This window comes from Fuerstiella sp. (assembly GCA_022447225.1).
In the GTDB taxonomy this organism is placed as follows: Bacteria; Planctomycetota; Planctomycetia; order Planctomycetales; family Planctomycetaceae; genus S139-18.
Genome location: JAKVAZ010000006.1, coordinates 57,672 through 115,342, shown reverse-complemented (window position 1 = coordinate 115,342; position 57,671 = coordinate 57,672). Strand labels below are relative to the sequence as shown.

The following is a 57,671-nucleotide window of genomic DNA, read 5'->3' as shown; positions in this document are numbered from 1 at the left end:
AATCCGATATCGGCAGCGGCCCGGACCATTGATGTGAGACCACCAAGCATCAGTGAGAATCCGGTGCCCGCCAGATTGGGGAGCCAGGGCAGCAGAATTCCGGCAATGATTGAGGCGAATCCCAGCCACAGAGTCACCATTGTCCACGCAATCAGAAGAACATTGACGAGGAGGCCGATCGGAGAAATTACGTGAAACTCCCACGCTGTCAGTGGAATCGTGGCGGCCATGATCCACAGCAGAGGACGGTAGCGCGACGACAGCCAGTGACGGATCCGCATTACGACATCCCGAAGACGTTCCCGTGGCGTCAGGGGGGCAGCTGGTTCAGCCGAGAAAGTTCCGATTTTACTCCTCAGGACCTCCAGCGGAACAATTCGGGAAGCCCATGTCAGACCTGTGACCGAAAGAAATGAAAGCCAGGCACCGGTATCGAAGACAAGATACGGATGCCACAGCAGCATCAGACAGGCTGTCTGACCGATGACACAGGAGACGGGAACTTGACGCAGAGTGATCTGAGACATTGTGAACAGGGCTGAGAACACGGTAGCCCGTACTACCGACGGGCGCAGGTCGGTGATCAGTGCATAAACAACGCAGAAGACAGCAATCAGTATCAGGCGCTGGTTCCACGGGATAAGGAGCCAGTGACCCATTCGAATCAGCAGCAGACAGAAGATGCCGATGTGCAGTCCGGAAATAGCCAGCAGGTGCATCGTCCCGCTTCCGATAAAGATCTCATTCGTTTCTGCCCGAATCTCAGCACGGCTGCCCAGCAGTAGTGCTGAAGCAATCTCCCGGTGTTCGGGATCAACGGCGTCATGGAGTGCGGATTCCGCGGCACGCCGCAGCCATGTCAGCCAGTACCCCGCAGATGCCGGACCGACTTTGTGCAGGGTGCGCACACAGTCCGGATGAGCCGCAAAGAATATTCCTGCGTAACGGCGTCGACTCAGAAACGTAGCAAAATCAAATTCACCCGGATTGCCGGGGGGCGCCGGCCATGACAAACGTCCCGTCATTCGCACGGTTTCACCGCGGCGGAATCTCCTGGCCGCACCGCCGGAAATGTACACGCGCAGTGTTCCGTCCGCTGGGATCCGTTCCTCAGCCGTGTGAATGGTCACACATTCCGCGATAAATCCGGTCTGCCGACGGCCGGTTTCACGCTGTGAAGCCAGTTTTGATAAAGGACGTTCGTACTCGACAGGGACTGATGTGATGACGACGTCCATGACCAGGCTCAGATTGTCCTGTTGTGCCAGTCTGTGCACCGGACACGCCGAATTTTCCTGCAGGACCAGCGTCCACCGCACTGCTGACAGAGTTGCGACTGTCAGCACCAGCGACAGCAGTCGCAGTTGCCGGCGCTGCCGGAATGAAATCCATCGCATGCGTCCGGAAATCATGCCGGCGAAAAACAGTCCCCAGGCTATCAGCAGGCAGACAGTCGGCGACATTTCCAGAAATTCGGCTGACACCGTTCCCAGTGACAAAGCGAGTACCGTGGCAGCGATCCGGTGGACTGGTTGGCTGCCAAAGTTCATACGCTGGCCTAGTCCATCGAGGACCTGTTTCGATCGTCCAGGATCGGCTGAAGTTCATCGACGAAGTCATTGACGTCTTTGAACTCCCGATACACGGACGCAAATCTGACAAAAGCGACTTTGTCGAGATCCCGCAGCGCGTTGAACACCATTTCTCCGATCTGGCGCGAAGGAACTTCGCGTAGACCGTCTTCGTAGATCGTTGCTTCTACGTCCGCGACAACCTGATCGATCTGATGGTCACTTACCGGACGTTTGTAACAGGCTTTCTCGATGCCAAACCGGATTTTGCCCCGATCGAATGCAATTCGCGAACCGTCTTTTTTTACGACTTTAACAGAGGATTCTTCAATGCGTTCATATGTTGTGAAGCGACGTTCGCAGCTGAGACACTGCCGACGTCTTCGAATCGAGAAATCCTGACTCGTGCGCGAGTCAATGACCTTAGTTTCGTCATGCTGGCAAAACGGACAGCGCATGGTTTGCAACTCAATCAGGAATTGCTCGCAGGTCGTTGAGTGATCGGCCCGTCCTGCGATGACACCCGAATTGTAACAGGGGGATACGGCAAAACAATCGCTGAGTGCAACAGACGCCCGTGCAGGCTGTTCGTTACCGATAACCGGTCCGCGGCACTCTGCGCTGGATCCATTCGCTGAATGTGGCTGGTGTTCCGGGCCGCAGGCCGGCAGTGACGGGCCGGTCTGAACCGCAACTCGGCCGGTGATTTGGGAAGATATTCGGTTTGAGACCGGTGGTTTCGAGTCCTGAATTCACTGTTGCCCGGAGAATCGTGCCGCAACGTCCGTGGTTTGGCTTTACCTGTTGCCAGGTGTGGATCAGAATTGTCTGACGGACGATTCAATGAATCTGTGTCCGAATGATGTATCAGGAATGCACCCGTTTCTTTGTTTAACTACAGAATCTGTGTTCATGCGCCCTCTGTTTATTCTGATTCTGGCGATCTCGGGAGTTCGCGCTGCGGAGCCGGTTGATTTTTCCCGGGAGATTTTGCCAATCCTGTCCAACAAATGTTTCGTGTGTCACGGGCCGGATATCAATGCCGACACCGATCTGCGACTTGACAGTCCGGATGATGCAACTCGTGACCGGGGAGGGTACCGTGTCGTCAACGAGGCGGACCCTGCGTCCAGTGCCCTTATAAAAAGGATTCATGATGCCGAAGACCCGATGCCGCCGGCAGAAGCTGATCGACAGCTGACAGTGGCTGAAAAGAAACTCCTGTCGCAGTGGATTCAGGAGGGCGGGAATTTTGCGAAACATTGGGCATTTGTGGCACCACGAAAACAGCCACGATCGGATGATACCGTCAATCCTGTCGACTATTTCATTCAGAAACGGCTGAAGTCAGAGAATCTTTCCCTGGCGAAGCCGGCCCGTCGTTCAACGCTGGTTCGCCGGGTCGCCCTGACGCTTACCGGACTTCCTCCGGAACCGGAACAGCTTCGGCGATTCCTGGCTGATGAGACGGCAGAATCCTGGGACAGCCTGGTGTCAGAGTTACTGAACAGTCCGCGATATGGTGAACATCAGGCTCGGTACTGGCTGGACGCTGTACGCTATGGTGACACTCACGGACTGCATCTGGATAACCGTCGGGGGATCTATCCCTATCGTGACTGGGTTGTTCGTGCCATGAATGACAACCTGCCGCTGGACCAGTTCATTACGTGGCAGCTGGCCGGGGATCTGTTTCCGGATCCGTCAATGGCACAACTGATTGCCACCGGCTATGTCAGAATGAATCCAACGACAGCCGAAGGAGGTGCCCTTCCGGAGGAGTTCCAGGCGAAGAACAATTTCGACCGGACTGAGAACCTGGGGACCGTGTTTCTGGGAATGTCGCTGATCTGTGCCCGCTGTCATACTCACAAATACGATCCGATTCCTCAGCGGGAGTACTACCAGCTGCTGGCCTTTTTCAACAGTACCGCCGAACCACCCATGGACAGTAATGCGTACGAATTCGGACCGACACTCAGAGTCCCGGGTGACCAGCAGGCCTGGAGGGACTGGCAGCAGCTGATGAGGGTTCGTCATCAGCTTATTGAAAAAGTGGAATCACTGGTTTCCGACGGGGAACTGACTGAGGATCAGGCCGGTCAGTGGGCTGAGTCTGACGAGGAGGCCCGGTTGAATCTGCTGGCGGCGGATGACGGTCCGTTTGGTTCACTGGCTGTGGCCATGGAGTCCCGCAACCTGACGCAGAAGATCATGGCGGCTGAGGAAGGATTTACCACAACACTTGTGGCCGACGACCTGGAGCAGCCGCGGGCAACCCGGTTACTTCAACGGGGTGAATATCATCTCCCCACCGGGGAAGAACTGCAGCCGGGAGTCCTGAGCGTGATGGGTGAGCTGCCGTCCGGCGCACCGTCAAATCGACTGGGACTGGCTCGCTGGCTGACTTCCAGAGAACATCCGCTTGTTTCCCGTGTGATGATCAATCGTATCTGGCAAAGGACGTTTGGACACGGACTGGTGAGGACACCTGAAGACTTTGGACTCCAGGGACAGCAGGCGACTCATCCGGAACTCCTGGACTGGCTGGCGGTGGAACTTCAGGACAGCGGCTGGGATCTCAGGCATATGCTGCGTCTGATGGTCAGCAGCCGGACATTTCGGCAGTCATCAGCGATGCGTTCGGAGATCAGTGATCCTGAAAATCGGTTGTGGTCACGTGGTCCGGGCTACCGTCTGGATGCTGAAGTCCTGCGCGACATCGGACTGTGGTCCGGCAATCTGCTGGATCCGCACATGGGAGGCGAAGGAGTTAAACCATTTCAGCCCACGGGAATGTGGAAAGCGATGGCGCATCCCGGCAGCAACACGAAACAGTACGTTCCCGACAAACAGCCGCAGGTCAACCGCCGCAGCCTTTACGTTTACTGGAAACGTACAAGCCCTCATCCGATGATGACTTTGTTTGACGCTCCCGATCGTGAGTCCAGTTGTGTTCGTCGGGGACGAACGAGCACCCCGCTGCAGTCACTTGGTCTGTTAAACGAAATCCAGCGTGTGGCCATGGGGCGGGCGCTGGCCGGTCGGCTGGTTGATTTCAGCGATGAAGACGAGGTGCGACTTCGGCAGCTGTTCATTTTACTGTCCAGTCGGAATCCGTCGGATCAGGAGTACGCTGCCTGCATTCGGCTGGTTCAGAACATGCGCCGGCGGTACCAGTCGGCTCCCGATGATGCCGCTGCTCTTTTGGCCGAGGGCGGCACACTGCCCTCGGATCCGGCTGTGCAGGCTGAGTTAGCAGCATGGACACAACTGTCAATAACCGCACTGGCCAGCGACCTGGCGATTATGATGTACTGATTTGCAGACGCTTTCTCCTGTGTCCCCAGCGGGACATTTCAGCCGAAAAACTGACAGGATGAGCAGCAGGAATTCGAAAATGTACGTGAACCCTGTCCGTGAACATGAATTACTGACGACCCGCCGGCAGCTGTTCGGCCGCAGTGCACTTGGTATTGGCACTGCGGCGGTGGCACAGCTGCTGGGGAATGACATCACGTCTTCTGAAGCCGGAAGGGTCCAGGCCGCAAACACCGGTTTCGGTATGCATCATCTGCCTGCGGCCAGACGAGTGATCTATTTGTTTATGAGCGGTGGTCCCAGTCACCATGATTTGTGGGACTACAAGCCGAAACTTAGCAGCATGTTTGGGAAACAGTTGCCGGATGAAGTCCGACAGGGCCAGCGTCTGACAGGAATGACGGCAAATCAGAAGACCGGATTTCCGGTCTGTCCCAGCAGGTATCGTTTCACAAAGATGGACAACAACGATCAGGGGGTGTGGGTGAGTGAACTGCTGCCGCACACGGCAGGCGTTGTCGACGAACTGTGCGTTATCCACAGCACCTACACTGAAGCGATCAATCATGATCCGGCTATCACCTACATTCAGACCGGAAGCCAGATTCCCGGACGACCCAGCCTGGGGGCATGGTTAAGCTACGGTCTGGGATCTTTCAACGAAAACCTTCCGCACTATGTTGTGATGCACGCGCGAACGAACTTTGCCGAACAAAGTTTGTTCAATCGGCTGTGGGGACCCGGATTTCTGTCTTCAGACCATCAGGGCATACTGCTGCGAAGTCAGGGAGATCCGGTGCTGTATCTGAGTAATCCGGCAGGAGTGAACCCTCGTGATCGACGCAGCCAGCTGGATGCTTTGTCGGCGCTCAACCAGGCCCAGTACGATCGATTCGGAGATCCGGAAGTTCTGTCCCGCATTCGTCAGCATGAAATGGCTTATCGGATGCAAATGTCGGTGCCGGAACTGATGGACATGTCTGATGAAGGTCAGGGAACGTTCGAACTGTACGGAGAAGACGCAAAGACACCTGGTACGTTTGCCGCCTGTTGTCTCACCGCCAGACGTATGGCGGAACGCGGCGTGCGTAACATTCAGATTTTCCACCGTGGCTGGGACGCTCACGATAATCTTCCGGGGGAACATGGATCGCAGTGTCGAGACGTCGATCAGGCATCAGCGGCACTGATTCGTGACCTGCGCCAGCGGGGAATGCTGGATGATACACTGGTGATCTGGGGCGGTGAATTTGGCAGGACGGTCTACTGTCAGGGAGGATTGACTCGTGAAAAGTACGGTCGTGATCATCATCCCCGATGTTTTACAGTCTGGATGGCAGGGGGCGGGATTAAACCGGGTGTGACGTACGGACACACAGACGATTACGCCTACAACATTGCCGATTCAGACGGGGTGCCGCTGTTTCCTCAGCCGACCAAAGACAAATGGCAGCCGGGAACCATGCACATCCATGATTTGAATGCCACGGTCCTGCATCTGCTGGGGATCGACCATCGCCGTCTCACCTACCGTTATCAGGGACGCGATTTTCGTTTGACGGATGTTCACGGGCACGTGGTGAAGGACATTCTTGCCTGATCGTCTTCCGTTGCCGGTTCTGCGTGTCCGATGCAGTAGCGCCTGGAGTCGCGGATTCCTCGCGACCTGCCAGGGAATTCTCTTTGATTCTGCTGTCTGCTGAAATCAGGGATCTTGGGTGGTTTCAGGCGTGCGAATCAGAATCCGCCGAAAGTGCACCACCGATCCTTCACTCTGGAGTGCAATTCGACCGCGTGCCGGTTTGCAGTCGCTGACTTCTCCGGATTTCTTTCCATTCACGTGAACGACGATGCTTCTGTTTCTGCTGATAATCCGGCATTTATTCCACCGGCCCACGGGATTCGCAAGATCCTCTTTTCTGACGGTGGAGCCGCTGACGGCTTCACCGCCCGGAAAAATACTACCGGCTTCCGGCTGGTGAAGCTGAACCTGCATGGAGGTGGGCCACAACCGCTGATCGTCCTGTGTGAACACCAGGACGCCGCTGTTTCCGTTGGCATCCGACACAAAACGCCACTCAAAGGTCAAATCGAAGTCGCCAAATTCGTCGTTGGTATAAAGGTAACCGCGGGGGTCTCCTGAGCACACCAGTTCGACCAATTTTGAATTTTCTTCGACCGTGCGTTTCCAGACACTGGCCAGTGGAGTTTCATCAACGCAGGAAAAATGTTTCCAGCATGACTGAAATTCTCCGCTGAGCAGATCACGCGGTTTACTCCACGATTGATCTGATACGGCAGCATCCGGTGTCTCGAGTTCCGTTTGAGCCTCAATTGCCGGCATTACAAACAGAAAGGCAGCAGGAACGTTAAGCAGATATCGTACCACGGTTGCAGCAAAGAAACGTTTGCACGTACTGCAGCTTGACGGTGGCAGGGGCATAGAGACGTGGTTGCTGAATACAGTGAATCTGTCCGAACCGACACAGTCGGCTACGAATGACCGGCCACATCCCTCAACCGGTGTATGTTCTGTATTTTAGAAAGGCCTTAGCCTGCGTTCAATGTTTTGAGAGGCAGAACCCAGTAGACAAACGGAACAAATTTGTAGTCAAAACCGGTTTAAACTGCACTTCACAGGACCAGTGGGGCGATCTGGTGGTCGCTATAGCTGGAGTGCCCCGTCGTTTTGGTCCGGAAAATCCATCGGCGATGTTGGGCAGGAAATGCCGGTCTCCAGGGGACGTTTACATTTATTTTTTAACTCGCTCATCCGTTCTGCCATTGGCATGGACGGCAGCCGACCCGGTTTGCTAAATTTAATTGTTGTGAAAATGAGTTCAGGAAGACATCTGTCAACTGTGGCAGCTGATTCCCCCTTCAAGTCGCGTCGGCACGGAGGCCGTCATGGTATTGAAGCGCAAGCAAAACGTTTCCGGTCAGAGTGACAGTAACCCTGCATCTGATTTACTGATTCGATGGCTGATTCGTCGTGACATGGAGGAAGTCCTTGACATCGAACGAGGCAGTTTTGAATACCCCTGGACTGAGGAAGAATTTCTTTGCTGTCTGCGGCAGAGAAACTGCATCGGCACAGTGGCTGAGCTGGACCACAAAATTGTGGGGTTCATGATCTACGAGCTGCACCAGTCGATGCTGAAAATTCTCAATTTTGCTGTATCCCCGTATCATCGCAGAGACGGTGTGGGACGCCAGATGGTCCAGCGGTTGATCGATAAACTGTCACAACAGCGTCGACGCGAAATTGTTCTGGAGGTTAGGGAAACGAACCTGGCGGCACAGATGTTCTTTGGTTCCTGTAATTTCCGTGCCTTGTCCGTTCTGCGAAATCACTACGATGATACGCTGGAAGATGCGTACTATATGCGGTATTCGCTTAAGGAAAGTGTGGAGTCCTACAAGCCGTCGAACCGACTGCGTGACTACGGGACCGACGCAGCCTGACCTAACAAAAACAGGTTCCGGCTAATCATTAATTTTCAGACGCCGATGCCGTTGATCGGCGTTTTTTTGTGCGCCCGGATGATTGGTTTCTTCAGGGATCAGCCAATGATCCTGAAAAAAACCGCCGATCTGACTCGGTTCCCGGGAAAGTCTCGCAGTAATATGCATCCAGCCAGCTGGACTCTTCAGGAAATCAGACGATGTCGGCGTACACGATTTATCATAATCCTCGTTGCAGTAAGAGTCGCCGGACATTGCAGCTGCTCCAGGAGAACGGCATTGATCCGGAGATTGTGGAGTATCTCGACGATCCTCCCACACGGACCGAGTTGCGAAAGATTGTACGGGCTCTCGGGATTCCTGCTCGGGCTCTGATTCGTCGAAAAGAAAAGCTGTTTACTGAGGTTGGTGACCCCGATACTCGATATTCTGACAGCGCTGCCGTTAATCTTCTGGTGGCATATCCGCGACTGATGGAACGTCCGATTGTAGTTCGAGGTGACAAAGCTGTGATCGGACGACCTCCGGAAAATACTCTGGAGCTAATCGAATGTGAATAACTGCCTCTGTTTGGTGGCTATCCGCGGGTGGAACACGAAATGGCTGCGAAAGTGACGATTCTGAAGCACGCCGTGGTGGATCATCACTTGGCGTATGTCCGCGACAGAAATACTCGTCCGGAAGATTTTCGTCGAAGGATCAGGGTACTGGGGAGTTTGCTGATCGCCGAAGCGACTCGAGAGATGACGCAGGTTTCGGTCAGAGTTACCACGCCGATGGAGACCACGGACTGTCAGGTTCTTGCCGGAAGAATCGTGGCTGTACCGGTTCTTCGGGCTGGCCTGTGCCTTGTCGATCCGCTACTCGATTTCATTCCCGAAGCAGAAGTTCAACACCTTGGTATATACCGCGATGAGGCTACTGCTCAGCCGGTCCATTATTACAACCGGCTTCCGTCTGCAGATCCGCCGGACACCGGACTTGTCCTTGATCCGATGCTGGCCACGGGGGGCTCCGCTGTGGGAGCCGTTCGTTTGCTTGAGGAATGGGGCGTTGTCGATATTCGTATGCTGGCAGTGATTGCTGCACCGGAAGGGCTTGAACGTCTGAGGCGTGACTGTCCGGACGTTCAGATATTTTGCTGTGCGTGTGACCGTGAACTCAACGACCGGAAATTCATCGTGCCGGGACTTGGAGATGCGGGCGACCGGGTATTCGGGACCTGAGTCGGAACTCAGGACTGTGGACTTCAGAATTATCGACTGTTCGCAGACCTCGTGACTACGAGTCATCGTATTCCGGTTTGTCTGACAGACCGGCAAATAAGCGGACTGTCTCAGCCCCTGAACAGTCGATAGAATTAGCGGCTGTGTCGTTCAACAAGTCCCTGTTCCAAGCCTGTTCGGGGTCAGTCGGAATGGATAATGCTGCTTCTTCCCGGTTGAAGACAACGGAACTGCCGTCTGCTGTGGAAGTGACAGCTCTGGTTGTGATGAGACTGGCGCTGGGGTTCTGGATCGGTGCTGCTGTTTTGTTTATTATCACCAGCATCGCGGAACAAAAGTTTCCGGCGTTTGATTCTATGCTGCGGGATCAACTGGCGACGATTCGTTTTCCTTTTTACTACGCGTTCGGTATTTCCTGCTGTACGGCAGCTATTGCTGCCGGAGTCATCTGCCGAAATCTCAGCCGGCATTTGCAGATTGCCATGCTGCTGACTACGTTGGCCGCCGTGGTGTTTGCTCTGGATTACTGGTTTGTGTATCGCCTGCTTCAGGAGTTGATTATTCCTGCGGGCAGTCCGCGGACGGAACAGTTTGAAAAGCTTCATACCTGGTCACGCAATGTGAATTCCGTGCATCTGCTGCTCGTACTGATTGCTGCGGTGCAGGCTGGACTTCCGGTATTGCCAGTAAAACACCATTCTGGGTGAGACTTGCCGCGGAATGTCGGTTTGGATGTTGACGACGGAAATGCGGAATGTTGTCCGGTTCCGGGTCGATGCGAATGCGGGACGCGGTCTGTTTTAGTTTTGCCCCGGGATGTCCGCTTCCAGACGTGTTTTGAGCTGCTGAAGCTGCTGAAGATCAATGCCGTCAGGCTGTGTGGTGTAAAACCAGTCAACATCTTCCAGAGCCATGGTTGGATGCCCCGTTCTGACCCTGATTTCCAGACGCTTGGCCCGAAATTCCGGGTTGTCCCCGGAAATTGTGACAAGCAGTTCAAGATACCGCAGTACGCGCTGATCACTGCGATCATGTTCTGCCAGCCCAAGCAGGTTGCGCAGCATTCGTTCGATAATCCGGGTCGCACTTTGTGGTTCCAGATATTCGGGTTCCATCGTCAGGCCACGATCCTGAAGATGATCATTCAGATCATCATCGGTAAGCCGCTTTCCGCGATTGAACACATCGATCCATTCCGGTTCGTGTTCAGAATCGGCTGGTTCGAATTTCACGATATAGTGTCCCGGCAATCCGATTCCCGACATGTTCAGATTAAGTCGTTGTCCCAGTTCCATGTACAGCACACTCAAGGCGATCGGCAGGCCCTCCCGATCATCAATCACCTCGTTCATGTAGCTGTTCGAACGTGCGTAATACTGCTGACGGCTGCCGCGAAAACCGTTTTCTTCAAACAACCATTGGTCCAGTGCCTGCAGACGCTGTTGTTCATCAGCATCGTCACTGAATCCTGACCGGATTTCGTTTGCCATGGAATCGACTCGGGTAACGTAGTCCCTTCCCCGGATTTCGTCGTTGTCGAGTTCTGCCAGTAACAGTGCGGCTGTCAGCAGGTCCGGTTGTGATTCGTCTGAAGATTTTCCGGTGAGTATACTGCTGAGCTGCTGGGCGATCTGAGCGGTGTGTACGTCATCTGCCAGTTGCCGTACCAGAACGGCACGGGCGTCGATTTCCGCGGCCTTGCGCGCCAGCAGTCCGCCGACTCCCTGTCCCAGCGGTGTTAATTCACTGATCAGTTGCCGTGACAGAGGCTGATCCGGCTGCATCTGATTCAGCAGGTCCGTTACTTTTTGCTGTTGTTCGACAGACGGAAGGCGTGACGGAATACTGGGTGCGATACTGAGATTACGAAACGTGGCTTCCGTGCCTCGGAATGCTGCAAATCCCAAGCTGCCGTGAGGAATGACCTTGTCCTGTGTTTCGAAGACCGGATTTCCGTTCAGCTGACAACTGATTGTATCCGCCTGGATTCGAACTTTAAGAGTATTCCAGTCGTTGGGTCGATAGCTGGAGTGAGGTTCGTTGTGAAGGATGGTCCAGTGGTTCACGCTGGGGCCATCGAACCGGGTGAAACGGATGTTTCCGGCACTTGGATAGAATCCGTAGTGGCGGTCTCCACCGTCGGAGTGCATCATGAGACCGGCTGCTCCGCGTTCGTTTCCAAGTTTGACGTCTACTTCGATTTCAATCGGGATTTCGTGGACCTGCTTCAGCATGCACAATGTTCGGCCACCGAATCCCGTTCCCCAGCCCTCAACTTTGATGCGTCCTGCACGTTGTTTCCAGCCGGTGCCTCCAATCGGTTTCCAACGCTGACTGTCAAGGGCACCGATGGTGACCCAGCGGTCCATTTCTATTGGATTCGGGGACTCGCGGAGGCCATGCAGATGAGAGATCGGAATAGCGAAGCCGATGTTGTCGGTGGCGGTCGACTTCAGTGTGACCATTCCCACCACCATCCCCTCATAATCGACGACCGGGCCGCCGCTGTTGCCTGGTTCGATCGCCATAGCCAGCTGAATCATGGAGATCCCGTCGATATCGCGCCGACCGGAAACCACTCCATTGACGACGCTGTTGCGGAGCCCGTGCGGATGTCCCAGAGCCACGACCGGTCGCCCCACAGGTGCTTCCTGGTCGCTGAGTGTCAGTGGAGGCAGACCATGTGATTCGGTCTTCAGAATCACCATGTCCAGATGGGCTGTCTGAGAATACACCTGAAGCACGGGGACATGGCGGCCGTCAGGAAGAACAATCGACACACGACGACCTTCACCGATGACATGACGGGCCGTGGCGATCAGGTCGTCGGCGATGGCAAATCCCGACCCTTCCCCTCTCCGATCTCCGGAGCGTCCGGTTCCTTCGATGACAACCAGAGATTTCTGCACCGACGATGCAAGCTGCTCGATATCTGATTCCGGTGAAACGGAAACATTAACCGGTGCTTCATCGGCAGACACTGATGACACCGCAATCACGACAGACAGCAGCACCGGAAGACAGTGGATGATCCTTGCATTGTCGATGATCATGAAATGATTCGCTTGTCGGGGCGGCGAATGGTCCGGGAAGTGGTCAGCTTTCTTCTATTTATATCCGCACCTGACCGCTGTGTCCTGTCCGTTGTCGCCAGATCCGGAATCGTGTCAAAAACACCCGTCGTGCAGACCTGTATCGAACCCGAAAAAACTGCACAGCCGCAACGCACGACTGGTTGATGCCGTGTCACGGGAATGACCAGTTTATGCAGCCACGTTTCCCGTGTGCGATTTGATCGACCACACAAAACGCCGATTACCAAATTCCTGCTGAACCGAATGCAGAGACGTTGCGTTTGGCAGCCGATAGTGGGAGGACCCATTGCATGCGGTCAACGCGGGCAGCAGCAAGTCGCTGCGATGACACCCGAGGAATTCATGCAACAGGTGTTACCACCACGGAAAATTCCTCGTTCGTATTAGCTCAGACAGTACCGTTGCCATACGGCGGTCAGTTTGGTGCCGCGCGACACGTAGAGCAGTACCAGGATGAAATCAGTCTGTCAGGGATATAAACGCGGGGGTTCAATTTTTTTCTAAACGACGCAACTCAACCGTCCCAGGATTTTCCATCCCACTGGATAACTCGCTGCATTAGCCGCACCACACCGCCGGAGAACAATTCCAGCAGTTGTTCGCCTTTTTCGGATGTGGCCGCGTTCGGTGCGCCGATATGTCCGGTGGATGATCGATCGCCGGTAATCCAGGCACGCTGAGCCGGCAGGAACGGATTACCCTGATCAATGTTTTCGGTGTTCTGATAATCCTTCACCAGTTCCGGATATAAACGCAGAATCATTGATGTTTCCCACTCGCAGGCATGCTGCATCGAGTCCTGTGTCAGACCGGGGATACTCGACGGAGGATCTGCCAGACTCCAGTACGTTGCGTACAACAACAGTAAATCCGGTCGAGTGCGGTATTTCTGTCGCAGCTCAAATGTCACCTGTCGTCCCGGTACATCGTTGCCGCCATGACCGTTGAAAACCACGATGCGTCGAAACCCGTGGGTGATGAAATTTTCAACCAGTCCGCTGAGCAGGTCCAGCCAGACTCGGGGTTCAGCGGATACGGTGCCGGGGAAATCCATGTGATGATGAGAATTGCCGAGCCACATCAGAGGTACCAGTAACGTCTGCTGTTCCAGTTGCTGGTGGGCTCGACGCATAATTTCCCCCAGCAGCATGCTGTCGGTAAACACGGGCATGTGGTGACCATGCTGTTCGAGGGCCGCTACAGGAATGATGACCGGTGTATTTCGATCCAGTGCATCGACATCCGGCCAGGTCAGATTGGAAAGTTCCATGGGATTGCCATTTAAATAAGATAAAAGTGTTCAGATGTTGCGATTGTCTGTCTCAGACGATCAGTTGGGATTCCCGCTGCCGGTCACTGCCGAGGCAACTTTTAACGGCTGCGAACATCTGTGTCGAACGATTGTTCAACCTCCGACCTGGCACAGCATCATACCCAGAATGCCGGCCGCGACTGCATAATAAGCGAAGACCAGCAGGGTACGTCGGATGACGAGTCCTTCACGGCCCACCATTCCGGCCACGGCCAGTGCCGCTACCACGTTGTGTACGCAGATCGTATTTCCGGCGGCACCGCCCACAGCCTGCAGGGCAACCACCCAGAACGGGTCTGTTCCGATTTGCTGTCCGACCTCGAATTGCATCGGTGACAGCATCATGTTACTGAGTGTATTGCTGCCTGCAATGAACGCGCCCAGACCACCGACCGCCGGAGCCACTGCCGGCCAGAATGATCCCATCACTTCTGAAAACGATGTGGCCAGGACCTGGGGCATCCCGTCATACCCGTGGATCCCCCCCGTGGAACCTGTGAACACTTTTACCATGGGCACGGCAAAGATGAGTGCAACAGAAGCCTTGAGTGTGGTGAATAAGGATTCACGGAAGGCACTGCGGACCTGCCCCAGGGACATGTGATGAATCCACCAGGTCAGCAGGCACACCAGGATCAACGTGCTGCCAGGAGATGCCAGCAGAGGGTGATTGATGTCCACATCTGTGCCGAACACATTTTGAAACCCTATGCTCACTGACGGAGAACGCAGCCACTGTGCAACAGGCAGCAGAGGCATTCGCGAAATCAGCAGTGCTGCCGCCAGAAAGACATACGGCAGACAGGAATGCAGCAGGCTCCGATTTACACCAGATACGTCAGGCTGTCTGCCGCGACTCGTCAGTTCCGGTGACCAGTCGTCCAGCCAGTCCTGTTGCTTTGGAAACCGCCAAATTTCGTCCGAGGGAAGAAACCAGCCACGACGTGATGCCGAAATGACAATGATCAATCCGACCACGCTGCCGAGTAGCGACGGGAACTCCGGTCCCAGAACACGTGCGGCCAGAACGTAGGGGATTGTCATAGAGACGGCAGAAAATAACGCGAATCGCCACGCCGCCAGACCTCGCGCGATCGAGCGTTCCGTTCCGAACAATCGCGTCAGCAGACAGACCAGTATCAGCGGAATCAGCGTTCCGATGATTCCATGAAGCATGGCCACTCGAAAACCAATCTGTGCCAGAACAGTGTCTGCGTCACCGGTCAGTCCGTGTGCGGCAGCTGCGACGGCGACATCGGAGCCTTCAGTGAATCCTGCGGAGGTCAGGTTAAGTCCCGTGCGGACACCAACCAGAATGGGAGTCCCCAGGGCCCCAAACGAAACAGGTGTGCTCTGAATCGTCATACCACACAGGACGGCGGCCAGTGGCGGAAATCCAAGAGTCACCAGCAACGGAACTGCTACCGCCGCCGGAGTTCCAAAACCGGCGGAGCCTTCAATGAACGATCCGAACAGCCAGGCCACAATGATGGCCTGCACACGCTGGTCTTCTGAAATATCCCGGAAACCATTTCGAATGCAGTCCACCGCTCCGCTGTAACGCAGGCAGTTCAGCAAAAATATGGCGCCAAAGATGATATACAGAAGATTGGCGGCCGTTCCCGTACCCTGAAGGCACAGGGCTGCAATCTGCAAAGGACTGATACCCCAGGCGAAGTACGAAACAAGAATCGTGGTGACCAGTGACAGCAACATTGCCCGACTGGCAGGCACCCGCAGTAGTACGATCAAAATCGCGGTTACCAGTAACGGCAGGGCGGCCAGAAATGACAGCATCAGGACTCTTTTCGATTACCGGGAAAACGTCAGTGCGGGAAGTACGAATCCGATGCCGGTGGATTGATCTGTGCCGCGTCGGTCGGGGAGACACCGGTCAGTCCGAACCACATCCATCGCCATCCGGTCTTACGGACCTGGTCGGCTTCAGTCCAGATTCCTGATGCGGATATCACGATACTCAGCGAACATTGGTTTTCCTTCATGCAGCTGAAGTGCCAGGACCCCGTCCAGCAGGGCTCGATCTTTGCTGTCGGTAAAATCCAGTATCAGTCGGCCGTTCATAAAATGCCGGATATGAGTTCCTTTGGCGCGAATGATGACATCGTTCCAGTCATTCAGTCGGAACAATTGCTTGAACTCACCATCCGTAATCAGCACTTCGTCCGACAGTTGCAGACGGTCTCCTGTCCAGGTGCCCTTCTGGCCTACCAGTATCATTCGGCCGCGACCGCCTGTGGCAGCTCCTTCGTCATAAATAAAACCCGAGACACTCGGCAGATCGACCTGATTGCGAATTTCGTGCTGGTAGCCTTTCACGACCCATTTGTTCTTTGCCGATCCGTCGGTGATGTGTTTTGAACGGTACTGAATTCCGGAGTTATTGGTGGCGTTGCAGCGGAACGACAGTCGGAGTTCGAAATCGGACGTACGACCGTTCTGCCAGATCAAAAACGTATTCCCGTCTGCCACGTTTTCTGTGGTAGTTTCACCATGAATGACTCCGTCTTTAACGCTCCAAAGACGAGGATCACCCTCCCAACCGCTGAGATCTTTGCCATTGAAGATCCATGTCATACCGGATTCCGGTGGTGCAGCGTGGCTCGCAGCGGCACACAGCATAACAGCGAATATCGATAAACGTTCAGTCATGGACTTCAGCTTTGTGATGAGATTGCTGCTGTCACGGGAGGAAGAGGACGGTTTCCGACAGCCTTATCTGTTGATGGTCATCTAGCGACCATCACGAATTCTGTCACCCAGAAAATTGTCCAGATCCGGAATGTCGTAGATCTTTTTCGACGTCGTGTCCACGTCGTATTCCACTCGGTGGAATTTCAGCTGACTACCGTCAACAGTGACGTACGAGGAACGTGGATCATTGTCTCGAGGCTGACCGACCGAACCCACGTTGACCATGACTTTGCCAGATCCCAGTTCGTAGGTGTAGTCCAGTTCTTCGGGAGAGTGGAATTCATGCTCCTCGGTAAACACGCCGGGAATATGAGTGTGTCCCTGAAAACAGTACTGAGGAATCAATGCGAATATTTTTTCCATCTTGACCTGGTTGAAGACGTCGTCGGGAAACACATATTCATTCAGCGGATTGCGAGCCGATCCGTGAACATAAATCGTTTTCCCGTCTTCGGATTCTACCCGCCGGTTGAGTTCACCCAGGAACTCCCATCGTTGTTGCCCTTCCGGCCCTGGAGCTCGTTCCAGAATCGAACGCGTCCAGAAAATTGCGCGTTCTGCACCGGCGTTAAAGCCTTCCGGATCGAACAATGCCGCCTGGTCGTGGTTACCCAGCAGGCAAACATTCAGACCGATCACGCGATCCACACACTCACAGGGATTGGGACCGTATCCTACGATGTCTCCCAAGCAGTAAATCTCATCGACATCCTTCGCGGCAATATCGGCGAGCACCGCCTCAAGTGCTTCGAGGTTGCTGTGAATGTCACTGATGATTGCTCGCAAGCAACTTGTCCTTCCGGCACTCGTTGATCATTCCGTGTTTATGTTTCTTAACAAAATCAGGTTGGGGAGTTTAGGTCTGCAGTGGCCTCCGGGCAAGCTCAGGCGCATCAACCCCGGTTCAGTCTCCGAATTGGAACATCATGCGATATGGACGGGGTACGAAGATGATTTGTTGGTTGAATCGGGGAGGCGTGTGCTCCAGCCGAATTGCGAAAAGACTGTCGCGGACGATTTCGGTATTTGCAATTTTTTCAATATGTGTGTTTGGTCGCTGATGGCACTTCGAACCAGCCCTTATGTTCAGCTTTCACTGAAGCGGACGGCATCGGTGACCTGAATTCGGACAGGAAGACCGTTACCGGAGATAAACGCCCGGTTCACAACAACTTGAGTCAAATATCAAAACTTTCAGGATTTCACTGAAGTTCTGCAGGCTCTGTACCGATTAACAGGAACAGGGTGACTTTTTCACTCTGTCTGCACTCGCAGGTTCCCTCTGAGCGACCGCTCACTCCTCGATTCGAACTTTGTTTTTTAACCACGCGTTCAGTTCGAATTCCCGCCGCCTCGGTATCCAATCAGGATGACTTCTCATGATTCGCAAGCTGACTCTTCGATTTTGTGTTCTGACACTTCTGGCTGTCACCAGCTCCACGGTAAACGCCTGCTGTTTGCTTCCGTTTCTTAATCCGTTTGCGTGGACCTGCGGGCACGGCTGTGGAAGCGGTTTTGGATATGGATATCGTGGTGCAGGATATGGAATCTCGAGTCCGTGGTGTGCCCCGGCCTGTGGTGGTGGATACTATGGCGCTCATCGTGGCTATCACGGGTGGTCCCGCAGCGGTTACACGCCGGCCTATCCCGTATTGACACAGTCAACCGGTTGCGACTGCACGTCCGGACCGGCTATACCGAGTTCCGATGTCACCAACACCGGCTTTCCGAATGCGGGCATGGCAACTCAAACATCTGCCTTAGGCTTCCCGACTCTGTTGACACCGTCGGCAACAGCGTTTCAACCTCAGTTCCCCGTCTACTCCGCTCCGGCACCACGAACGGCCATGTCGACGGCTCCGATTTACGGACCCGCCTGGCAGGTCCCGTCACCAACACCTCATGTGAGCGGCGATATTCGCGGCGACCATCAACTTCCTGTCATTCCCAACGGGTTCAGTCCGTCAACGCCAGCTGTGGTTCATCCGGCAGCCTATCATCCGGTACGGCGGTCAGCCTATAGGTCGTATGATCCGCGAAGCGTGTTGGCGCGACCATGGTCCATGCGATAAAATGTTATGACGTACCGGAGCTGGTTTTTCGGTTCGCTCGGCAATTCGATTTCCAGCCAGCCTGCAACTGCAGGCTGGCTGTTTTGTTGCGCTTCTGTTTCAATCCAGTATGTTCATGACTAACCGATCGTGAACCTCAGGCCGGTACCGTGATCAAACGTGGATTTGTTGCGGGTGTTCGGCAGCCAAATATTGTTTGATTAAATTCCTTCCCACCCTGGACGCAACAATGCCGGATGAAGTTCTGATCGTGATTGGTGATGCCACAGAGTGTCTGGATACGCTGTATCCGTATTACCGTTTGATTGAATCGGGATTCCGTCCTGTGATCGCGGCTCCGGAAAAACGCCGGTATCAAATGGTTCTGCATGAAAACCGACCCGGATGGACGATCACCAAAGAATGGGAAGGTTATACGCTTGAGGCGGACATCGCTTTTTGCGACATCGTTCCCGAGAACTATACCGGCATTTTGTTTTCAGGCGGACGGGCTCCCGAATACATTCGCTACGACAAAGACCTCGTACGTATCACCCGCTGGTTCTTTGAAGCCAAACGACCGATTGCCAGCGTTTGTCACGGAGTGGAAATTCCCGCCTATGCCGACTGTGTTCGAGGTCGACGTATGGCAACGGTCCCCAAATGTCAGTTTGATCTGGAAGTCTGTGGAGGGATCTTTGTGGATGAACCGTGCGTGATTGACGGCAACCTGGTCAGTGGACGTACGTTTCATGACAACGGGGAGTATGTGGGACCATGGATCAAGCTGCTGGAAGCCGCACGATCCTCTGATGGCTAACACGGGGCCGACGGCTGGGCAATTCCTTTTGGCCGACGGACGTCTTCCTGCCACCGACGACATGATCACGCACCTGGCCGAGGGGAGAGTGTGTCCTGTACGCGGGATTCCGCGTCAGATCGTGTTCTGAATACCGCAGAGTTTGCGGGCGTGTCGGTACAGCGATGAAAAACCGGCAGAAACTCTGATTTTGATCAGGGATATTCCACGTGCCGATCATCTCTGGTACACAACTATCTCTGCTACGCAACCAATACGGTCACACAACTGGACCGTGCCATTGTTGTCCACGAGTGTCGAGTCCGCAGGGGACGAACCCTGACAGGGTCGAGGTGTGAAAATGTTCCGGTGTTCTCCTTGATCTTTATTGGCTGCTGAATTCAGCAGCCAACAATATCACCTGCGAGCGAAAGTGCTGCGAGGTTGATGAGTCAACGGATTCAGCCGCACAGCGTTGGACAGTTTCCATACTTTGGATTCGTGAACCCAGGTCGTTTCCCACAATTCAGCCACCCGATGTGTTATTGAGTGCGTGCGTGTCGTAATCTTTCCATTAGCCCGAATCTGCACCACAACTCCCGCGTCCGACTCTGATTTCAGAATCACGGACTGGATATGAAAGTCCGGTTCCAGCCGGACCTGTTTCAGACCCTGCCTGGCCGTCTCACCAAGACCGGGGCTGTTTTCGGAAATCCATCGGTCAACTGCAGTCAGATTTTCAGAATGAAGTCCCTTCAGGATCTGATTCGCAGACATTTCTACCTGTTCGCGATTTGAGACGACCAGTTGCGAGATCACATACACAAGTGCGCCGCAACCAACAAACACGGGGGCAAGTTTGGCCAAAGTGGAATGGCCGGTAAGCAGTGCCGCAACCGCGCAACTGCCCAGCACAATCATGGCCGGCCACGGATTATCTGTCAGGTAGTGCATGGGCAGAATGTATGTCAAATCTCAGCTGAAGCTGACAAACCGGCAGAGGAGTATCCGGTGAGTCTGCAGGGCCGTTACGGATCAGTTTGAGATCCTGGCAGATATCCTTTGTTCTTCGGTGTTCCACTGTCAGCCCCTCAGGCAACGGTTCTGCATGAACCGGAAAAACGGACAGTTCACCAGGGGCATGCAATCAACAAGTTGTTGCGCTGCAGGAATTGAGTGATTTCATTCTGTAATTTGTCTGCTCAAGCCAAAATAAAACGGGCAGATCAATAAATAAAACAGCAGAACCGTCGCGGCTGTGAACGGCCCGACTCGATGTTTGCACAGCCTGTACCTTGTGTGCAGGCCGTCGCAAAATCAAAGGTTTGATTACAAAGAAGTGGGTCAAGGTAGTGCGAGTGCCCGATCCACCGGGGACATGAAGTGTGAGTGCATCCAGAATCAGCCGGCTGTCCGGGGCAGTTGACGGACGCAGCTTCAATGAGCGGATCTGCTGAGCGATATGATAACGCACGACCGTCTGACGCATGACAGTGTTCAGGTTTTCAGTCCCAATTCCTGCTCAACCTGTTGCATGGGTTCCAGGTTTCTTCGGGCGCCGTCTTCCAGAAGAGGATAGTCGTGCATGTCGCATGTCAAACTGCCATCAAAGCTGATCTGTTTGAGTGCCGCGGTCACAGACGGCAGATCCAGGCAGCCGTCACCAATTGGCAGGTGCAGCGCATAGGTCGTGCAGTCGCCGTCGGAGAAATGAACGTGTCGAATTCGTTGACCCAGATTTTCGATGGCCTGAACATAGGAATTCGGTTGTCCGACACCGTAATGGCAGGTGTCATACAGGATGCCCACAGTTCCTTGGGCATGACCTTCGGCAACCGCATCAATAAAGTCGATGCACCACGAATCTTCCATACTCAGTGTGTCCGGATGTGGTTCGAAGACGAGTTTCAGGTTCGCACCGGCGGTCATCTCTGCGACCTGACGGAACAGACCCACATTGGTCGACAGAACCTCGGACGGTGTTCGGTCGGCGTTGGTATGTCCCCAGGTGTCGTGGCTGATGATCAGCCCCAGATCCAGGCCCGCAGCAAAATCCACCGCACGACGAAACTCTTCCAGGGTTTCGTCTAAGGCATCAAATGGTTCCACCTCAACCCAGCAGTCGAATCCGTACAGGTTCAGGTCAATTGACTCGCACCAGCGCAGAAACGCGGCTCGTGTTTCCGGAGTTTTTAGCTTCTCGTAAAACGGCGGTCGCGATACTTCCAGCGAATCAAATCCCGCGTCGCGAACGATTCGGCAAATCGTTTCGATGACCTTATATTCGCGAAAGCTGACGGCGTTGACCGAAGGCATAGAATGTCCTGTTCTGATTCAATGTGGACGTCGCTGAACTCGCCGGTGACCTGAACCGATCAATAGCTTATCGTCAATCCGCGATTGTGGCCACGCTGAGCGTTGCCAGGCGGGCCACTTACAGATCGTGGACTATCACGTGATCTGATCAACCGCGATTCCGGCCGCGACGTGCCAATTCGTAAATCGGTTGATGCACTTCGATGGAACTGAAGAAGATCCAGTTTGAGTAGGCAGTATGGTGTGGATTGGTACGTACATGCAGACTGAATCCGTATCCGGGAACCTGCTTTGCTCAGTCGGTCGGCGGAATCATGATTTCGACTGTCCCGCTTCAGCCGTGCTGTCTCGTGAGCCGGCATAACGTCTATCGTCATTCGACACACCCTCTGAGTCTCCGTTGCAGAAGTTGAGTCTCAGTTGCAGAAGATCGGGATCAGTCCGGACAGGCTGCGAACGGAAGTGACTCTGGCGTCCTGGTCATGAATGCCGTGTGGATCGAAGGCGAAGACCTGCATGCCGGCCGCCAGGCCGGCGTCGATGCCGAATCGACTGTCTTCAACAACCGCGCATCGCTCCGGAGCAACACCCAGTGATTGTGCGGCCATCAGGAACAGATCGGGAGCCGGTTTCCAGGTTTGAATCTGGTAGGCGCTGAAGATTCGGGATTTGGCAAAGTGGCGATCAAGTCCGGTGGCTTCCAGACAGACCTGGATCTTGTGCAGAGGCGCGTTGGAAGCGACACAGGCAGGAAGCGTCATGGCGTCCAGCAGTTCCGCGGCACCATCGATCGCCTGCAACTGTTCTTTGAGTACCGGGATCTGCCGGCGGCGAAATTGCTGCTCAAAATCCTGCGGAAGCGAGCTTCCCAGCTTTTGTTCGATGCCCCGCAGCACCTCAGCCAGTTCGCTGCCGGAAAACTCGTGGAGAGCCTCTTCAAAATCCAGCTGCAGTCCGAACTCCGACACAAAATTCACCAGCACCCTGATACTGGGTGACTCACTGTCAACGAGTGTACCGTCGCAGTCAAAAAGAACGGCTTCCAGTGGATCTGTATTCATGGTGTTTCAGGTCGAGCGTTTTTCAGGTCCAGGATTTTTTCAATACTGCAACGTTATCAGGTTCAGGGCGGTCTGAATCCTGACGGAAGTCTACGGCAGGCCCGTTCAGGGTGCGGGATTCAGCAGGCTGAAAACCCAAGGTCCGCATTATTCCGGCAGGTCAAACGGATACAGTTTTCGATTCAGGCGTTTGAACGGAAGATTGCCCAGGTCGTGAACACAGGGTTCGGAGACAACGTGAACAGCTCCGGCCCAGGATTCGAAACCGGCGCGGAAATGCGCGGCCGATTTGACTCCGATGTACCGCATTTCCTGGGGATCCAGTTTCAACGATTTGGCAAAAGCTGTGTCGAAAGGCTGTTCACGCAATGTGGTCAGCAGCACGTGGATTCCATCCTGCTCAATGTGTGCGGAAGGTCCCAGGTTGCTTTCAAGGCCGGAGTACATCTGACCATTGTAGCGAAAGGTTCCGTCTGAAACGGCGATGATACGAGCCGTCATTCGCACGGGGGCGCCCTGAAGCGGTGAAGATTTTCCGCCAACATCCAGAGTCAATGTTGCTCCGGTGCCCGCGGCATGACACTGCTGCACGGCTTCCGGGTCGGCGATATTCAGAACACAGGCGTCCTGAATGCCGGCATCAATGAATGTTCGCAGCATCCCGGTGCTGTCGCCAGGAGATCCGCCGCCCGTGTTGTCCCGCATGTCGGCAAAGACCACCGGGAAGTCACCGGCAGCCTGGGCCTGAGCCAGAGCCTCACGCGTGGTGGGGATTTCGAAATGCCAGTCCGCTCGACGTTCGTAGCACCATTCTCCCAGCTGGTCTGCGTACTGCTGTGCTGCGGGAAGATCGTTGTCGGTCACCACATACACCGAACATCCCATATCGGGCACATCTGCCAGGAAGTAGCAGGTGGCGATGGATCCGCAAACCACACCTGACTGAGCTTCGATGCGATGCAGTTCGCTGATGGCTTCTTTCATCGGTGAGTGAGCAGTGACCTGATTCATGCCCCACACCATCGGGATCTGGTGCAGCGCCATGGTGGGTCGTAATCCTTCGTTCCAGATGCGTGCCAACATATCAGCACAGTCCCGTGCTCGTTCTGCCATATCAACTTCCGGATAAGACCGACGGCCAAGCAGCACGTCCGCCTGATCGATCATTAGCGGGGTGACGTTGGAATGGATATCCAGTTCGGCAAGGATCGGGACATCCGGTCCAACAATACCACGGACCTCCTTCAGAATATGGCCTTCGGCGTCGGGAACACCTTCGGGTTCATCCAGATTGCCGGCACACATGGAACCGTGCAGTTCCAGCAACACACCGTCGACCTGACCGGCCTGCCGAATTTCCGTCAGCAGTTCATTGACGAGTTCGTCGAACAGTGGCCGTGGCGTGGGGGCGCTGGTATGTGATTCTGCCAGAAACGTGGGAATCGGTTCAAAGGCGTGCTTTTCTGCACCGTCGATGTAGCCGCCGACCGTGGTGTTGGTTCCCCGCAGAGTGTCCAGTATCTCCTGGCCACGCATAATCCGTCGTTCAAGATAGCTCTGTCGGGTGGTCGGGACGGGGGTAAAGGTACTGGTTTCGTGACTGATGCCTCCAACAACGACACGCTTCATCATGACCTCACTTTTTCGTCACCGGCGGATTCAGATCTTCGGACGGATCCGGCGAACAGACTGGAAATTTGAACCGTCAAACAATTGCTTCGTGGCAAACGTCTGCCGCGATTTAATGGAACCCCGGGCATTTGCCGCAGCAACATTGTCGCCGGGAGGCTGTTACTCCGCATACGTTTGTACCACGGAGCAACAACATGCGGGAGTTCCGTTCAGATCAGTGCTGATACCGGATTACCTTCGGAAAGCCACATGGGTCGATTGCTGGCATCCAGTACCTCGGTCCGTGGATTCAAACCAAGGCAGTGATAGATGGTCGCCGTCAGGTCGGCCGGGCTGACGGGATCCGATGCGGGATACCCGGCGTGACGGTCGGAGCTTCCATACACCTGACCGGGACGAATTCCGCCGCCGAACAGCATCACAGAAAAACAGTGAGGCCAGTGTTCGCGACCTCCTGTGGTCAGCGTGATGCGTGGAGTCCGTCCAAATTCTCCGGCAACCACCACCAGGGTTTCATCCAGCTGACCGGTTTGTTCAAGGTCGGTGATCAGTGCGTGCAGGGCCACGTCGAACGGTGGAATCAGATCTTCTCGCAGTGATTCACAATTTTGCCAGTGGCTGTCCCAGGCGTATCCTTTTTTCCCCTGTGTGCGCAACCAGCTGACCTGAACCAGACGCGTTCCGGCATTCAGCAGGCGTCGACCAAGGAATACCGACTGGCCAAACTGGTTTCGGCCGTATTTTTCTCGATCCAGCGGGTCAGCGGTCGACAGATCCACCGCACTGCGAACGGCGTCGGACGCCATCACGTCCACAGCCTTTTGCTGATTTTCTCTCAAGGATCCCGCGAGGGCTGTTTGTTCCAGATACTCCACCTGCTGGTTGACCTGAGACAGCAGTTTGCGCCGACGCTGGATAACTTCAGCCGGACGATTAGCCAGTAGCGGCAGATGATCCAGGCGATAATTTTCTTCGTTGGGGTTACCTCCGGTCTGCAGCGGATCGAATCGTCCGCCGAGTCGTCCGCCCCACTGTCCCGGGCGGCGTCCGCTTCCAGCATCAAGACGACGCGGCACAATGATGAACGGCACCATCGGTCCACGACCCGGACTGACTTTAGCGACGGCCGCTCCGATATGCGGGTGATCTTCGCGACTCATAAAGTTGGCCTGGGAACCGGTACCTTCGTATTGGTATCCCGTGAACATATGGTAGCCACCAACCGCATGACCGCCGGAAGTATGTGTCATCGATCGAATTAGTGAACCACGGCTCAGCAGTTGACTGGTCAGTGGCATGTATTCGGTAAATCGAACCCCGGGCAGCGCGGTATCGATTGTGCTGAATTCGCCACGAATTTCTGAAGGCGCATCGGGCTTGGGATCGTACATATCGATTTGCGAAGCGCCGCCGGACTGAAACAGTACGATACAGTTTTTCGCCTGGCCGAAACTGGCCATGCTGCGGCCCGCATAACTTTCTTCAGACGCCCGCGCGTCTTGATCCAAAAGCCATGGCAGTGAGGCACCCGACAGGCCAAGCCCGCCAACACGCAGCATCTCGCGACGATCGATTCCGTCACATAATTTGGTGGCCGGGCCGTTGATACGAAGCATTGCCTGCACCTCAAAATCACGCATTTTCTGCAATGTTACTGCTAATTTAGATTATCCTAACCGATCACGCCCCGCAAGCCGTTTCCGGGGTTGGTCAGCATGCGGTCAGCCCGTCACGGAATATGGTCAGCCTGTTCCGGACAACCGTCAGAGTGAAGTTGTCAATTGTTGACCGGTTTTTGTGCCTGACACGAATCACGGCACCGGGCATGCATTCAACTGCGGGGAGGCACCGGTGGTTCTGCGAAATCTGATGCAATGTCGTATCGTGCCTGCTATCATCAGAATGAATAATCCGACCTCTCCGCTAATGTTCCGCGAGACAATGGAAATCCGACGATGTGCTGTTGGTGGCCAGGGTTAACGAATTTGTGGCGAATGTGGAATTCCCGCTCTCCCGTGTGGTCCGTGCCTCTGTTGACGGTCGTGGTGTTGTCTTTGCCGGTAGAGTATCTGGCGGCGGAGATCTTTGTTGAGCGGGTGTTTCCTCCCTGTGTCCGGCGAGGCCACACCGTTCGCGTCACATTTACCGGAAGTGAACTTGGTGGCGCATCGGCGTTGTGGTCGTCTGCAGATTTCGTAAATGCAAAACTGATTGCTGCCGACAGTGACCGGGTGACATTTGACATCCGGACACCGTCGGAGGCCCCGGTGGGCATGTACGGGTTTCGAGTGGCGACGCACAGCGGTCTAAGCAATCTGCATCTGTTTGCCATCGATGATTTGCCGATACGCAGCGAACAGGAGACCGTTCAGGCGGATGCGTTGAATGACCGGCCCGCCCAGGCGCAGCCGGTTTCGCTGCCGGCCGTTGTGGTGGGAACTTCGCGGCAATCGGATCTGGATCATTTCGCCATCAACGTGGAAGCCGGGCAGCGAATTGCCTTTGAAGTGGTCGGAAGTCGACTTGGGAAAGCCTTTGATCCGGTGATCACCATACTTGATGAGCGAGGCCGCGCTGTCAGAACATACGACAATGATCCAGGTTTGTTTTTCGATTTTCGATTTTCCCACACCTTTGAGTCGGCCGGTCGGTACGTTCTTCGTTTGCATGATTCACGGTATTACGGATCCGAACGCTGGACCTACATGCTCAGAATCGGTCGCTTTCCGGAATCGCGGGTTGCCCTTCCGTCAACCGTCCTCCGCCATACCAGACAGTTGGTGTCGTTTCCTGGTTTCGCTGACACGCATCGCGAGGTGTCGTCCGCTGACGCAAATGTCACCGATCGTTTCTATTTTGGATTACGAGGAGCCGAAGACGATGCGCCGGTATGGATCCCCATGCAGATTTCCACATGGCCCAGTACCGTGGAAGCTGAACCAAACGACGATACAAAGACCGCGGCTGCTTCGGACATCCCCGGCAATCTGCACGGCTCGTTCGATGTGCCTGGCGACGAAGACTGGTTTCAGTTCGAGTTACAAAAGGGAACGGTTGTTGAGCTTCGATCTGAAACGCGGGCGATTGGTTCTCCGGCTGATATCGAGCTGGCAGTGTTTGACGCCGATGCGAAGCGACTGACCTCATCCGACGATTCGGATTTTGATGACGCACGACTCACGTTTGAGGCACCGGCGGACGGGACGTTTTATCTGCAGGTGACCGAACTTGTTCGTAAATTCGGCACGCCCTACACCTACCGGGTTGAAGTCGCCACCCGCCGTCCACAGATTTCGGTTTCCGCCGGAACGGCAAGATTGACGATTCCTCGTTCCACTCGTCAGCCTTTGCCGCTCATCGTCCAGCGAACCGATTTTGACGGCCCTATCGAACTGTCGTTACACGGTGCTCCGGCCGGCATGACACTGCACACCTCTGAAATTGCTTCCGAGGCCACTGAGCTGACAACGGCACTGGTTGTTGACGATTCTGTTCCGCCGGGTCTGCATACCATTCGTGTGGTCGCAACCGGCACCGCCGACGAATCATCGGTTTCAGCGGTGGCAGCAACGGCGCCGCTGGTGGACCGTGTGCCCACCGAACGCGGACCTCACGGGGAGGCTTTCGAACTGCGGGAAGACCAGCGTCGTCTTCCTCCAACGGTCAGTGACCGGATCGCCGTGCTGGTGGTTCCTGAGTCACCGTGGGATTTTGAGATTGTGGAACATGACGTTGTGGTTCCTCGTTACATTCAGGCGAATTTCACCATCCGCACAACGCGTCAGTCGGGTTACGATCAACCCGTGACATTTGTTGCCCGTGGAGGCCTGCTGGAACGCGACAGACTTCGGGAGGCGTCTGTGACCAGTTGGATTCCTGAAGCGACTTTGGATGCATCGGAGGTTGTGGGGGTACTCAAATCCGGTGTGGATACACTGCTGAAACGCCATCGCGTGACGGTCACAGGGTCGGCTCGTGACGGGGGACGCTTACTTCATCTGACGCGTACGTTTCAGCTGGAGACCAAATCTGCGTATCGACTGTCCGTGGAAATTCCGGAAATCCAGCTGTCGCCAGGAGGCCGTACGGCCGTGAAAATTGTGTCCCATCGATTGTCACCCTTCGCGGATCAAATCAGTTTGAAGCTGACAGCCACGGACGGAATTCAGGTTCCTGAGATGCTGACGATACTGTCCGGCGAAGATTCGGTGGAATTTGATCTGGTGTTGGACGAGTCAGTCAAGCCAGGTCGGTATTCTGTCAGCGTGACGGGCGACGCCATCATCGGAAAATTTCTGGAACGTGTGGAAGGCGAACCGCTGACTGTGGTTGTGAACGAGTGATTCTTATGTCTCTGTCGGGAAAACAGAATTCCGGAACGCACATGTCACGAATAAAACGTGTTCAGCTAATGGCCTGTCTGGTCTGCATCGTGTTGGGCTGGCTGCCTGGTGTGGAAGCGGGTGCAAAGGCTGATGCGGACCATGCTCGCGTCACTCCGAAATCGATCCATCTTTTTCCGCAGCAGGTGAAGTTGCGATCTTCGGAAGCTCAGAACGTTGTGGTTTCCGGTACATTTGCCGACGGGACCGCAGCCGATCTGACCCGCTCTGCGGTTCTGTCCAGTTCTGACAGCGACGTGGTCAGAATTGACCGTGCAAAACTTGTCCCGGTTGGCAACGGGAAAGCAGAGATCACAGCCGTGGTGGGCCTGTTACAAACCAGTGCACTTGTGGAAGTGACGGAGTTCGGCCATTCACGGCCGGTGGAATTTCGCACGGATGTGATCGGGGCACTCAGCCGTGGTGGTTGTAATCAGGGAGCTTGCCATGGTTCGCCAAAGGGTAAAAACGGATTTCGATTGAGCCTGCGGGGGTTTGATCCGGACGTGGGATATTCGCAGTTGACCAGGGACCTGTATGGTCGCCGAGTCAACACCGGTCACCCGGAGGCCAGTCTGGTGTTACTGAAGGCCACCGGCCAGGTGCCTCATCAGGGGGGGCGGCGATTTGGTCGTGATGATCCGGCGCTGCGGACACTTAAACAATGGATTGAACAGGGATGTCGTGATTCCGATTCACCACGCCGGCTGACCAGGCTGGAGGTGCATCCTTCCACGAGACGTCTGCATGAATCCAGTCCGGACCAGCAGTTGATTGTGCACGCCGGGTTTAGCGATGGAACCGTTCAGGACGTGACTGACTACGCGGTGTTTTCCGCAGCAGAGGACGGAGGTTTGTCAGTGACAGATGACGGGTTTGTGCATTTTGAAAACACGGCGGCCAGCGCCGTACTGGTCCGGTATCTGGACCGTATCGAAACCGTTCCGCTGACTTACATCAGGCACGACCCGGATTTTGAATTTGCATCGCCGCCAGTTAAGAATTTTATCGATGAAAAAGTATTTGCCCGTCAACGTGAGCTGCAGTTGCGTCCTGCTGAACTCGCCAGTGACGGGGTGTTTATGCGACGGGCCTGGCTGGACGTAACCGGAGGAATTCCAGATCCTGAAGAAGTTCGCAGGTTCCTTGACTCTACGGACCCGGACAAGCGGCAGGCGTTGATTGATCAACTGCTTGAGGAACCGGCGTATGCCATGTTTCAGGCGCTGCGATGGGCGGATGTCATGCGCGGTAATCGTGAATCAATCACCGAACGCGGCGTTCATAATTTTCACCGCTACCTGGTTTCCAATTTTGCGGCCGACCGTCCTTTTGTGGAAATCTCTTCGGAGATTCTGAACAGTCTGGGCAACACGATTCACGAACCGGCTGCCAACTTCTATCGCATTTCCCGCACGCCAACCGAGGCGGCCGAATCATTCTCGCAGTTATTTGTGGGAGTCAGAATTCAGTGTGCCAAGTGTCACAATCATCCTTACGAATCGATCAGCCAGCGTGATTATTATGGCCTGGCCGCTTACTTCGCCCGTGTTCAGCTGAAGGGCTATCGATTTGGACTTGATGACGAAACCGTGTTTCTGGGCAAGTCCGGTGATGTCAGGTTTCCTCAAACCGAAGAAACAATGATACCGGCCGCATTTGGTCACGTGGAATCGGATCTGGGTCCGGACGAAGACCGACGTCGGCGGCTTGCTGCCTGGCTGGCTGATCCGAACAATCCTTACTTTGCGCGTTCGGTGGTGAATCGCGTCTGGCAGCACATGATGGGGCAGGGAATCGTGGAGCCTGTGGATGATTTTCGTGATTCTAATCTGCCGTCCAATTCCGAACTGCTGGATGCGCTGTCTCAACACTTTATTGACAACGGGTATCGATTCCGGCCACTGATTCGCACAATTCTGAATTCAAGTACGTACCAGCTGAGTGCCCGGTTGCAGGCGGATCATTCAGCGGACGCCGCCGACGATGAACGCTATTTCACCACGGCTGTGGTGAAGATGTTGCCCGCTGAACAGTTGATTGATGCGATTTCCATGGCCACCGGAATTCCGGAGCAGTTCGGTCGTTATCCACCGGGAACCAGAGCCATTGAACTTGCAGAAGGAGCGATTGATCACCGTTTTCTGCAGGCGTTTACCAAACCAATACGTGATCTGGCCTGTGACTGTGCCCGCGAAACCGACCCGACTCTGGCACAGGTGATGCATTTGATGAACAACGCCGGAATTCTGGACCGGATTGATTCTGCGGAAAGTCGTCTGTCACAGTGGCTGGCCGGTGGTATCAGTGATGTCGCTGTGATTGAATCCCTGTATCTGGCAACGTTGACTCGCCGTCCGACGGATACCGAAATCCTGTTGGCGAATCGCCATATTGCCTCCGCAACAGACCGTGCTGAAGCGTTCCGTGATCTGCAGCACGCGCTGCTCAATTCCAATGAGTTTCTGATCCGCCACTAACCCGGGTGCATCCACGGCATTGACGTCAACGGACTGAGCCAGGCAGTTTCATGATGATGCCGCTCATCCGCTGTGTTTGACCGGGAAATCTGTTCGGGGCTTACCTTCCTGGTTCGGCCGCAGCCATGCTGTTTGGACGGTAGTCCGCTGTGGGTGGATGGCTGTGGGCAGATCCTGAATCTGTGGAGCGGTGAATTGCGTGCATAAAAAAACCGTAAACGTGACCACACGTCTACGGTCATCATCTGAGTTTTATGTTGCGTCTGCCAAGTCCACGCCGCCAGTCGGGCAGAATCTGCACACCTGTGTCTTGCCGTTTGTTCAAACGGTCGACTGCGAGGAAAACCGGTGACTCAGTATTCGAAAAGTAGTCTGAGTTCACATCAACGTTAACTGATTTTCGACACAATAGCTGCGGGTATGGAAACAGCTCAGGAAGCCCGGCAGGACCAGGCTTCGATTGACGAGTGCGATCAAACCATATCTTTCAATGCTTTCAACGGCTGAATCTTGACGACGTTTCGTGCCGGTTTGGCTTTGAAGATGGTTTCTTCTTTGGTGAACGGATTAATTCCTTTACGAGCTTTCGTCGCCGGTTTACGAATGACTTTAACCTTCATCAGGCCCGGAATATTAAACACGCCCGGTCCGCGGCGGCCCAGATTCTTGCCGATCAGGTTGCCAAGTTCGTCGAACACGCTGGCGATTTCTTTTCTGTTCAGGCCCGTTTCTTCGGCCAGACTGTTGAGAATCTGTGTCTTTGTCAGGGCTTTGGCGGGTGCGGCTTTCTTTTTTGCAGCCATTGAAATTCCTTTGAATTTTAAGTGAGGTCCGTCGAAGCCGGGAAGCTATTGATCAGGCATTCGAATGTCAATCCGCCTGCACGACGTCACCAGACTCGAGAGAATACAGAAACAGTTTTATCAACCAGTTGTCATGCGGCAGCTCGACGCATCACAGCCGACATGGGGATCACGTCGATACTTTGTTGAGCCCCTGCAGCATTGATCAGCGATTCAAACATTTGAATGTCCAGTGCGGAGGCAGTTGAACTTTCGGGATGCCACTGGACACCTATGCAGTACCAGTCGTCTGATACCGATTCGTAAGCTTCGATAATTCCGTCAGGACAGGTGGCGCAGACCCGGAACTGAGGTGCCAGTTCGTTGACCGCCATATGATGATGACTGTTCACACGGACTTCACCGGGTCCGAAAATTCGATCGAGACAGGTTTCCGGCACAATTTCCAGAATGTGACGCAGATTCTTTTCGACGGTATCACGGTGGTGCAGTGCACGTGGCACGTCTTCAGGAATATCCGCGTGCAGTGTTCCCCCACACAGAACATTCACTAGTTGCATTCCGGAACCGATGGCCATGATGGGCAGCTTCATTTCGATTGCCAGTTTGACAACGCGACGATCGAATTGTTCGCGGCGTTGAGGCATACAGCGAACGGAGGGATTGTTTTGTAGTCCCATGACCACGGGGTCCAGATCCAGATTGCAGCCGGCCAGAACCAGTCCGCCCAGCTGTTCCAGAGCCATCCGAATATCGTCGTCGTTATCGTAGGGTGGTAACAAAAACGGCAGTCCGCCGGCGCCGATGACGCTGTCATAATAACCGGCATTGAACCAGCTCAGCGCATCTCCGTTATAACGCTGCGGACGAAAGTCTCCGGTAATTCCAATAGTTGGCTTCGTAGAACTCATGACAAACCCTCCCTGGTCAGTTTAAGAATCTGGTAAAATCAGTGCTTAGTGCCGATCAGCGACTATTCACCAATCACCGCCCGTTTTGAGTATGCATCACCCTGTGAAGAAAGTTACCGCAGACTCCATTCTGAGGGATCGCCTCACAGATTTACTCGTGTGAAGCAATCGATACGTCGCCGGATCCTTCCGGCTGTTCAACGAAATCACGCTCGTCAAAAAATTAACACCGGGATGCGTTAAACAAATCAGTTCAACTCCGCTGAACTGATTGCACGGACCCTATCGGAGTGGCAAGGGCCTGTAAAGCAAATCGCTGATTTTGTGTAAAGAACGATTAAAGCTACCACTGATTGTGGTTCACTGCCCGAACGGCACCTTCATATGGCACAGTCGAATGCGTTCACCGGTGCGTGCGTATTCGTCCAGCATGTCTCTGACCGACGGCTGAAATTCGACGCGTTTGTCCGGACCTCTGGCCCGGATTGAAATTTTTCTGTCAGCATTGAAGTTCGGCATATCCGGAGACAGCAGCACCACGCCTCGTTCGGGGGCCGTGACACGGATGCTGTTGTTTTTTTCAAGTTTTGCATCCAGAGTTACATATCGAGAAACCGGGTCGGTGTTGGTTGATGGCATTTCCAGTGTCTGAAATCGTTCCGGAATTGAATCCAGACGTACCCAGTGCCAGCTGAGATCAGTCGAACGCATCATTCGACATTCAATGAGTTCGGGCCACGGATTTCGGTATGTGCTGCTCATCCACTCAAAGATTGACCCCGATTCTTCATAGTAGGATTCAAAGCCCCGGTTCGGATAACGTGCCAGCAGCACGTTGCAGTGTCCTTTGGCACTGTCGATACGACGAAACAGTCGTTTCAGCAGCTTTCCCATTCGTTCATACCAGAATGCCTGTCGTTCTCCCAAAACAATATACCATCCCAGGTCAGCCGAATTGTGAGCGGCCCACTGCAGGTGACGGCGACCGAGACCACCCACCGAGATGACTCCCGCAAAGAGTTCGGCATGACTGGTTGCCATATCCATGGCAATTTCTCCCCCAACGCCATGACCGCCGATGAAGACGCGGTTGTCGTCAATCTGCAGACCGAGTTTGAGATGTCGAATCAACTGCAGCATTCTGCGATGACCGACTGCATCGGCAGTGTAGTCTTCTGAATTTTGTGGCAGGACTTCGGGAACTGCGAGGATAAAACCGAATCGATCTGCCTGATGGGCCCACCACTCAATCGTGTTTCGCAGACTTACGCCCTGGCGGGGAATTGCAATCAGAAGAGGATATTGTCGAGTTGTGGAATATCCCGAAGGTACAATTCCTGTACAACGGATACCGGCTACGGATTCTGCGAGTTCGAAACGACGTCTGCCGTCTTCAGTCGTCTGAAGCGGAACAGAATGCGGGGGAGATAACTGACGTATCAGCGCGGCGACCCTGTCAACACTGAATCCTTCAAGATTCTGCAACCTTCGCGTTAAAGAGCCTCTTCCGCTTTCATTTGATTCTTCCAGCAATACGAAGTCGGCAATTGACTGTCTGATCCGAAACACACCGTGACACTCAGCAAATCCGGTGGTGACTTCGTCCGCTCCCAGCATCCAGCCTGAAACTGCCAGAGCAAGACGTGACTCGGCCGAGGAGGATGGGTCATCAGCCAGCAGTTCCCATGTTGTCAAACGATCGATGTTGTGGACGTCCAGATTGTTGAGCATGGCTGAGACCATCTCCCTGGCCTGTTGACGTTGGTGTCTGTCATCGAACTGGCCGATGGTCTGCTGCAGTGCTGCGGAGGCACTGTCAACACGTCGTTGCAGTGACTCATGGCTGGTGATCAGATTTCGGACGGCCACGCGAACCTGCGGAGTCAAATCGGTTTCGGGGAACCGTCTGGCGTACTGTGCGGCCCGACCAGGCTGTCCGACCATCATTTTTCGTTCAAGTTCTGTCAGAATTCGGGCTGCCGTCTGCTGTCTCAGGTTGCTGCGAACAGTTTCAACCTGGGGTAAAAGATCCGGAAATTCTGCCTCCACGTTGTTCAGAAGGGCAGCCGCAGCATCCACACGTCCTGCATCCATCAGCATTCCGGACATCGTTAATCGAACGCCGCCGTCCTGAAATCCGACTGCCTTTTCCAGCAAACCCGGGTAAAGCACATCATCCGACAGGGCAGACAATGCCATTCCAAACTTCCATTTGTGAGTCAGGCTGGTGACTTCCACCATATTCCTGTTGATTCTGCTGATTCCGACCTGAATGTCCTGAGATCGGTTTCGATCAAACTGAAGTTTCACCACCGCCTCCCCGTTTTTGTCAAACGCGGAGAATTGGGGGACACCGATGCCCTCCGGTATCCGGGCTCTTCCGGGTTTGCGGGGAATCGAGAATTCCAGCGAAGGAATCACTGCGGGGTCTTCAACGGGACGTGCTCCGACTCGGGCCGATACATCATAGTGTCGAAACCCCTGATCGATATGACGCAGTTCGGAAACGTCCTGTCCCCGGGCCGGTTCCAGAGATTTGGTGAGAGACACCATTCCTGCAAGCAGCATTCCGCCAGGAAGTCGGACAGTTCCCGGTACTGGTATTTCACCTGGAGACAGCTGGACTTTCAGTTGTGGGAGCAACAGGACTGCCTGCATCAGCAATGAAAGACAATGTGTCACGGTGAGAGGACCTCCGAAGTGAGCTGCGTCAATCGGCGTCAGCGGCGATGGATGTTCAGTTCTACGAATGACGCAGGGTCAGAATGTATCCGGATCTGCTGCATCTGTCATTTCAAATTCATTTGAGTTGAAATCAGAGCGTTCCGTGATTTTTACGGACGTTCGGTCGACCGGCACAGTCTGCCGGATCACGTCTGCCGGTTGGCAGCAGAACGATTTCAATCGGATGAAAATTCTGTTTTTGACAGTTAGGCCGCTATGATCACACAGTGGAGAACTACAAATCAGTTCAACACTGTTTCGAAAAACACCAGTTTCAATTCAGGTGCATCTGTTCAGATGGCTGCTGGTGTGATCAAAATGATGTGAGTAAGGATTTGAAAAGTACCGGGCGTCGACGTATTCATGCGAATGTGGAGGATTCAGACGCTGGCAGGATATCCTGAGTCAACGAATGGAACGTGGTCATGTGTGGCATCGTGGGGTACGTCGGGTTTCGAGCGGTTTCCGATCTGCTGGTGGAGGGACTTCATCGGCTGGAATATCGAGGCTATGACAGTGCCGGGATCGCCGTTTGCACTGATGGCGAAATTGCCCTGCGCAAGCGGGCAGGACGAGTCGAGGAGCTGTCTCGGCTGCTGGCCGATGAACCACTGAACGGGCACGTCGGAATCGGTCACACGCGATGGGCCACTCACGGTGGCACAACGGATGAGAACTCACACCCGCACATCGGAGGAAGCGGTGAAGTTGCCATTGTGCATAATGGTGTCATCGAAAATTACGACAGCCTGCGAAATCAGCTGCAGCAGGTGGGATATGTTTTTCAGTCACAGACAGATACCGAAGTGGTGGCCCATCTGATTGCTTATCACCTTGACGAACAGACCGGTCTGGGACATTCGTCAGCGGAAATTTCAACCTGCCTGAGAGCCATCGATGCGACGCTGGAACGACTGAACGGGACTTACGGTCTGGGAGTCCTGTTTCGGGATGTGCCGAACACAATCATTGCTGCCCGGTCCGGCAGTCCACTGGTGATCGGGGTTGGTAAAGATGAATACTTTCTGGCCAGCGACGCAAGTCCACTAGTGGGTTATACCCAGGAAGTAGTGTACCTGTCTGACAACGAAGTCGCCGTCATTCAGTCTGATACGCTGCAAATCGAACACAGAAAAACAGGAAACGTACGTCCTTCCATCCAGACTCTGGACCAGGTTTCAGCGGACATTGAACTGGGGGACTATGAACACTACATGCTCAAGGAGATCTACGAACAGCCGCAAGCCATCGAAAATGCTTTGCGCGGTCGACTGGATGACGAGGAAGCAACGGCAGTAATTGGCGGGCTGAATCTGACGGCTCAGCAGCTGCGACGGGTGGATCGAGTGGTACTGACAGCCTGCGGGACCAGCTGGCACGCCGGTTTGGTAGGAGAATATCTTCTGGAAGAATTTGCCCGCCTGCCGACCGAAGTCGAATACGCAAGCGAACTGCGTTATCGCAATCCGCCGATCAATGATCGAACGCTTGTTTTTGCAATCACTCAGAGTGGCGAAACGGCTGATACTCTGGCGGCAATGCGAGAATGTAAACGGAAGGGGCATCCCACGCTGGCGCTCTGCAACGTTGTGGGATCGACGATTGCTCGCGAGGCCGACGGAGGTATTTTTCTGCATGCGGGACCGGAAATCGGGGTTGCCTCAACCAAAGCGTTTACGTCCCAGGTCAGTGTGCTGATCCTGCTGTCGCTGTTTCTGGGGCGAATGCGTCACTTGTCCTATCCGGCCGGCAGACGCATGATTCAACAGTTGAAATCGATGCCTGAAATTATCGAGCAAACGCTGAAGTGTCATGAACAGGTGGAAGCCATTGCCGGCAAATACTTTGGTTTCAATAATTTTTTGTACCTGGGACGGCTCTATAATTTTCCGGTCGCCCTCGAAGGGGCTCTGAAGCTGAAAGAACTCAGCTATATCCATGCGGAAGGGTATCCTGCAGCGGAAATGAAGCACGGTCCCATCGCTCTGGTTGATGAGCAGACGCCGAGTGTATTTGTGATTCCTCGGGGGGGGATCTATCCTAAAGTCGTCAGCAATATGGAAGAAGTCAAGGCTCGTAAGGGGCCGGTGATCGCCATTGCGTGTGAAGGCGATGATGAAGTGACTCGAATCGCGGACGATGTTGTGTTTGTTCCGCCCGTGGATGAACACCTGCAGCCGCTGGTCTGTGCGGTTCCGCTGCAGCTGCTGAGCTACCATATTGCTCTGCTGCGCGGCTGTAATGTCGACCGTCCCAGAAATCTGGCCAAGAGTGTGACAGTGGAGTAGTCAGGGCCGATATGCTGTCCGCATCCGGTTGCACCGGTTCAGCGCAGCCTGTTCCGGTTTACTTTCCAACAAGGAACGCAGCCCGGCGACACCAGTCTGCAATTTGAATGTCGGTCACCGTCTGGTCCATCACGGCCGAAGCACCGGCTTCCAGTAACAGTGGCATCAATGACGCCGAATTTTCAGGGACAGTCAGCAGCACCGGCGGATACGGAGCACACAGTCGGCTCAGCCTTCCCAGAAATAACAGGCAGTCCCGTAACTGCTGACCGGCAATCAGCACCACTCCGGTGACAGATTCCGTCCGGATCTGTTCATAAATTTCCAGTGTTGTCGTAAAACTGTGACAACGGTAATCGACTGCAGCATCCGTCTCCAGTCGGGGTTGTCCGCAGACAGCCGGGATTGATGTTCCGGCAGATCGAACCAGTTCTGTCTGGACTGACGGGGCCCACCACGGGCATGACTCAAGAAAAACGAAGTTTGCCTGATTCCAGCGGGGGACGGAATCTCGCAGAATCTGGTTGAAGTCGGGTTTGGGCGTTGAAATGATTCGTGTCCCGTAATTGCAGCTGTTCGGTGTCGGCATCTTTAGTTGGATTTGCCATTTTAGTGACCGGCACGCGGTCGATGATACAGACATGTCCCTGTTCGTCTGTCATTGGTTTACGGTACAGAACCCTGAGCAGCCTCGGAATCTGCGGTTCCAGCCGGTAATACGGCCGGAATGTGTCATCCCGACTTGGCGAAACGGTCCAGTTCACGGCCGACTGCCGTTGAACTGAAACGCCTGCTGCTTAGGATTGACTTCAGAATCCCTGAGGTACCGATGGGGTGGCCCCGGGGTGTGTTTGTCAACAACAGGAATGATCCAGGTTCTCATGACAACTGCTGAAGAAATCAGATCTGTCGTCGGCCGGATTATTGATCCCGAGCTGGAACGAACACTGGGAGATCTTCGACAGATTCGCGATGTTCAGTGTGACGAGGCGACCGTCACGGTGGACATAGAGCTGTTGACTCCTGCGTATCCTCATCCGGGACGTTTGCAGAAGTCGATTGAAAAACGACTGTCTGATCTGGTGGGCAGTGAGCGGTCGCTGACCGTCAACCTGCATCCCACCGTGCGTGGTAAAGATTCCGGCGGTCGAATCGGACTGAAGGTGCACAATGTGATTGCTGTGGGAAGCGGCAAAGGTGGAGTAGGAAAAAGTACCGTGGCAGCCGCGCTGGCCTGCGGATTGAAATCATTTGGATGTCGTGTGGGCCTGATGGATGCTGATGTATACGGTCCCAGCATCCCGCACATGATGGGTGCCAAAGGACAGCCGGCGGCAAAGGAGATGACGGGACCGGATGGTCAGAAGGTGGTGCGGATTGATCCGATTGATGTCGACGGACTCAAACTGATGTCCATGGGGTTTTTCATGGAACAGGGGCAGTCCGTTGTTTGGCGGGGTCCGATGCTTCACAAGGCTTTGACTCAGTTTCTCAAGGACAGCGACTGGGGAGAACTGGACTACCTTGTCATCGATTTGCCCCCGGGGACCGGTGATGTTTCTCTGACACTCTCACAGCTTATCGGTCTTGCCGGAGCTGTCATCGTTTGTACCCCGCAGCAGGTTGCGCTGCTGGACGCGATCAAAGCGGTGGATATGTATCAGAAAGTTAATGTTCCGGTGCTTGGGTTTGTTGAGAATATGACAGGAGAAATATTTGGAAGGGGAGGCGCCCACAAGGTGGCCGATGAACTTAATGTTCCGTTTTTGGGAGAGATTCCCATTCAGGCGTGCATCCGCGAGCTCAGCGATGCGGGACAAATCCCGAAACTGCTGGAAGAAGACTGTCCGGCCTGCGAGTCACTACGGGATGTCTGCACCAATGTCGCGATGCAGGTGGCCCGCAATCTGATTGACACTCCCTCCGCACCCACCTTGGAGATTCTGTAGCTGTTCTGGACGATGAAGTTTGAGACTCCTGATTTTCTATAATCTCCGGCGACCGTCGGCGAATCCGGTGGAACAGGTTCCTCCGATACAGAATTCCCGTTAGATTCGAATCATGTCGATCGACGAACTCCTGGAAGAATTTGAAGAACTGCTCGACTGGGAAGAACAGTGTGACTTTCTGATTGATCTTGGGTTTGAACTGCCGGAGTTCTCAGTCGTACTGAAAACTGAGGAAAATATTGTCCAAGGATGTCAAAGCCTGGTGTGGCTGGTGGCTGAACCTGAGGTTTCAGACGGTGTTATCGTCGTAAGGATCAGGGCCGACAGTGATTCGATGATCGTGAAGGGATTGATTTCCGTATTGCTGGCGGCGTATTCGGGGAAGACACCGCAGCAGATTCTGGACGTGGACATCGAAGCTTTGTTTGAACGTATGGGGCTTAATCAGCATCTCAGTTCAACCCGTCGCAACGGACTGCACGGAATGGTCCGTCGAATTCGCAGCATTGCTGCGTCGAACTGTGCCTGAACGCAGAAAACTCAATGACCGAAATCACTCCCTCGCCGTTTGATGCTGAATCTGTCCGCAGCCAGTTCCCTGTTTTGAACCGGGAACTCAAACAGGGACGTCCGGTATTTCTTGACAGCGCGGCTTCAGCTCAAAAACCGTGTGCGGTGATCGCCAAGGAACGTGAAGTCGAAGAACAGTATTTTGCAAATGCCTACCGCGGTCGATACAGCTTTGGGGCGAGAATCGATCAAGAGCTGGAAGCGTCGCGAAAAAAAATAGCGAGTTTCATTGGAGCGGCCTCCGGATCGCAGATCGCATTTACTGCGGGAACCACGCTTGGTCTGAATCAGGTCGCGTTTGGCTGGGGACGGGGCCGACTTCGGGCGGGGGATGAAATCGTGGTTACCCCCATGGAACACCACGCGAATTTTGTGCCTTGGCAGCAACTGGCCAGGCAGACCGGTGCCACACTGAAAATGCTTCCCTTGTCCGACGACGGGCAGCTGGATGTGACAGCGTTCGATCAGGTGATCAGCAGACGAACAAAAATCGTGGCAGTCTGCAGCATGTCCAATGTGCTGGGGACAGTGAATCCGATCGCCGAGATTGCTCAGCGGGCTCATCATGCGGGAGCGATCCTGGTCGCTGACGGAGCTCAGAGTGTTCCCCACTGTTCTACAGATGTCACAGCCGACGATGTGGACTTTTTAGTGTTCAGCGGCCACAAGATCTACGGCCCGACAGGTGTGGGTGTCATTTACGGGCGTGCGGACCGCCTTGAAGAAATAGAGCCGATTGTGTTTGGGGGACATATGATCAGCCACGTTGCCGCGGATCATTCGGAATGGGCGGAGACTCCGGCACGACTCGAAGCTGGTACACTGCCCATTGTTCAGGCGATTGCCTTGGGTACGGCAGTGGACTGGGTGACTCAGACGGGGCTGGAATCGATTCACGTCCACGAACAGTCTCTGCTGCAGGAGGCCACCCGACGCTTAATGCAGATTCCCGGAATGACGATCTATGGACCGCAACCCGAATACAAAGGGGCCATTATCGCCTTTCGGATTGAAAATCTGCATCCGGAAGACCTGGCAGCTATGTTGGATCGTTGCGGGGTGTTCACCCGGCACGGTCATCACTGCACCATGCCACTGCACGAGCTTCTGGGGGTCACGGCCACAACGCGAGCCAGCTTTGCGGCTTACAATACGATGGAAGACGTGGATAAGCTGGTCGATGCGATTCAGTTTGCCCGCAAGAAGCTGCGTCTTGTGTAGTTACCTGAGAAAAAGGATCCGCTCAGCGCACTGATGCACCAATCGATGCTGGTATGTGTGACGGCAGGCACAGACGTTTTTCGTCTGTAACTTTCAGCCCGAACGGTTGTGTTTTTGACGTGGGACCCTCAGCCCGGTACAAAGCGGGCTGAGGTGTCTGAAATCGAATGACCTGGTCAGGATGTGATCTCATGCCAATTGCTGCCTGGATTCTGCTCATGGCTGCCGCCTTGATTTCCAGCGTTACAGAACTGCCGGCTCAGGAGAATGCTGCCCCGGCACAGCCTGATGCTGCTTCTGCCGATACGAAAGAAAATCAGAAAGACTGGAAGCCTCTGTTCAGCGGCAAAGATCTGAAGGACTGGAAGGTCACAAACTTTGGCGGCGAAGGTGAGGTTGAGGTTGGCCCCCGGGGAGAACTCATTATTCATCGGGGAGTTGACCTGTCCGGGATCACGTCCAGGCGAAAAGATTTGCCTACGACTAATTACGAAGTGGAATTCGAGGCTCAGCGCGCCAAAGGGACTGACTTTTTTGTTGGCTACACGTTTCCGGTTGGCGACAGTGCCTGCAGCCTGGTGCTGGGAGGCTGGGGGGGAGGCGTCTGCGGAATTTCCAGCCTGGATTTCATGGACGCTTCCGACAACGAAACTACTTCCTACCGGGATTTCACTCGAGGCAAATGGTACAAGGTGCGTGTCCGCGTGACTGACAGCCACGTTAAAGCCTGGCTGGGCAAATGGAATATCGCAGATGTCGAACGAGCGCTTTATAAAATCGACGTCAGGTTTGAAATGGAAATCTCAAAGCCCATGGGATTTGCTACCTACCAGACCGTTGCCAAGGTACGCAATGCCCGAATTCGCACTTTGAGTGCAGACGAGGTTGATGCAGACGACTGACAACTCCGTGATTCGTTGTTTCCGATTGACTCGCTGGTGTTATGTTTGGCCGTGGCACTACTGAGTTTTGACACAGCGGACTTAGTACGGATTTCGAATCCGGTCTGAACCGGGCAGGTGCGCGTCGTTGGATCTGTGTTGATGTTTGACAGCCGTTGTACGGTGCCTGAATAAAACCGGGCACCGGCAGGTTTGATGAATTTTGTCCGGCTGAGCGTCGATAGGTGCATTCGGTTTTGTTGACAGGCCGGAATCTGAGCTTACGACTGGTTGTCGGTGTCTTCCGCCGGCGGTTCCGGATTTGGAGCAGCCGGATCGGATGATGCCTGAGACTCTTGCGGCGGATCCTGTGGCTCGGGCGGAACCGCTGAGTCAGAGGCGGAATCGACTTTGAGAGACGCGGTCGCCTGTTCTTCGACGACATCCCCGGCGATGACTGCGCAGGAGACCAATGAATCACCGGAATCCAGCCGAATGACACGAACCCCCTGAGTGTTACGGCCGATCGTACTAATCTCCGATGCTCTGAGACGCTGAATCTTTCCCTTGGATGTGATCATGAGTACTTCATCGTCGTCGGTAACGGACAGTACGTCCACCACTTTGCCGTTGCGGCTGGTGGTTTTGATGTCCCGCAGGCCTTTGCCGCCCCGCTTTTGACGGCGGTACTGAGCGCTGCTGCTGACTGTTGTATCCCCGTTCGATTCTTCATCGTCTCCGGAGCTGATTCCGGTACCGAACGGTGTCCGTTTGCCGAATCCAAGTTCACAGACAGTTAACAGTGTGCGTTCTGCCTGGGCAACAACCATGCCGACGACGTACTCGTCGGATCCCAGACTGATCCCCTTGACCCCGCGAGTCGCACGACCCATGGGGCGTGCATCCTCGTGACTAAACCGAATGGACATTCCGCCGGAGGTACTCAGGACAACGTCCTGATCACCTTCCAGAATTCGAACATCAATCAGTTCGTCATCGTCGTCCAGCCGGATAGCGATAATGCCGCCTTTCATCGGCCGGCCGTAGGCAGACAAAGACGTCTTTTTGACGATCCCCTGACGCGTGGCGATCATCAGAAATTTGTCTTCGGGGAACTCCCGGACATTGAAACAGTTTGCCACGCCTTCACCCTCTTCCAGGGTGATCACATTCGCGAGTGCCCGGCCCCGGGCCGTACGTCCCTGAAGCGGCAGGTCATAAACCTTGAGCCAGTGCACTTTGCCCCGGTCGGTGAAGAACAGCAGGAAATCGTGGGTGCTGGATACAAACAAATGTTCGATCGGGTCTTCGCTGTCGGACTGTGCTCCCCGGATTCCTTTGCCGCCTCGGCGCTGTGACTCGTAGGTGCCAAGCGGTGTTCGCTTGATGTAACCGCGCTGCGACAGGGTGACTACCATTGGTTCTTCGGTAATCAGAGCTTCCTTGTCGTAGTCTCCAAGTTCTTCCTGAGAAATTTCCGTCCGTCGTTTGTCCGGAAACTTAACCTTGAGTTCCTCCATGTCTTTGCGAATTTCGGCGCGAATATTGGCTTCGGAAGACAGCAGGTGGACATAATCCGCGATGTTTTCCAGCAATTCCCGATGTTCCCCCTGCAGTTTTTCGTGTTCAAGGTTGGCAAGAGAACCCAGCTGCATGGAAACGATGGCTTCCGTCTGATTGGTCGACAGGAAGTATTCTGCAGCTTCCCCCTGCTCACGCCGGTATTCTTCATAACCGTCTGTGCCTAAAGCCCGGGCCACCATTTCTGACGGAATGGGAATCGCCTGCAGAGCGATCCTCGCCTCAACCCGGCTCGCCGCACTGCGAATGGTCTGAATCACACGGTCGATGTCGACCTGTGCCATCAGCAGGCCTTCAACGGTGTGCTTTCGCTTGCGGGCTTCTTTCAGCAGGAATTCGGTGCGACGACGAATTACGTCAATACGGTGCCGCAGGAAAGCGTCCAGCAGGGAGCGAATATTCATCAGTTGCGGACGGCTTCCGTCCAGTGCCAGATGAATCATGCTGACTGTCGTTTGCAGCGGTGAAAATTGATACAGCTGATTCAGAACGACGTCGCGGTCTGCATCCTTTTTAAGAACAATGTGCAGGTGCACTTGCCAGGCCGGCACGTTGCGGTCGGTGAGATCGACAATTCTGGAAATCCCTTTGATCCGCTCATCTCGCACCAGCAGTTCCAGCTTTTCGCGAATGCGGTCGCGCGTCTCCTGATACGGAATTTCCGTAACAACAATGACGTCACTTTTCTTTTCGGTTTCGAAGTGGGTTTTGGCTCGAAGAGTAATCGTCGAGCGACCGGTCATGTAAGCCTGCCGAACACCCATCCGTCCGCAGATGATTCCGCCGGTGGGGAAATCGGGTCCCGGAAGGACTTCCTGAATCTCATCAACCGAACAGTCCGGGTTGTCGATCAGTCGAATGACTGCATCACAGACCTCGCCCATATTGTGCGGGGGGATACTGGTCGCCATTCCGACCGCAATCCCGTTTGACCCGTTGACAAGTAAGTTGGGAAAACGCGCCGGGAGAACGACCGGCTCAAAACTGTCGTTGTCGTAGGTTGGCGTGAAATCAACCGTGTCACGATTAATATCGCGGAGCATTTCCACTGCCGCACCGGACAGGCGAGCTTCCGTATATCGCATGGCCGCAGGCGGCAGGCCCGCCAGTGAGCCAAAATTTCCCTGCTTATCAACAAGGACTTCACGCATGGCCCATTCCTGAGCCATCCGGACGAGTGTTGGATAAATCGTGGTCTCGCCGTGCGGGTGATAATTGCCGCTGGTATCACCGGCAATTTTTGCGCATTTCTTTCTCCCGCCGCCCGGAGTCAGATTCAAATCGTTCATTGCAACAAGAATTCGTCGCTGCGACGGTTTGAGACCGTCACGCGCATCCGGCAGCGCACGACTGACAATGACACTCATGGCGTAGGTGAGATAACTGGTTCGCATCTCATCCTGGACGTCCGTGCGATGGACACGAACGGGATCCGGCACCGAAATCCCGCCTGCTGGATCGTCAGTAGACAATCTGGTCACTCCCTGGAAATCTGCCTGTTCAGCAGCACTACAGAATGGAAACCCGCCCGGACATACGGGACGTGGTTGCGGAGTCAGATCATTCGTGATGAACGAGGCTCAGCCGATCGCACATCTGTACTGCCTCCTGCCTGAAAAGAGCGTCGTAACTCTCGATTTTGAAACAGGTTGCAGAAAATCCGGCCACTTGACCAATCATAGCAGATCACAGCCGGTTCACAATCCAGCAGACCTGCCAAAACAGCTGCTGGAAACACAACTTGACGCGATTTGTAGAATACTCTTATAACTTGATCCTTGCTTCGTAGCTGAGTGACTCAAGCCGGTGTTTTTTGCCGGTCCTGTCCCCTCAAGAATCTCTCCACCGGCCATCCTGGCCACTTTCTCTCCGTGCTATTCTCAACGTAAAGGACGACCCAGCTGTATCATGCGCAGGCAATTCCTCGCTGATGCTGTTTGTTCGGTTTCAGGAGCTACTGTCATGGATGACAAGAACACCCGGACGAATGCTATGCAGGATCGGAATCCTGTTCCCGGATCCGGTTCTGACCGCAAAAACCGTCGCCCTGCGTCCGTGATGGTGGCGGGTACTTTGATCGCAAGTCTTGCCGTGGGTGTGGGCGTTCAGCTGTTGCGGGCTCAGCCGGACTCCACGACGAAGGCCGTACCGGATTCTCGGGTTTCCACCGACAGTGAACTCTCAAGACCTGCGGCTAAAGTCAACGGTGAAGTCATTACCGGAGAACAGCTGGCACGGGAATGCATACATCAGTTTGGAGGTGAAGTCCTAGATGGTCTCATCAGTCGTAAAATCATTCAGCAGGAATGTGCCGAACACGGCGTTCAGGTGACAGATGCGGAGGTTCATGCTGAAGTGCTCCGCCTGAGTAAACACGCGGGGCTTCCGGCGGATCAGTGGTACAAATTCATTGAATCGGAACGCGGACTGAATGCACTGCAGTATCGTCGTGATGTGGTGTGGCCGCTACTCGCTCTGAAGAGAATTGCCGGGCGAGAGGTTGAAATTACCCGCGAAATGTTGAAAGAAGCGTACATTGACAATTACGGCCCCAGGGTCATCGCTCGTATGATCATGTTCGATAAACTCAGACGGGCCCAGGAGGTTGTTGCGGAAATCAAGAAACACCCGGAGAACTTTGAAGATTTTGCACGCGAACATTCCGTCGAGCCGAACAGTCGGTCTCTGGGAGGAAAAATTCCGCCGATCCGGATGTATTCAGGGGCCCATGAAGAGATTCGCAGAACCGCATTCCGGATGAAGGAAATTGGTGAGATTTCCGGACTGCTTCAGGTCGGGCGTAGTGAGTATGTCATATTGCAGTACGAAGGCAGGACGGAACCTGTCGAACACGACCGAAATGATGTGCATGCGATTCTGCACAGCGAACTTGTAGAGCGTGAGGTGCAGACGCTGGTGGCTGAGACATTCGATACTCTCAGGAAAGATGCCAAAGTTTTTAATTATCTCACTGGTGCAACCACCAATCCAATTAAACAGACCGCAGCCGTCAGCTCCGACCGGGTTCTGTCCGCCGCTGACTAGTTCGGTCTGATGTCACCTCATTCAGCGGATGATCGGGACAACTGTTTCGGAAACCCGATTCGGAAAGAACACCGGGTATGCCCAGAGTTGCCGGTGCGTAAGCCAATGCAAGGTGTACTCCGGGGACTGACCGTGCGTTTCGCTCGACAGGCGATATTGTCTTTGGCTACTGGGCACTGTTCATATCCGGACGCAGCTTTTGAGCTTCGCGCAGATAGACATGTTCGATTTCGGCAGTGCTGCGTTCTGTGTTGACATGCAGCAGCACACGGATACAGCGAGGCATTGAACCCTGTACGGGTATTTCCTGAGCACACAGCAGAGGGACCAGGGTCATTCCGATGTGTCGAGCGGCTTCTGCCGGAAACGTTGACCGAAGGTCTTCTGTCGTCGTGAAGATGGCAGAAATGACGTGATCATAATCCTCGATTCGGTTTCGCTTCAGGATCTGTTCGATCAGTTCCTGGGTCGCTTCACGAATTAGTTCCGGATCGTCTTTGGTCACAGACGTCGCGCCGCGAATGCCTCGAACCGCCATTCTTTTCTCCTGTTCGGGTTTAAGCGTCATTCTCAGGAACCTCCGGTGTGTGGCAAGGGTTGCAACAATCCGGTGGCGGGATTCTCAGAATCCGAAGATCTCACTTGTCTGCGGTTTCACGCTGTATCTGTTTTTTCAGGTGAAGGCAGTAGGATATTTCCGAAGCAACGTCGGGATCGTCGTGATAAAGCTGCATAACGGAATCCAGCAGAGAAACCGCTGTCTCAGCCAGATTGGGGTCATTCAGTGCCAGACTGGCTTCGTCGATAGCCGTTTTTAAAAGTTTGTGGCGACCTCGGATACTCGTGTCCTGTTTCCACTGTTCGAGTGTTTGCAGAATAAACCTGTGTAGGAACCGGTCATGTTCGGAGTTTTCGGTCAGAGCTGCCACGGCACTCAGATCAGCACGGGCCAGCGTCACGTTCCCGTGCGCGAAATCATCAAATGCCTGCCGAGTCAGACGCTGAAGTTCCAGATCCCTGGTTCCGTCAATCGGTGCCATGTGTTTGAGGTTACGACAGAACTCGTACTGGTCGGCGTTGCGAATCATCTGTTTAATTTCCGCGACTCGTTTGGGAACCGCATCCGTATCCAGCAGCTCCTGAAGGTTATCGCGTTCGCGGATCCATTCGGACGTGGGTTTTCCGGACATGACTGTTGCTGCTTTCTCAAAACGTTCCTCTGCCGTGAGAGTTGCGTTTGTCCAGAAATAATATCCCAGGCCAAGCACCATCAGTAGAAGACCAGTCAGCACCCAAGTGTTGTTAAAGATACGAGCCGGAAGTGATTTTTCCAGTTGTGATGTTACTTCCTCACGCATGATATCCCGTACGAGTGTTGCCGGGCCAGGCCGCTGCATCATCTGATCATCCGCCATTGATTCAGATGGCTGTGCTGGTGGACTCGTAACATCGTTAAGACTCTGTCGTTCCTCAAGTTCCTGCTGCTCTGCAAAAGCGATCCGAGAACGGACCTGTTCAAGCTTGCGACTCAGAACCAGAGCATTGGGGGTTCGTTTGTCAGGTTGTTTTTCCAGCAGCTGACAGACAAGTTCTTCAAAGAGTCGAGGAATTTCGGGTACGTAGTGCCGAGGCTTTTCAATTTGTGCAAACTGCTGTTTATGCAGGATCTCAGTGGCATTCCGGCCGGTGAACGGTGGTCGTCCTGTCAGCATGGCGTACATCACGGCTCCAAGTGAATACAGGTCACTTCTCTGGGTTGCCCGCAGTCCTCGAGCCTGTTCCGGTGACATATACTCCGCCGTGCCTACCACGCCTCCTGTTCGAGTCAGACGTGTGGTGGCAAACATGTGTGCAACACCGAAGTCCGTCAGCTTCACGGATCCGTCCGCAGTGATCATCAGGTTCGACGGCTTAATGTCACGGTGCACCACTCCCGCATCGTGTGCTGCTTTGAGAGCCGCGGCAATCTGTAAAGCAATGTCCGAGACTTCGGTCCACGGTAGCTTCTGACGAATCGTAATCAGATTGGTGAGTGTTTCACCTTCGATGAATTCCATGGCGTAGTACCATGAACCGTCCTCGGTCGATCCGTCATCAAACAGTTCCACAATATGGCGGCTGTTTAGTTTTCTGAGAGCCTGGATCTCACGTGAGAATCGTTCAACGAAGCCCCCCTCACGAGCCAGTGTTGCGGGCAAGACTTTCACTGCCGTTATTTGTCCGGTCTCTGTGTGCGTCCCTAAATAGACGTTCCCCATACCACCGGAGCCGATTTTTCGCTCGATGTGATAGGGGCCGATGCGATCCGGATACATCCCATAGTTCCTGTGGAGCTTTTCGTGCGGATTCGGCGCTGCTGTGTCCCTGCCGACCCCACTTGAGCCGCCGGAATTCGATTTCTCGCCAGCCCCGCTTCTCTATGAGAGTAACAGAATGGACGGGCGGCAAAGTTTTTTCACGTATTTTTGGCAGCATATTGTCAGAACTTCGGCGTTTGAAATCCCAGATCCCCTGTTGTAGAGACGTTTGGTACGGCTGCTGTGAGCCGTGTCCGCAGCACGCTGGCTGCGTTTCTTACGTTGCTGTCAACCGGTCAGAGGACACCGCCCTGTGTACGGGATGACGGTCGAGGTCCGACGGACTAAGGCGACTGCCTATGCTGTCGGTGACGCCGAAATACGCACCATGGCCAATGAGTCCGAAGCGTCGGGGTTTTGATTCCTGTTCAGATATCAACCCGGAGTTGGCACTTTCGGATCGCCGTCACCGGACATGCTGAATGGGTCCTGATCGACCTCGGCTGCTATCGACGGGGGCGGTGTCATAATTGACTGCAGCATCAGCATCACCGCACCGGTGACCAGACAGACATCAGCCACATTGAATATGGCCCAGTCGAACGAACCGAGACGAAAATCCAAAAAATCACGTACACCAAAAACGGTGTTGCCGTCGGAGTCCTGGAGTCCGTGCATCCCGAGGCGGTCATAAAGATTGCCGAGAGTTCCCCCGGACACCACGGCCAGAGCGGTTGTCAGCCATATACTCTGACAGCCCTGTCTCCAAAACAGCCAGTACAAAATTCCCGCCACGGCCGCGACGCTCAAAGCTGCGAACCACAAAGAAAGTCCCTGCCCGACTCCCCACAAAGCTCCCTGGTTGATGCTGGTGAACAGCCGAAATTTCAACCAGCCATCCATCAGCCAGTCCGTACCGGTATGCACACGCAACTGCCGAAATGCAATCGATTTGGAGACAAGATCCAGAGACACAGCGAACGATGACAGAAGTCCGTACAGGATTACTCGACTGACGGGAACGTGATTCATTAACGCATGATCTCCTGTTCGGCACGGGCCTCATATTGGATGCAGTGACGTGCACAGGGAATCACCTGTAGACGTAGGTTCGGGGCCCTTCCGGTTCGGACCTGCGTCATACCTGAAGTGACGTGAAGCTGTTTCAGATTGTCCGATTTCAGCATCGTGCATCCTGTTCCGGAACAGGTTCCTGAAAGGAGTCGGCCGGCTGGAATTACCGTGGTCAGGGGTTTTACCGGAATGATGTCCTCAAGTCGAAGGACCGGACAGTGTGTACAGAAACTTCAGCCCGTGTGACAACAGACAAGCTGTTCCCTGACTGCTGTGTGGCGAATGTGTTTTCCCGTCAGCGTCTTCAGGCTGCTGCTTTTCCGGAAGAATCGGATGATGATGAATCCTGCCACGACCAGTGTTTCAGTGACTTAAGGACCTCACCGGCTACCAGCATTGCATCAAGGGCCTCCCGACCGCCAACACGAGGCCGTGTTTTGCCGTGAATCACTTCAACGAATTCCTGCAGTTCCGCGGTCAGGGCATCTCTGTCCGACGCCTGAATGGTCTTCTCTTCAACCCATTCCCCAAAAACCCGGTCTTTGAGTGTTAGTGGATCGGGAGTGGCGGCGGCGATGGTCCGGATCATGCCGGGGTTGGCGGCCACTGCGGCGGATGGTTCCCAGCTTGTGAGTATGCGAGCCTGAAGATCAACGTTCAGACATCCCCGGGAACTCCAGATCTGCATAGACCGTTCGGACACAGGAGCCATCCGGCTGGAGGTGATATCGACAATCGTACTGTTCGGCATTCGAAGGCGGGCCACGGCGCAGTCTTCATGCGGGCCGATCGTCACAGCACCAAAGGCTTCCACGGATTCAGGCAGTTCACCGATGAGTGCCAGTGCCAAATCAATGTCATGGATCATTAAATCGTGAACAACACCGATGTCAGTAGAGCGAAACGAGTAGGGGCTGACCCGCTGGCACCGCAGGTATTTGACGTCGTCGCAAAGACTCAGAGCTTCTTCGAAGGCCGGGTTGAATCGTTCGATATGACCGACCTGCAGGACGGTGTTATGTGTGTCAGCCAGTTTGCGAAGATGATTTGCATCTTTCAGACTGGTTGCCAGTGGTTTTTCCACCAGTGTGGGAACCCCGGCTTTGAGGAAATACTCCGCAGGTTCCAGGTGATACATGGTTGGAGTTGCAATCACCACACCGTCCAGATGATGCGGAAGACCTTGCACGTCTGCATACCACTGCGTTCGATATCGTTGCGCGATCTGCCGACCATGTTCCGGTCGGGGATCCACGACACCAGCGAGTTGCACACCATTCATACCTGCCAGGATACGAGCGTGGTGCTGTCCAAGTGACCCGACACCCACGACTGCCATTTGAAGATCGTTCATGCTGCTTTCGATTTCTGCACGGACTGCTGTTGTGTTGCCGTTTGATTGCGAATGGCTTCCCGGGCACGGCCAAGTTTACCGGCTCGCTGATTTTCAATGAATTGAAACAGTTCCCTAAGTTCCGCCGGTAGTGCGTCGTCAATTGTGTTTTCAAGACTGCTGCGAACCTCTTCCAGCGGTTGTCGTTTACGAAACAGCAGTCGAAATGCAACTCGCAGGTGCTGAATTGAATCTTCAGAAATTCCGGCTCTTCGCATTCCGACGATGTTCAGTGTTTTCACGGCAGGATTATCATTGCCGGCAGCCAGCATAAAGGGGGGGATATCGTGCGGAACACGGCAGCCTCCGCTGACGAAGCTCAGACGCCCGAGTGTTGAGAAATGATGGACCACCGTATTGCCCGAGACAATTGCTCCATTGTGCACATGAACGTGTCCGCCCAGCAGTACACCGTTGACAAGGATGACCTTGTCAAAGATGTGACAATTGTGAGCGACGTGACTGTTGGCCATGAACATGTTGCCGTTGCCGATGCGTGTGCACCCGTCTTCTTTCTCGGCACCCCTGCTGACTGTCACACCTTCCCGAAAAATATTGTCATTGCCGATCACCACCTGGGTGTCTGTGTCCTGGTAACTGATGTCCTGAGGTTCGCCACCGATGACGCAGCCCGGATACACACGATTTCTTTGCCCGAGTGTTGTCCGGCCGGTAAGGACGACGTGACTCTGCAGCACGGTTTCGTCGCCAATGGTTACCTGCGGACCGACCACACAGAATGGTCCGATTTTGACTCCTGGACCGAGTCTGGCTGAGGAATGCACCTCGGACAGCGGCGAGACTTGTGGTTCCATGCTGGTCATCCTGATTGATATGTGCCGTCCTGGCGATAACCGTTGCGGGTTTCATGCGGCCGATGAAATAGATTGAGAATGACTGTCGGCCATTCGGGATACTTCCTCAGCGAGTCGATGATTGAGTTTGTGTCCACTGCGAACAGCGGTCAGGTGACCATACACCGATCGTCCGCTGAGTGCTAAATCACCCACGCAGTCCAGCAGTTTATGTCGAACGCACTCATCCGGCCATCGCAGTCTGTTGTTCCATGTCCCGTCAGTTCCGCAAACCAGTAGATCCCGGTCAGTGAGATGCCGACCATATCCCAGTCCCCGGAGCATGGTGATTTCTGATTCCAGTACAAACGTTCTTGCAGACGCTATTTCGCGGACAAAGATATCGGGCGTCAATTCGATTGAATAAATCTGGGGAGGTATCGGAGCCCGCCTACCATAGTCCAGTTGCCAGGTGACGGCCAGCAGTGACCGTACGTAGGGTCGCAGCACGACCGACTGTCCGCCATCGGACTTCAACATCATTTGGTCGGTTATGGCAAATGCTTCCACGCATTCCGACAGTTCCTGCAGACCCTTATCCAGCATTGCGTTGCAAAAGACACGACTGGATGCGTCAAATGATGGAACCTCCGGCCCATTGATTTCAATAACACAGTTGTCGACACCAATTCCGGCAATGGCGGCCATTAGATGTTCGACAGTTTCCACAAGCGGTTGACCGGCACGTCCCAGTATTGTTCGACGTGCGGCCGCCAGGACATAGTCGTGTCGCGCCGGAACTGTTGGGATATCGGGAAGGTCGCAGCGGCGGAACACGATACCGGTACCGGCTTCTGCGGGAAGTAGGCGAATGCGGGCCGGTATGCCGTGAAACAGGCCTGGCCCTTCCAGTTCAACCGGACCTGCCAGTGTCTGCTGCAGACGTTTGTGCGCGGCTTCAATCACAATTTCTCCCAACAGCCAGGACAACAGCTGATCCGGGCAGGAAAACCGACAGCCGGGTGTCAGTACAGACAGCTGTCGGGTTTGGTTGCCTTCATGCGACGACCCGATGGATCGTCGACGTTTCATTAGCGTTTAACAGGTTTCCGGTTACCTGCCGACTGAGTCGGAGTACGGCCGGATTTCCTGTTGTATTGATTGTTAAGCTGTTTGAGAACGATTTCAGTGATGTCGTTACCACTCTGGTGGTAAATCACATTCTTGTTCATTGCCTGAATGGCCTGCTGAGGCTGCATTTCGTCGTCGACACCTTTACGGTTAAAACGAAGGACCAGAGAGTATTCGGCGTATTCAGAGTAAGCTTTCACCATTCTGCTGACATCAGCGTAGATCGTTTTCAGCATTTCGGTTTCGCGTCGGGCGAGTTTACGCTGGGTGGCGGCCCGCCATGATTCAAACTTGGCCTTTTCGTCCAGAAGTCGGCGTTCAATATTTTCGTATTCAGGACTGCCGGGGTCGAAATCTTTGGACTGTTGGCTGAGTTGTTCCTGCAATGCCTTAAATTCGCCTGCCATGTCCTTGGCTTCGGCATCGCTTTGCTGTACCGCAGCCTGGAGTCCTTCTCGAAGCTCTTTGAATTTTTCGTAGTTCTGGAACACATGGGCCATGTCAATCAGACCTACCCGGGTTGCATCACGCTTCTTTTGCGAGGTTTTGCGTTCCTGAGCATCTGCCCGATTATCTGTTGCCACAACGGCAAATGTGAGGAGAGAAAGGATGAGTGTGAGGCGTTTCACGGTAGGACACTCCTTTGCCGGTTTCTGACCCGATCGTCAGGACAGCATATCATCGTGGGAAGGAAAGATTGAGATAAGCGGAAATCTCTCAGACCCCGGATTTCCGGTCAATATGAGAGATGTGCGGCCTGCCCCCAAAAAGTCACCAGTTCGGTTCCCAAGTTTTTCCACGGCAGACAAATCGGCAGTTCCTGCCTGCAATCCAGTTCGGCTCCCTGTAACTGAAGGGATTTGGTATGACCGGCGTATGAGGATGCAAATAGCATTTTTTCAGACATGGTTCGCCTGGACGCTGCTGGCACCGACGGCAGCCGCCGAATATCGGTTGATTGCTCATGATCCGATTCCACCGGCGTTCTTAAGTACGCCGGTGTACCGTTCCGCAGCCATTATTGATGATGCGTCCCTGTACGATGTGGCTGTGGTTGGCCGGCAATGTTGGGCAGTTGGGGAACGTGGGGTAGTTGTTCATTCTGGTGATGCCGGCAAGACGTGGGTTTCGGGCGTTCTGCCCTTTGACTGCAGCCTGAACAGTGTCTGTTTTCTCACGAATCGTATCGGTTTTATCGCCGGCATTCGTGCTGATCTGCATTCTAAGTTAGATCGTGGCGTTTTATTGACGACGGACGACGGCGGGCAGACATGGAAAAACGTATCACCAGACGTTCAGTTGCCTGGTCTGCGGATGGTTCGGTTCTTTGGGCTGGACAAGGGCATCGTGGTCACCACGCCCGGTCACGGCGAGGGAGGATCCGTTCTGATTACAACAGATGCCGGCCGGTCCTGGAAGGAAATTGAATCAGACAATGCTTCGGCTGACTGGGGCAGTGCCGCATTTGTGAGTCCGGACGAGGGGATCCTGGTTGGGGGAGGCCGGGCGTATGGCGTGGTTAACAGCAACAAACTGTCAATTCTTGGAGACCCCGGGAATTCTTTGCAGACTGTCCATGCGGTGTCCTTTTCCGACGATGGTCGAGCATGGATTGTGGGGGATGGTGGCTACGTTCGTCGGAGCGTGAACCGCGGGGTAAGCTGGAAAATTCCTGCACGATTCCCTGACGAGATTCGGGACATCTATTGTCTTCGCAGTGTGGTGCATGACGGTGAACGTGTCTGTGTTGCCGGGACACCGGCTTCAAGTGTTTTAGTCAGTGATGACGCAGGAACCACGTGGAGCAGGATTCCCTGTGCCAGAGGTGGTTCGATCAATCGACTGACTCGTTTGGGAGCGGATTCGCTCTTGGCCGTCGGGGCGTGGGGAATGATCCTGCAATCAGATGATTTTGGACGCAGTTGGAAAAGTGTGCGTAATGGCGACCGGCGATCGGCGTTGATGTACATCGTGACGGATCCTCAGGACGTGGCCCCGTTGATGCTCGCCAAAGTTGCCGGGGAAGACGGTTACCGGGTGAGCGTGCTGCAACCTTCGCGGCGATTAGTTGATGAACAAAATCCGGAGCGGTGGCGGTCGCAAATCGCCGGTTTGGGTGTAAACACGATGACAGCAGACTGGCGGTTCGCCCGAACGAAACATCAGCAGGCTGTGTCGCAGTCGTCGCTGCTTCAGACATGGGATATGTTGTCGGACGGTCGGTTGCGGAAACTACTTCCGCTACGTCTGGCAGCTGAAATTCGAACATGGCGTCCAAACGTGATATGTATCGAATCGTCCGGAGAAAATGACGGTGTCGCAGCGATTTGGCGGTCAGTGATCAAATCAGCCGGTGAAATTGCGGCAGGATCAGACCCTCGATCCTCCCCGCTGCTCAAGGCAGGACTGCTGCCCTGGACCGTGCAGCGCGTGATCATTCGCACTCATAAGAACAGTACTCCGCTGGAATATCGTGCCGACTTCGTGTTGCCGACGCTGAGGACGACAGCCGGTCTGGTGGCTCACAACTGGTACTCGGCTACAAATCCCAATGTCCGTTCGGGGAACGACGATGTGGCTTATGCAGTCCACCGCAGATCCGCGGCCGCCACACCCGATGCGATGTTTCGAAACATCCCGGTGACACCTGGCAGCGGTGGAAGACGCCGGCTGTTACAGCCGGATCACGACATTGGCGATCTGGAAGAAACTGTCAAAAAACATCATACTCAAAAGCTGGCTCTGACCACGCAAATAGAGCGTCGACCCGCAGGGGGAGAGCTCATCGCACATATGCGGACCATTGGCAGTAACATGCCGGCTGCACTGTCATCTGCTCAGCTGCAGCACGCACTGGAACTGTTTTGTCAGCGTGAGAATCTGGAAGGCAGGATTGCAGTCCGCAGGGAATTCATACGTCGATTTCCCGACTCACCGCAGGCTGCTTACGCTGCAGAAGATCTGCACCTGCTGTATTCCTCTGCAGAGATTCTGACCCTGCGAAAAAGCGGGCGACCGTTCCATGACAGGGGACAACGCCATGCTGCTTCACATATTCCCGCGGATCAGCGGCCGTTATCTGTTAAGCCATGGGTTCTTCCCGCCGCCGGAACGTCGCTTGATCGTTTTTACCGGAGCAATGGTCGGGAAGACAGGGCTCTCGATGAACACTGGAATCAGCAGGCCGTTATTTCGTGGGGGCATCTGAATCAGCTCGCTCCGGATTCGGCTTTATCGGCTCAGCAGAAACTCATCGTTGCTGCCCGTTACCGTCGATTGCATCAGCCTGGGAAAGAACGGACTGCACTGGCCGCCGCGTCCGGTGCTCCGGACTGGCGGCGCCTGCTGGCGGTTAATGAAATGCAGGCCGGATTCTCTGCTGTGGAACCTGTGATTGAGGCGTTTAATCTGCCTGAGACTCATCGGCGTCCCCGACTGGACGGGGTACTCAGCGATCAGTGCTGGCAGCAGGCTCCGGAAATTCAGCTAACCGGCGGAGGATCGGCGGACGGAACGACGAACAGCCTGGTGATGTTGAGCTGGGATCCTAAGTTCCTGTATTTCGCCGGTCATTTGCCGACGGTGG

42 protein-coding genes (2 of these 42 cut by a window edge) are annotated in these 57,671 nt (G+C 54.4%); 17 read left to right on the top strand and 25 right to left on the bottom strand.

Annotated features, from left to right (window positions below; genetic code table 11):
- A protein-coding gene (locus MK110_05115; protein ID MCH2210658.1) for a ComEC/Rec2 family competence protein crosses the window boundary here: on the bottom strand, positions 1-1,550 show its 5' portion. It extends 946 nt beyond the left edge of the window; the window shows 1,550 of its 2,496 coding nt (coding positions 1-1,550); the start codon lies at positions 1,548-1,550; the stop codon falls past the left edge of the window.
- Between the two features lie 8 nt (positions 1,551-1,558).
- On the bottom strand, positions 1,559-2,029 hold the full coding sequence (gene nrdR, locus MK110_05110) for a transcriptional regulator NrdR (protein ID MCH2210657.1): 471 nt from the start codon (positions 2,027-2,029) through the stop codon (positions 1,559-1,561).
- 454 nt (positions 2,030-2,483) lie between these two features.
- Here nrdR and MK110_05105 point away from each other — a divergent pair, with 454 nt between their 5' ends.
- Both MK110_05105 and MK110_05100 read left to right on the top strand, forming a co-directional pair.
- Positions 2,484-4,892, top strand: coding sequence for a PSD1 and planctomycete cytochrome C domain-containing protein (locus tag MK110_05105; GenBank protein ID MCH2210656.1), 2,409 nt, complete (start codon positions 2,484-2,486; stop codon positions 4,890-4,892).
- 79 nt (positions 4,893-4,971) lie between these two features.
- Positions 4,972-6,492 carry a DUF1501 domain-containing protein gene (locus MK110_05100; GenBank protein MCH2210655.1) on the top strand — a complete coding sequence of 507 codons (1,521 nt, stop codon included), beginning with the start codon at positions 4,972-4,974 and terminating at the stop codon, positions 6,490-6,492.
- Between the two features lie 105 nt (positions 6,493-6,597).
- Here MK110_05100 and MK110_05095 read toward each other — a convergent pair whose 3' ends face one another.
- Complete coding sequence (locus MK110_05095) at positions 6,598-7,281, bottom strand: DUF1080 domain-containing protein (protein MCH2210654.1); 684 nt, start codon at positions 7,279-7,281, stop codon at positions 6,598-6,600.
- 518 nt (positions 7,282-7,799) lie between these two features.
- On the opposite strand from MK110_05095, the gene rimI reads away from it, so the two are divergent.
- The 4 genes from rimI to MK110_05075 all read left to right on the top strand — a co-directional run bounded on the left by rimI (position 7,800) and on the right by MK110_05075 (position 10,290).
- Positions 7,800-8,357, top strand: a complete 558-nt coding sequence (gene rimI / locus MK110_05090; protein MCH2210653.1) for a ribosomal protein S18-alanine N-acetyltransferase — start codon at positions 7,800-7,802, stop codon at positions 8,355-8,357.
- A gap of 200 nt (positions 8,358-8,557) precedes the next feature.
- Positions 8,558-8,917, top strand: a complete 360-nt coding sequence (gene arsC / locus MK110_05085; protein MCH2210652.1) for an arsenate reductase (glutaredoxin) — start codon at positions 8,558-8,560, stop codon at positions 8,915-8,917.
- Between the two features lie 39 nt (positions 8,918-8,956).
- Positions 8,957-9,583, top strand: a complete 627-nt coding sequence (upp, locus tag MK110_05080; protein MCH2210651.1) for a uracil phosphoribosyltransferase — start codon at positions 8,957-8,959, stop codon at positions 9,581-9,583.
- Positions 9,584-9,774: 191 nt separating this feature from the next.
- On the top strand, positions 9,775-10,290 hold the full coding sequence (locus MK110_05075; protein MCH2210650.1) for a hypothetical protein: 516 nt from the start codon (positions 9,775-9,777) through the stop codon (positions 10,288-10,290).
- 93 nt (positions 10,291-10,383) lie between these two features.
- On the opposite strand, the gene MK110_05070 is transcribed toward MK110_05075, so the two are convergent.
- From MK110_05070 to MK110_05050, 5 genes are all read right to left on the bottom strand, one after another.
- On the bottom strand, positions 10,384-12,636 hold the full coding sequence (locus tag MK110_05070; GenBank protein MCH2210649.1) for a trypsin-like peptidase domain-containing protein: 2,253 nt from the start codon (positions 12,634-12,636) through the stop codon (positions 10,384-10,386).
- Positions 12,637-13,192: 556 nt separating this feature from the next.
- On the bottom strand, positions 13,193-13,948 hold the full coding sequence (locus tag MK110_05065) for a creatininase family protein (GenBank protein MCH2210648.1): 756 nt from the start codon (positions 13,946-13,948) through the stop codon (positions 13,193-13,195).
- Between the two features lie 135 nt (positions 13,949-14,083).
- Positions 14,084-15,787, bottom strand: coding sequence for an L-lactate permease (locus tag MK110_05060; protein MCH2210647.1), 1,704 nt, complete (start codon positions 15,785-15,787; stop codon positions 14,084-14,086).
- A 147-nt stretch (positions 15,788-15,934) separates the two neighbouring features.
- Positions 15,935-16,660 carry a DUF1080 domain-containing protein gene (locus MK110_05055; protein ID MCH2210646.1) on the bottom strand — a complete coding sequence of 242 codons (726 nt, stop codon included), beginning with the start codon at positions 16,658-16,660 and terminating at the stop codon, positions 15,935-15,937.
- Positions 16,661-16,741: 81 nt separating this feature from the next.
- Positions 16,742-17,488, bottom strand: coding sequence for a metallophosphatase family protein (locus tag MK110_05050; protein MCH2210645.1), 747 nt, complete (start codon positions 17,486-17,488; stop codon positions 16,742-16,744).
- A gap of 593 nt (positions 17,489-18,081) precedes the next feature.
- Between MK110_05050 and MK110_05045 the strand changes: the two genes are divergently transcribed.
- Both MK110_05045 and MK110_05040 read left to right on the top strand, forming a co-directional pair.
- Entirely contained in the window at positions 18,082-18,774 is a 693-nt protein-coding gene (locus MK110_05045; GenBank protein ID MCH2210644.1) for a hypothetical protein, read from the top strand.
- 229 nt (positions 18,775-19,003) lie between these two features.
- On the top strand, positions 19,004-19,573 hold the full coding sequence (locus tag MK110_05040; GenBank protein MCH2210643.1) for a DJ-1/PfpI family protein: 570 nt from the start codon (positions 19,004-19,006) through the stop codon (positions 19,571-19,573).
- 396 nt (positions 19,574-19,969) lie between these two features.
- Here MK110_05040 and MK110_05035 read toward each other — a convergent pair whose 3' ends face one another.
- The 5 genes from MK110_05035 to MK110_05015 all read right to left on the bottom strand — a co-directional run bounded on the left by MK110_05035 (position 19,970) and on the right by MK110_05015 (position 26,177).
- Positions 19,970-20,524 carry a hypothetical protein gene (locus MK110_05035; GenBank protein ID MCH2210642.1) on the bottom strand — a complete coding sequence of 185 codons (555 nt, stop codon included), beginning with the start codon at positions 20,522-20,524 and terminating at the stop codon, positions 19,970-19,972.
- Between the two features lie 525 nt (positions 20,525-21,049).
- Positions 21,050-21,868 carry a sugar phosphate isomerase/epimerase gene (locus tag MK110_05030; protein ID MCH2210641.1) on the bottom strand — a complete coding sequence of 273 codons (819 nt, stop codon included), beginning with the start codon at positions 21,866-21,868 and terminating at the stop codon, positions 21,050-21,052.
- Positions 21,869-22,284: 416 nt separating this feature from the next.
- The gene (locus tag MK110_05025; protein MCH2210640.1) at positions 22,285-22,929 is read right to left on the bottom strand and encodes an HAD-IA family hydrolase; all 645 of its coding nucleotides are present in this window, start codon (positions 22,927-22,929) and stop codon (positions 22,285-22,287) included.
- Positions 22,930-23,076: 147 nt separating this feature from the next.
- On the bottom strand, positions 23,077-24,561 hold the full coding sequence (locus MK110_05020; GenBank protein MCH2210639.1) for a M81 family metallopeptidase: 1,485 nt from the start codon (positions 24,559-24,561) through the stop codon (positions 23,077-23,079).
- Between the two features lie 209 nt (positions 24,562-24,770).
- Positions 24,771-26,177 (bottom strand): DUF1501 domain-containing protein, encoded by a 1,407-nt coding sequence (locus MK110_05015; protein MCH2210638.1) that lies wholly within the window; start codon positions 26,175-26,177, stop codon positions 24,771-24,773.
- A gap of 378 nt (positions 26,178-26,555) precedes the next feature.
- Between MK110_05015 and MK110_05010 the strand changes: the two genes are divergently transcribed.
- A complete protein-coding gene (locus MK110_05010; protein MCH2210637.1) occupies positions 26,556-28,904 on the top strand; it encodes a PPC domain-containing protein in 2,349 nt (782 codons plus the stop codon).
- Positions 28,905-28,945: 41 nt separating this feature from the next.
- Complete coding sequence (locus tag MK110_05005) at positions 28,946-31,423, top strand: DUF1549 and DUF1553 domain-containing protein (protein ID MCH2210636.1); 2,478 nt, start codon at positions 28,946-28,948, stop codon at positions 31,421-31,423.
- A 473-nt stretch (positions 31,424-31,896) separates the two neighbouring features.
- On the opposite strand, the gene MK110_05000 is transcribed toward MK110_05005, so the two are convergent.
- From MK110_05000 to MK110_04990, 3 genes are all read right to left on the bottom strand, one after another.
- Positions 31,897-32,226, bottom strand: a complete 330-nt coding sequence (locus MK110_05000; protein ID MCH2210635.1) for an HU family DNA-binding protein — start codon at positions 32,224-32,226, stop codon at positions 31,897-31,899.
- Positions 32,227-32,357: 131 nt separating this feature from the next.
- Positions 32,358-33,137 (bottom strand): gamma-glutamyl-gamma-aminobutyrate hydrolase family protein, encoded by a 780-nt coding sequence (locus tag MK110_04995; GenBank protein ID MCH2210634.1) that lies wholly within the window; start codon positions 33,135-33,137, stop codon positions 32,358-32,360.
- Positions 33,138-33,497: 360 nt separating this feature from the next.
- On the bottom strand, positions 33,498-35,819 hold the full coding sequence (locus MK110_04990) for a hypothetical protein (protein ID MCH2210633.1): 2,322 nt from the start codon (positions 35,817-35,819) through the stop codon (positions 33,498-33,500).
- Positions 35,820-36,286: 467 nt separating this feature from the next.
- On the opposite strand from MK110_04990, the gene glmS reads away from it, so the two are divergent.
- Entirely contained in the window at positions 36,287-38,149 is a 1,863-nt protein-coding gene (glmS, locus tag MK110_04985; protein ID MCH2210632.1) for a glutamine--fructose-6-phosphate transaminase (isomerizing), read from the top strand.
- Between the two features lie 58 nt (positions 38,150-38,207).
- Here glmS and MK110_04980 read toward each other — a convergent pair whose 3' ends face one another.
- Positions 38,208-38,792 carry a hypothetical protein gene (locus MK110_04980; GenBank protein MCH2210631.1) on the bottom strand — a complete coding sequence of 195 codons (585 nt, stop codon included), beginning with the start codon at positions 38,790-38,792 and terminating at the stop codon, positions 38,208-38,210.
- A 238-nt stretch (positions 38,793-39,030) separates the two neighbouring features.
- Between MK110_04980 and MK110_04975 the strand changes: the two genes are divergently transcribed.
- The 4 genes from MK110_04975 (at position 39,031) to MK110_04960 (ending at position 42,791) form a co-directional block, all read left to right on the top strand.
- Positions 39,031-40,098, top strand: a complete 1,068-nt coding sequence (locus MK110_04975) for an Mrp/NBP35 family ATP-binding protein (protein MCH2210630.1) — start codon at positions 39,031-39,033, stop codon at positions 40,096-40,098.
- Between the two features lie 112 nt (positions 40,099-40,210).
- Entirely contained in the window at positions 40,211-40,627 is a 417-nt protein-coding gene (locus MK110_04970; GenBank protein MCH2210629.1) for a SufE family protein, read from the top strand.
- Between the two features lie 14 nt (positions 40,628-40,641).
- Positions 40,642-41,889, top strand: coding sequence for a SufS family cysteine desulfurase (locus MK110_04965; protein MCH2210628.1), 1,248 nt, complete (start codon positions 40,642-40,644; stop codon positions 41,887-41,889).
- Positions 41,890-42,080: 191 nt separating this feature from the next.
- Entirely contained in the window at positions 42,081-42,791 is a 711-nt protein-coding gene (locus MK110_04960) for a DUF1080 domain-containing protein (GenBank protein MCH2210627.1), read from the top strand.
- 260 nt (positions 42,792-43,051) lie between these two features.
- Here MK110_04960 and gyrA read toward each other — a convergent pair whose 3' ends face one another.
- Positions 43,052-45,823, bottom strand: coding sequence for a DNA gyrase subunit A (gene gyrA / locus MK110_04955; GenBank protein ID MCH2210626.1), 2,772 nt, complete (start codon positions 45,821-45,823; stop codon positions 43,052-43,054).
- Positions 45,824-46,313: 490 nt separating this feature from the next.
- On the opposite strand from gyrA, the gene MK110_04950 reads away from it, so the two are divergent.
- Positions 46,314-47,396, top strand: coding sequence for a peptidylprolyl isomerase (locus MK110_04950; protein ID MCH2210625.1), 1,083 nt, complete (start codon positions 46,314-46,316; stop codon positions 47,394-47,396).
- A 166-nt stretch (positions 47,397-47,562) separates the two neighbouring features.
- On the opposite strand, the gene aroH is transcribed toward MK110_04950, so the two are convergent.
- From aroH to MK110_04915, 7 genes are all read right to left on the bottom strand, one after another.
- Positions 47,563-47,964, bottom strand: a complete 402-nt coding sequence (aroH, locus tag MK110_04945; GenBank protein ID MCH2210624.1) for a chorismate mutase — start codon at positions 47,962-47,964, stop codon at positions 47,563-47,565.
- 70 nt (positions 47,965-48,034) lie between these two features.
- Entirely contained in the window at positions 48,035-49,711 is a 1,677-nt protein-coding gene (locus tag MK110_04940) for a serine/threonine protein kinase (protein ID MCH2210623.1), read from the bottom strand.
- Between the two features lie 417 nt (positions 49,712-50,128).
- Positions 50,129-50,725: a signal peptidase II gene (locus tag MK110_04935; protein ID MCH2210622.1), complete on the bottom strand. Its 597-nt coding sequence runs from the start codon at positions 50,723-50,725 to the stop codon at positions 50,129-50,131.
- Between the two features lie 346 nt (positions 50,726-51,071).
- Positions 51,072-52,121, bottom strand: coding sequence for a Gfo/Idh/MocA family oxidoreductase (locus tag MK110_04930; GenBank protein ID MCH2210621.1), 1,050 nt, complete (start codon positions 52,119-52,121; stop codon positions 51,072-51,074).
- Positions 52,118-52,975, bottom strand: coding sequence for an acyl-ACP--UDP-N-acetylglucosamine O-acyltransferase (gene lpxA / locus MK110_04925; protein ID MCH2210620.1), 858 nt, complete (start codon positions 52,973-52,975; stop codon positions 52,118-52,120). Before lpxA ends, MK110_04930 begins: the two co-directional genes overlap by 4 nt.
- A 51-nt stretch (positions 52,976-53,026) precedes the next feature.
- Positions 53,027-54,046: a UDP-3-O-acyl-N-acetylglucosamine deacetylase gene (gene lpxC, locus MK110_04920; GenBank protein MCH2210619.1), complete on the bottom strand. Its 1,020-nt coding sequence runs from the start codon at positions 54,044-54,046 to the stop codon at positions 53,027-53,029.
- Positions 54,046-54,714, bottom strand: a complete 669-nt coding sequence (locus MK110_04915; GenBank protein MCH2210618.1) for an OmpH family outer membrane protein — start codon at positions 54,712-54,714, stop codon at positions 54,046-54,048. Before MK110_04915 ends, lpxC begins: the two co-directional genes overlap by 1 nt.
- Positions 54,715-54,967: 253 nt before the next feature.
- Here MK110_04915 and MK110_04910 point away from each other — a divergent pair, with 253 nt between their 5' ends.
- Positions 54,968-57,671: the 5' portion of a YCF48-related protein gene (locus tag MK110_04910; protein MCH2210617.1), read on the top strand. 413 nt of this gene lie beyond the right edge of the window; only the first 2,704 of its 3,117 coding nucleotides appear in the window; it begins with the start codon at positions 54,968-54,970; the stop codon falls past the right edge of the window.

Coding starts and splice junctions, on each gene's coding strand:
- nrdR (MCH2210657.1), bottom strand. CDS start 2,029: ATGCGCTGTCCGTTTTGCCAGCATGACGAAACTAAGGTCATTGACTCG.
- MK110_05105 (MCH2210656.1), top strand. CDS start 2,484: ATGCGCCCTCTGTTTATTCTGATTCTGGCGATCTCGGGAGTTCGCGCT.
- MK110_05100 (MCH2210655.1), top strand. CDS start 4,972: ATGTACGTGAACCCTGTCCGTGAACATGAATTACTGACGACCCGCCGG.
- rimI (MCH2210653.1), top strand. CDS start 7,800: ATGGTATTGAAGCGCAAGCAAAACGTTTCCGGTCAGAGTGACAGTAAC.
- arsC (MCH2210652.1), top strand. CDS start 8,558: ATGTCGGCGTACACGATTTATCATAATCCTCGTTGCAGTAAGAGTCGC.
- upp (MCH2210651.1), top strand. CDS start 8,957: ATGGCTGCGAAAGTGACGATTCTGAAGCACGCCGTGGTGGATCATCAC.
- MK110_05075 (MCH2210650.1), top strand. CDS start 9,775: ATGGATAATGCTGCTTCTTCCCGGTTGAAGACAACGGAACTGCCGTCT.
- MK110_05070 (MCH2210649.1), bottom strand. CDS start 12,636: ATGATCATCGACAATGCAAGGATCATCCACTGTCTTCCGGTGCTGCTG.
- MK110_05065 (MCH2210648.1), bottom strand. CDS start 13,948: ATGGAACTTTCCAATCTGACCTGGCCGGATGTCGATGCACTGGATCGA.
- MK110_05060 (MCH2210647.1), bottom strand. CDS start 15,787: ATGCTGTCATTTCTGGCCGCCCTGCCGTTACTGGTAACCGCGATTTTG.
- MK110_05055 (MCH2210646.1), bottom strand. CDS start 16,660: ATGACTGAACGTTTATCGATATTCGCTGTTATGCTGTGTGCCGCTGCG.
- MK110_05045 (MCH2210644.1), top strand. CDS start 18,082: ATGATTCGCAAGCTGACTCTTCGATTTTGTGTTCTGACACTTCTGGCT.
- MK110_05040 (MCH2210643.1), top strand. CDS start 19,004: ATGCCGGATGAAGTTCTGATCGTGATTGGTGATGCCACAGAGTGTCTG.
- MK110_05030 (MCH2210641.1), bottom strand. CDS start 21,868: ATGCCTTCGGTCAACGCCGTCAGCTTTCGCGAATATAAGGTCATCGAA.
- MK110_05025 (MCH2210640.1), bottom strand. CDS start 22,929: ATGAATACAGATCCACTGGAAGCCGTTCTTTTTGACTGCGACGGTACA.
- MK110_05020 (MCH2210639.1), bottom strand. CDS start 24,561: ATGATGAAGCGTGTCGTTGTTGGAGGCATCAGTCACGAAACCAGTACC.
- MK110_05015 (MCH2210638.1), bottom strand. CDS start 26,177: ATGCTTCGTATCAACGGCCCGGCCACCAAATTATGTGACGGAATCGAT.
- MK110_05010 (MCH2210637.1), top strand. CDS start 26,556: ATGTGGAATTCCCGCTCTCCCGTGTGGTCCGTGCCTCTGTTGACGGTC.
- MK110_05005 (MCH2210636.1), top strand. CDS start 28,946: ATGTCACGAATAAAACGTGTTCAGCTAATGGCCTGTCTGGTCTGCATC.
- MK110_05000 (MCH2210635.1), bottom strand. CDS start 32,226: ATGGCTGCAAAAAAGAAAGCCGCACCCGCCAAAGCCCTGACAAAGACA.
- MK110_04995 (MCH2210634.1), bottom strand. CDS start 33,137: ATGAGTTCTACGAAGCCAACTATTGGAATTACCGGAGACTTTCGTCCG.
- glmS (MCH2210632.1), top strand. CDS start 36,287: ATGTGTGGCATCGTGGGGTACGTCGGGTTTCGAGCGGTTTCCGATCTG.
- MK110_04980 (MCH2210631.1), bottom strand. CDS start 38,792: ATGTCTGTATCATCGACCGCGTGCCGGTCACTAAAATGGCAAATCCAA.
- MK110_04975 (MCH2210630.1), top strand. CDS start 39,031: ATGACAACTGCTGAAGAAATCAGATCTGTCGTCGGCCGGATTATTGAT.
- MK110_04970 (MCH2210629.1), top strand. CDS start 40,211: ATGTCGATCGACGAACTCCTGGAAGAATTTGAAGAACTGCTCGACTGG.
- MK110_04965 (MCH2210628.1), top strand. CDS start 40,642: ATGACCGAAATCACTCCCTCGCCGTTTGATGCTGAATCTGTCCGCAGC.
- MK110_04960 (MCH2210627.1), top strand. CDS start 42,081: ATGCCAATTGCTGCCTGGATTCTGCTCATGGCTGCCGCCTTGATTTCC.
- MK110_04950 (MCH2210625.1), top strand. CDS start 46,314: ATGGATGACAAGAACACCCGGACGAATGCTATGCAGGATCGGAATCCT.
- aroH (MCH2210624.1), bottom strand. CDS start 47,964: ATGACGCTTAAACCCGAACAGGAGAAAAGAATGGCGGTTCGAGGCATT.
- MK110_04940 (MCH2210623.1), bottom strand. CDS start 49,711: ATGTATCCGGATCGCATCGGCCCCTATCACATCGAGCGAAAAATCGGC.
- MK110_04935 (MCH2210622.1), bottom strand. CDS start 50,725: ATGAATCACGTTCCCGTCAGTCGAGTAATCCTGTACGGACTTCTGTCA.
- MK110_04930 (MCH2210621.1), bottom strand. CDS start 52,121: ATGAACGATCTTCAAATGGCAGTCGTGGGTGTCGGGTCACTTGGACAG.
- lpxA (MCH2210620.1), bottom strand. CDS start 52,975: ATGGAACCACAAGTCTCGCCGCTGTCCGAGGTGCATTCCTCAGCCAGA.
- lpxC (MCH2210619.1), bottom strand. CDS start 54,046: ATGAAACGTCGACGATCCATCGGGTCGTCGCATGAAGGCAACCAAACC.